Source organism: bacterium (genome assembly GCA_023382385.1).
In the GTDB taxonomy this organism is placed as follows: Bacteria; Electryoneota; RPQS01; order RPQS01; family RPQS01; genus JABWCQ01.
Genome location: JAHDVH010000001.1, coordinates 544,953 through 602,623, shown reverse-complemented (window position 1 = coordinate 602,623; position 57,671 = coordinate 544,953). Strand labels below are relative to the sequence as shown.

Here is a 57,671-nt window from a genome sequence, read left to right as displayed (position 1 = left end):
CAGTGCGCCGGCGAATCCGCTGTTGGGCGCTTTGCCGTTGTGCAGCGCGCGGACACGACAAGACCTGCACTCCTCGCGTCATCGCCGGCGAATCGATCGAATAACCGCGCACCGTTTCACAGCATTCAACTTGTGTTCAGCGAACCGGTGACGTTCCTCGAACAGACGGATTCGGTTTCGGTCGCTCTAAAACGTGATACGCTCGAGTTGCCTGTCACGATTTCACAGTTTGCACCACGACAATTCGAATTGCAGCCGGACAGCGCCCTGCTCCCGGACAAACGCTATACTTTGACGGTTCCGGGCTCTTTGATTGTAGATCGTTCCGGGAATAGACTCCGAGATTCTTTGTTGACCCTAAGCTGGTACGACTATCCTGCGGACAGCTTGGGTGTCATCACGGGTGTCATTCGGCCAGGTGACGGCGGCCCTTGGATCGTGAATCTGTATGACTTAAAAGCCAGCACACTCCTTGACAGTGTCACGTCGTCAGGTCCGTTTTCTTTCAGCGGCTGGCCCGGCGGTGACTATCGTCTCCGCGTGACGCAGGACGTCAATGGGAACGGTCGTCCGGATGCCGGATCCGTTCTGCCATTTGGATTTTCCGAAGCTTTTCTTTGGCATCCCGACAGCATAAATGTTCGCCCGCGCTGGACGAACGAGATTGAATTTCTCTGGTCAATAGGCACACAACCTTAAAATATGCTACACGCCGTTATCATGGCTGGTGGAGTGGGCGCGCGCTTCTGGCCGCTCTCACGTCGTAATCGCCCCAAACAGCTGCTCAACTTGACCGGGGAAGGAACGCTGATCGAACAAACCGTCTCGCGTCTCGATGGCCTTGTCGACCCTGAGCAAGTATGGATTGTGACGAATGAAGATCAGGTGGAACTGATCAAGAATACGCTACCCGACTTTCGTCATGACAGATTTATTATCGAGCCTGTGGGCCGCAATACTGCGCCGGCGATCGGATTGGCTGCCGTGCACTTGCACAAGAACGATCCGGACGCGGTGATGATCGTGCTGCCTGCTGATCATCGGATTCGTAATCTTTCGGAGTTTCACTTCTGCCTGACGTCTGCGGTCGAAGTCGTTCACGATTCGCAGGTGCTCGCCACTATCGGCATTGAGCCGACTCGACCGGAAACCGGCTATGGCTACATTCAGATGGATCAAACCGGAATCCGTCTGCGGTCCAATGTCTATCCCGTGCGCACCTTCGCGGAGAAGCCGAACCTCGCGACGGCCAGAGCGTTTTTGGAAAGCGGGGAGTTCCTGTGGAACAGCGGCATGTTCGTCTGGCGCGCGGATACAATTCTGCAGCAGATTAGTGAATATCTCCCGCTGTGGGGCGCGGCGTTTCAGGAAATTGACGCCGCACTCGGGACCGCGCAGGAGCATACGGTGACGCGCCGCGTGTTCGAAGCTGGGAAAGGAATCTCGATTGACTACGGTGTGATGGAGCGCGCGCCGAAAGTGGCTGTCGTACGTGGAACATTCGATTGGAGTGACGTGGGGAGTTGGGATGAAGTGTGGCGGTTGATGCCTCATGACGAAAATGGCAATGCAACGCGCGGAAACGTCACGCTGAATCATTCGCAGAATACCTGCGTGCTCGGTGGTAAGAAGCTGATTGCGGCAGTGGGAGTGAGCAATATCATCGTTGTTGACACGGACGATGCAATTCTAATCTGTCCGCTGGATCGCTCGCAGGAAGTGAAGGACCTGGTCGATAAGCTGAGAGCTGAAGGGAAGGACGGTGTGCTCTGATGAAAGCTGCGAAACTTGTGCAGTTCCTGACTGAAGCTATCGAGAAACAAGGCTACAGAATCCGCTACGAGAAGGGCAACTTCCGAGGCGGAAGTTGTGTCTTTGAAGAAGACAAGCTGGTGATCATGAACAAGCGCTACGGTGACGAGGAACGCGCCGAAGTGCTGGGGCGGGCGCTGGCACGCAATGACTTGGATACGCTCTTTCTCGTACCGGAAGTCAGGGACTACGTGGAGCAGTTCGTCGATCAGCCGCTCGTGCTGATTGATCTGACCGAATCCGATCCGGAGTCTGCGGCGCAGTGACCCTGCCCACTCTCACGACTGACATGCTGGCCGGTTCGCGCAGTGCGCTGGCGCGCGTCTTGTCCCGCGTGGAAAACTCTCCAGAAGGGGCGGATGAGGTTTTGCGCTCGCTGGGCAATCGTATTGGCAAGGCCGTGCGCATCGGGTTTACCGGCCCGCCGGGTGCGGGGAAGAGTTCCCTCGTGACAGCCTACGTCAAGCACTTGCGGGCGCAGGATAGGCAGGTGGCCGTGCTTGCGGTGGACCCGACTTCGCCGTTTTCCGGCGGTGCGCTGCTCGGGGATAGAGTTCGGATGAATGCCATCGGGCTCGACCCGGGAGTGTTTGTTCGCTCGCTTGCCACGCGCGGCGACTTAGGAGGGCTGTCGCAGGCTGCGGGAGATATGGCTGACGTGCTGGATGCAGCGGGATTTGATTACATCTTATTCGAGACGGTCGGGGTGGGACAGTCCGAACTGGAAGTGGTGCAGTACGCGGACAGTGTGGTGGTGGTGCTGGTGCCGGAGTCGGGGGATGCGATTCAGGGGATGAAGGCGGGATTGATGGAGGCCGCAGACGTGTTCTGCGTGAACAAGGCTGACCGCGAAGGCGCCGACCGCTTTACGAGCGATTTGCAGGGGGCTATGATGCTCAAGATGTGGGACGACTGGAAACCACCGGTTGTGCTGACCATCGCCACCCGTGAATCAGGGGTCTCCGAGTTAGCCGAACAGATTGAAGCTCACTTGACGCATCTGCGTGCTTCCGGTGAGTTCGAGAAGCGTCGTCACGCGCATGCCCGCCGCCGGATTCAGCGGATGCTGGAGAAGCGTCTGGTCGCGCAGTTCTGGACTGACGAGAGGGCCAGAGTCATGGACGAAGCATTGGCTGAAGGCGAGAGTCCGTACGGGGTGCTGGGGAGGTTGGTAAGTTGAAAAAGAAGGCGAGGAAGATGGTGACAAAAACTTCAGACACGAAGAATTCTATTTCCAAAAATACTTCTAAGAATACTGCGCAAGCTCTTTCGTATGCGGATGCTGCGGAGCAAGTGCTTCGTGAGAAGAAGAAGCCGCTAAGTTACCGAGACATTGCTAAACACGCGGTTGCTTCTGGAGTCCTAATCTCTGGGTCTCAGACTCCTGAAATCTCCATGCACGTCAGCTTGCAAACTGAGATTAGGAGACGCGATCAACGCGGCGAGCCGCAGAGATTTGTCTTCCTAGGTAACGGAATGTTTGCTCTTGTTGAGCAAATTGCAGGTGCCAAAACTGAGAAGACGAGAAGTGCAATTGATCAGGTCAAAGACTCGCGGGATGATGCGAAAAAGGCCCTTTACGAAGCACTTACAGCAACAAATCAAGGCAGTGGTTTTGAACTCATGGTGTCGGATTTGTTGGTTGCGATGGGCTATGAAGAAGTTGAAGTTATTGGGGGAAAAGACGATCAAGGTGTGGACATTCTTTGCGAAAAGCACGATGGAATTATTCGAACGCGCATCGCGATACAATGCAAATGTAAGAACAAGTCAACCAAGATTGGTCCCCGCGATGTTAGCACGCTTCGAGACAATTTAAGTAGTTATCAATGTCAACAGGGTATTCTGGTAACAACTACGACGCTGAATGATGATGCAAAGAATAAAGCAAAGGAGCCAGGCAAAGAACCGATTCAGTACATTGAACATGACGGAATCTTAGATTTGTTCGCCCAGTATCGAATTGGCATGCGTGTTGAAGAGTTGAACTATTTCCAGATGGACGCTAGTGCATACGATTTTCTTTCAGGGAAGAAGAAGTAGACTCGAGAAGCGTTTTGCTTAGCGGTACAAGCAGTGGAACAGCCCTTCGGGGAGGGGGGCGGCAAGGTGATTGCGTAGGTCCTCCTATTGAGCCTTCTCCCAAGCTCTAACCTTCGTCGGCTTGAAGGGTTCCTGAGTGAACAACATGCCGCAGGCGGCTTCGTCTTCGATGCCGCGCGACTCGCGGAGCGTGCAGCGGATTCCTGCTTCAGTAAGCCACCCCATGAAGCGCTCTATGGCCTCGTCGCTTGAGGGTATAAGACCGGATCCGGTAGGGTGGAGGCGAATCAGGTTCATCTTTGCCGGGATGTTCTTGAGCCAGTGGGCGAGGTTGTCAACGTCTTCCTCACGGTCATTGAAGCCGGCGATCATGATATACTCGAAGGTCACGGGGTCCCGCGTAAAGTGAGCAAATCTCCGCAGTGTCTTGAACAGCACTTCGAGCGGATAGGCCTTGTTCACGGGCATGATTTCACCGCGCCGTTCATCGGTAGTGGCGTGCAGCGAAATGGCAAGTTTGGCAGGCGGACTATCCAGCATCCAGCGTTCAATCGCCGGCACAAGTCCTACAGTGGAAACTGTGATACGGCGGGCGGATAGACCAATGCCATCAGGGTCGGCCAGCAACCTTAGCGCGGCCACTACGTTCTCATAGTTGTGCAGCGGCTCACCCATCCCCATAAACACGATATTGGTCAGTCGAGTCTGGCAGTGACCCTCGACTTCGAGCACCTGCAGGATGATCTCACTGGTAGTCAGGTTGCGGAATAGTCCCATCTTTGCTGTTGCACAAAAGCGGCAGCCTAAAGTACAGCCAACCTGACTTGAGATACAGACTGTTTCTCCCGGTGAATCGGGGAGATAGACAGACTCAACCCGAAGTCCATCCGCAAGTTCGAAGAGGAATTTCCGAGATCCGTCGCGCGTCTCTTTTGCAGGACGGGCCAATTCTAAAGTCCCGATGTCGGCGACCTCTGCAAGCTTAAGTCTCCAAGCTGTGGGAAGATCAGTCATCTCATCGAAACTGACTGCCCGCTTCTGATACAGCCACGAAAAGAGCTGGCGTCCGCGAAAAACCGGCTCGCCAAGCTCCTGTGCGAAACTTTCAAGCTCTTCGCGCGTTAGACCTATAAGTATTTTCTTTTTCAATAACATGTAACTTTGCTTGGTTGCTGCTTCAATCTACGAAGTGAAAAGCGGCCACGCAAGTCAAACCCCGAAGGATTTCCCCGCCTATGGCGTCCGATCTCGACGCACTCAAGCAACTCAAAGATTCCCGCGATGTAATGCTCAAGGAAGTCGGCAAAGTGATTGTCGGCCAGGAGCAGATTATTGAACAGTTGATGATGACACTGCTGGCACGCGGGCACTGTCTGCTCGTTGGCGTGCCCGGTTTGGCCAAGACGTTGCTCATCTCGACGATGGCGCGGATGCTCGATCTCAAGTTCAGCCGCATACAGTTCACTCCGGACCTGATGCCCTCGGACATCACGGGAACCGAAATCGCCGAAGAAGACCGTTCGACCGGCCGGCGCAGTTTCAAGTTCATCAAAGGTCCCGTGTTTGCCAACATTGTGCTGGCCGACGAAATCAACCGCACACCGCCCAAGACGCAGGCTGCACTGCTGCAGGCCATGCAGGAGCACGAAGTCACTGCGGCGGGGGAAACCTACAAGCTCGAAGAGCCGTTTTTCGTGCTGGCCACGCAAAACCCGATTGAGCAGGAGGGTACCTATCCGCTGCCGGAAGCTCAGCTCGACCGCTTCATGTTCAACCTGTGGGTGGACTATCCAAGTCTGAAGGAAGAAGAGCTGATTGTCAAGAGCACAACTTCGGCGGTGACCCATTCTGTTTCCAAAGTCCTGAATGCCGGTCAGATTGCAAGTTTGCAGGATCTCGTGCGCCGCGTTCCCGTGGCTGACAATGTGGTCGAATATGCGGTCAAGCTGGTGCGTAAAACGCGTCCAAATTCCGATGAAGCTCCGAAGTTCATCAAGGATTACGTAAGCTGGGGTTGCGGCCCGCGCGCATCACAGTATCTGATTCTGGGCGCCAAGACGCGCGCCGCGCTGAACGGCCGTCCGACTCCCGAGATTGACGATGTGCGTGCTGTGGCGCTGCCCGTGCTGCGTCACCGGTTGGTTCCCAACTTCACAGCGGAAGCGGACGGTATGCGGGCGGAACATTTGGTTGAAAAGCTCCTGAGCGAGAAATAATCCGACTTGGCTGAACATCTCCAATATCTTGATCCTGCTTTTGTGTCACGGCTGAAAAACATGCAGCTGCGGGCAAGAATGGTGGTCGAAGGCTTCATGGTCGGGCTGCATAAGTCGCCCTATCACGGGTTTTCCGTCGAGTTCGCCGAGCACCGTCCGTATATGGACGGTGACCCGCTGCGCAATCTGGACTGGAAGGTCTATGCCAAGACGGACCGTATGTATGTCAAGCAGTATGAAGAAGAGACGAATCTCAAGTCCTACATTCTGCTTGACACGTCGAATTCGATGAACTACGGTTCGGGGAAGATCACGAAGTTTCAATATGCTTCGTATCTGGCTGCGGCGCTGTCATTCCTGATGATTCAGCAGCGTGACGCGGTAGGGCTGGCGGCCTACGACACGGAACTCAGAACGTATCTGCCGCCGCGCTCGGTGCACTCCTACCTGAATGTGATTCTCACTCAGTTAGAGAAGATCAAGCCTTCCGCTCAGACGGACATCGGCAAGAATCTGCATCGCGTGGCCGAGCGAATTACGCGGCGCGGGTTGATCATAGTGCTGTCCGACCTGATGGATGAACCGGATCAGATTCTTTCCGGACTGCGGCACTTCCGCCATAACGGCCATGAGGTGCTGGTTCTGCAGATTCTCGATCCGCGCGAAGTGGACTTCGCTTTCAGCGGTGATGTTAAGTTTAAGGATTTGGAGACTGGTGTCGAACTGCCGACGCAACCGTGGCACATCCGAAAAGAGTATCAGAAGCTGATGGGAGGTTTTGTCGAGAGGATTCGAAGGGGATGTCAGGAAGACAAGATTGACCACACGCTGCTGCAGACCGATACGTCGTATGATCAGGCGTTGATTTCGTTTCTAACCAAGCGGAAGGCGTTGCGGTAGACTGTGCTTGTGCAACTTAGTGATGTGCGGCGGCCGAAGGGCCGCCGTTTTGCTTTATTCTAAGAGTCGCAAGGTTCTTATGAACCGCACTCCGCCTGATGGTATTCACGTACGAGCGTGTCCATCAGCTCTTTGACCGGAACAATCTTGTCCACGCGGTAGGCGTTGGCGCCGGCGAAGGGGAAGCCGTGCCTGAAATTGCCTTTCTTGGCGTTCATGAGGGCCAGTGCGATGCAATACGGGCTTGTCTGATAGTCGCAGGTGACGATACAGTGATAGGGGCAAGCGAAGGGTTCCTTTTCACCGCGCCCGACAGCGTCTATGAAGCCATTGCGAATGACGCGGCCCGGAAGTCCGACAGGACTCTTGATGATCATGATATCTTCCGCGCGGGCGTTCACGTATGTTTCCTTAAACTCACGTGACGCGTCGCACTCGTCGGTTGCCACGAAGCGCGTGCCCATTTGCACGCCGGCGGCGCCTAACTGAAAGAACTTGTGGATGTCCGCTCCGGTATAGACCCCTCCTGCAGCGATGACGGGGATGCCGGTTCCGGACTCTTGATAAGGATGCACCGCTTCGACGACGTCCGGCACGAGAGTTTCCAACGCGTAATCGGGGTTTTCCAACTGCTCCACTTTAAATCCCAAGTGCCCGCCCGCCCGCGGTCCTTCCACAACCAGCGCATCCGGCACGCAGTCAAATTTCTCAATCCATCGTTTGCAGAGCATAGCCGCAGCCCGACCGGAGGAGACTATCGGAACAAGTTTTGTCTTGGATTCCCGCGGCCGAAAAGCAGGAAGATTCAGAGGGAGGCCTGCTCCCGAGAAGATGATGTCAATCCCCTCTTCAATGGCCGTGCGCACCATTTCCGCGAAATTCGTCAACGCGACCATGATGTTCACACCGAGGATGCCGTCTGTCGCTGCCCGAGCTTTGCGAATTTCCTCGCGCAGTGCGCGCATATTAGATTCCGAGAAGTTCCGGTAAAAGTCCGGCTCATTCATGCCGATGCCGGCAGTCGCAATCACACCAATGCCGCCTTCGTTTGCGACCGCTGCAGCCAGACCTGACATGGAAATCCCGACGCCCATGCCTCCCTGAATGATTGGAATGCGCGCGGTGAGTTCGCCAAGGCAAAGGGATTTCAAGTGTTTGATCATTCGGACGCTGTGTTGAGGTCAAAGTTTGGGACACGGGCGTTGTGACCGTTTGCAGAAACAGCCAGAGTGACTTACGCTACTGTTATTGAACCTGAGAAGCAAGAGAAGCCAGCTACTTACGAGGAAGAAAATCAGGAATTGTCGAAGACCTCGGTGGGCTGGAAGGGGAGAGGCGGGTCGAGTGGGCGAAAATCTCAATCGTTTAGGATGCTAATATAAAACAATATTTACAAAAAGTCAAGCTTTTTCGGAAAAAATGTTGTAACCATTTGTTCAATATCGGATTAGAGGAGAGTTTTCTCGTAAAACCCTCAGAGAACAGGCAATCTCGGAGGTTTTTGAGGAAAAGTCGTTATACTTGACAATGTTAGTCAAATTATGATACCTTATGAAGTTGTTCGAACGGCTGTTCAGCTTGTTGCCCGACATTCCCAAAAAGGAGATATCAAATGAAGAGACGAATTGCTGTCATTGCAGGATGTATGCTGGCTGTCGCAACTGCCTTTGCAAGCGGTCCGACGGTTGTGGCCGAGCAAACAAATTCAACGGGATTGGCGTTCGGCAAGTCCAGCGCTGCGGAAATCCTGGAAGGCGCGTATCAAGAGATTCTCCGGTATCAAGAGCTCGGTTACGAAGTTCCTGAAGAGATGTATAACTTCTACTTCGCGTACGAACAACTGGTGCACCCTGAGTATTATGAGGGACGGCATGCGGAACAGGGCGCGCTTGACGAGTTTGCCGATGCGTGCCCGGGAACGGTTATCAACGGGCCGGACTTTGGCGATCAGACGATTATCACCTGCGGGCAGACCAATAATGCCGCCAACGACTGCAGCTGGCCGCACTGCCGCTGGGGCCGTGATGTCGTCGTCCAGTTGGTTGTCAACGATTACAACTATGTGATTATCACAACGACCGGTTCGCGCTTTGATACGTATCTCTGCCTCTATGAGGACGGATGCTGCGGTGAGCCGGGTTCTTTTCTGATAACCTCGAACGACAACAACCCAAGTTTTTGCGACGGTCAGCGGCTGGCAGCGGGCTTGGATGCCTGCCTGGCGCCGGGAACATACTACATCGTGCTGGACGGTGCGGGTGCTGCCGCGCGTGGCTCCTACTGCTTAACCGTGAGTTTTGACGACGAGGGCTGCGAAAGTTAAGCTGAGTCTACCTTCAGTGGAGAACGGCGAGCACAGCTCGCCGTTTCTTTTTGCACTGGACGGGGATACGCCAAGTGTGCCGCCTCGAACGCAAACAAGTTGTGACAACATGGGACGGATCGATGCCGGAGACAGCTACTATTACAACTTTCAGGGGTTGCAGATATCAGGACAGCACGACTTTGAAACACGGACTCCAGAGGATCAGATTCGACGCTGCCGATCCTGCTTCGGGCCATTTTTGCCGTATGCTTTTCGTGCAATACTTCCATAAGTTCCGACTTCAATGCGATTTGACAGCAAGACTTGGGGGATAAGCGGCTTCAGAAGTTGTGGCATAAGGCTTGCTAAGTGTTATAGCACAACCTAAACACAACTGTCGGAGACCCATAGATGGACGCCACCACGATTGCCCGCAACCTCGTACGCCAAACCCGCCCCGGTGTCGATAATTTCGACGGCTCGCGCATTAAACAGCTGCGTGAAGACCTGAACATGACACAGGAGAATTTTGCACATGAAATCGGCGTGACGTTCGCGACGGTGAACCGCTGGGAAAACGGACGCACCACGCCGAACAAAGTGGCGCAGAAGGTTTTGTCCTTGCTGGAGCGGAAATTGCGCAAGATGAAGCGAGACTGAGTCGCTCGAAGTCTGCTTGCGCCGGAAGCCCGCCATTCTCGATTGGCTTCCGACTGTTTCGGCTGCCTGCAGTGAAGCGTTAGGCAGGCTGCATTGTGAGAGCAAAGAGCCGGCGAGCAAAGCCGCCGGCTCTTACAACAAAAATCGTTTTCAATTAGGCGGTAGCGGAATTCCCCCCCGTTGCACGCTGAATGTCGAGCATCTTACAGAGAGTGTCGATCTCCTTCTCTGCGTTCTCTTCAAGATCCTTCTTGTCTGCGTAGTCGCGCAGCTGTTTGGCCAAAAGCTCGATGCCCGTGGTGACAAAGCTCATTGCCTTCGGGTCTGCGCCGCGTTCAGCGAGGATCTGGGCTGACTTTCCGAGCATGGTCATCGCCAGACTGTAGGTCAGGAAGATCCGGCTGTTTTCCATAGTTTCATCAAACGTGGACATCGGCAGCTCCTTGAATATTCATATTAAAGTAATGCACTAAATTGACCCCGCGGCCATAGTTACTTAGTAGAACCGTAGTAAATATAGTGAGCGGATCACGTCAGCGCAATAGCAATTACACAATCTTTGAGATTAATTAGACGGGCAAATGCACTATGAAGCCCCAACCCGACTTCGAGCAGTGGACTGACCAGAATCATGTCCCGTATTGTACCGGAATCCAAGGCAAAAGCCTTGAGAATTCAACAAGCTCCCATCCTAAAAGTTTCTTGAAGCAGCTATGGCAAATCGTATTGCGCTGGACAACGAGAGTTCCAGCGAACGGCATTGTCAGTAGTGCAAATAAACCACGCACTTCCTCCTAAGCCTCTCCGCGCAGATCGGCGTGCATCCTGCATGCTCGCGGCAAGTTGCCAGAGCGCAACGCCAGATTTGCTCCGCCCTGCCCGTCCGCTACTTGCGGCTTGAACGGTAACGCGCAACTGCGTATCTTCTTGCCACCCGAACTGAATCCAATTGCAATACATGAGAAACTTGACGGACGTTGAGCATTACCTCAACTCGCTGATCAACTACGAGGTCGCTTTTCCGCTGGGTGGCAGTCGTGACCGGCCCAAACTTGAGCCAGTGTACGCCGCTGCACGGCGGCTCGATCTGCCGCTCGTGTTGCCGAAGTGCCTGCACATCGCGGGCACGGTCGGGAAGGGGTCAACGGCTGCTTTCGCACAAGCGCTGCTCAGTTTACATCATCGCGTACTGTCATTCACAAGTCCGCATCTTGTGTCATTCACCGAGCGCGTTCGGCTGGACGGAAAGGATCTGCCTGACGAGTTGTGGTGCGAAGGGGTGGACCACATTCGTCAGGGAATTGCGCGTGATCAACGTATTGAGTTGACGTACTTCGAGACCGTGTTCGTCTTCTATCTGTGGGTGTCGAAACGGCTCGGCACATCCGCACATGTAGTGGAGACCGGACTCGGCGGGAGCTTTGATGCGACGAACGTTCTGCAACAAACGACCGCTGTGTTTACGAAGATTGACTTCGATCACACCGATATTCTGGGTAAGACTCTGAAAGAGATTGCTCTGGACAAGAGCGGTATCATCAAACCGAATTCGAACGCTTTCACTACCAAGCAGCAGGGTGATGCGGTCAACATGCTGCTGGCGAAGTCCCTGATAGAGAACTCACCTTTGCACATCGAGGGTGTTGACTTTCACATTGAAGGAACGAGCAACCGGCGTCTGAAGTTCCGCAGTCCGGAGTTCTCCGCGGAGATTTGCCTGGAACTGGACGGCGAGCACCAGCGACACAATTTTGCAGTTGCGTTGGCTTCCTCGAGGAGTCTGGATTCCCTGCTGACTGAAGCAGACATCGTTGTCGGCTTGTCAGGTCTGCGGCTGGACGCGCGCCAGCAATATCTGGTGAAGCACCCGAATGTGCTGGTGGATACCTGCCATAATCCGGCATCGTTCCGTGAGCTTGCGGCTGCCTTGAAACAGGACAAGAGGTTCCAGAAGACGATCGCGTTGGTGGCGATGATGAAGGACAAGGATGCGCGGACTTCGTTGGCGGAGCTGCGAGGCAGTGTAGAAGAGCTTTGGATAACCGAGGCTCCGACGCCACGCAGTCTTCCAGCAGAACAACTCGCGGAAATCGCCCGTGAACAGGGTTTGCCGGTTAGAGTTGTCGATCGCGAATCCGCCTATTCAGAGCTCCTCGCGCTGCTGCCGGACGTGCGCGGAGTGGTCTGTGGATCTTTTTATCTGGCAGGTGACTTTCTAAAAGTGATTCGCGATGCCTGAGCTTCCCGAAGTCGAAACGGCAGTCAGAGAATTGCGTCCAAAGCTCAAGGGGCGAGTGCTGCGAGGGGCATGGTCAAGAGTGCCGAGGCAGCTTGGCAATACGTCTGTCAAACAGTTCTCCAAACTTGTCAACGGCCAGCGGGTTCAAGACGTAAAGCGCCGCGGCAAGTATATCCTGCTCGAACTTGAGCAAGGAGTCCTGCTCGTACACTTGCGAATGACAGGACGACTTTTCGTCGCAGCTACCGAGCAGGAGCCACACATTCACCTGAGGGCGGGGTTTCCACTTGACGACGGTCATGATACGCTCTATTTCAAAGACGTTCGAACACTCGGGACGATGCGATTCTACGGCGACGCGAAAGTGAGTCGCGAGCTTTCAGGATTAGGCTGGGAGCCGTTGGAAGAACAGATCGGTGCGGCGCAGCTAAAGAGCGTCTTGAAGACCAGAACGCAGGCGATCAAGCCCGTACTGCTTGATCAGACCATTTGGGCGGGGATTGGAAACATCTATGCGAGCGAGGTGTGTTGGGTCGCAGGGATTGACCCACGCAAAGCGGCGAATCGTTTGACGCTCGCTCAATGTGCGGCACTTTGCGACGCTGTACCTGAGGTCCTCAGCAGCGCGCTCGAACGAGGTGGATCAACATTGCGGGATTTCATGAGTCCGGACGGGAAGTACGGATCCTATCAGAAGGAGTTTCGGGTGTATGATCGGGCAGGAGAAGCGTGCCTGTGCTGCGGAGGAGTGATCAAACGGCTTGTGCAGGCGCAACGGTCGACCTTCTTTTGCCCTAAATGTCAGAAGCGAGGCAGAGTGTAGGTCGCTAAATACTCATGCGGTTATTCAAGCAGAAAGCCGGGACTCCTATGAGTTCCGGCTTTCTGCTCGTTGAATCAACTGTCCTATTTTGGAGCTTAGCGCATCAGCAAGAGCTTCTGCGGCGGCGTAATCTGTTGCGCGGAGTGAAGCACGGCGAAGTAGACGCCCGACGCAAGTGTGGGTGTCCAGTCATAGGATCCATTTAAAGAGGTGAGCATGGTGCGATGCACTTCTCTCCCCAGAACGTCGTAAATCAAGAGACTCGCTTCACGTGCGGCTCCGATGGTATACTCGATTCGGACGCTGCTGTTGAAAGGATTGGGATAGGCGGCTTGCAAAGCAAAGTCATTTGGCGCGACCGCGGGGGAGTCAAATTCGGGGGTTGACATAGGTTGACCGGCCCACTCAAGAATGTGAGCGAGGAATTCCGAACGGGGGCGATTGCCGATGGGAGTGTTGTCTGCAACAGCTTCCATACCGAAACCAAGCACCAGAGTACGCTGACTCACGGGGCCTACAATTCCAGCGTAGTTTGCGCCTGCGGGGCCGTAACGCAGCACGGCATCCGCTTCTCCCACCAATTCCAGAATGGTCATGCTGTCCTGATTCGCCGCTCCGCCTGAACCGGTCAGGAGATACGACTCGTCCGGCGGGAACGGAGATGCCATAGTCGTCGTCATACGGATTCGGGAAACTCCGTTGTCGTCCACTCCTAGAAACTCTCGAGCAAAATCTGAACCCTCAAGACCACCAAGAATGCGTTTGCCGGACATGACCAGTCGTCCACCACCGGTAACGAAGTTTTCAAGCACTGTTTGGTCTTCAGCGGTTAATCCCGAGTTCACGAGATTGCCGGATAACCAGATGACCATACCTGTATCAGGAAGCAAACTGAGATCAAGAGTCGAACCCGGTGCCACGCGTTTGTGCTGGTAGATCCTGTCCATCTCGCGCAAGGTGCCGGTTACATACTTGTCAACATCCGATGACATGTCTCTGGTCACGACATGAAGCTTTGGTATGCCAATCGTGAATTCGAGTGTTGTCTCAAAGGGAAACTCAAGTTGATCTGCGGAAATTGTGAGGTGTATGACTCCCCAATGATCGTGTGAGTTCCCTGCTACTGACACTTGAACGGGGCCAATCGTCATACTGTCCCGTGGTCCGAGCGTGCCGAGGTTGAACGTCGCGTTGCTCAGGCTAAGCAGAGGATCACTTACCGACGCGTTCAATTGGACATTGGCGGCCGCAGGAGGAAACAGGTCGACGTCATTGAACAGAGTGAACGTCAAGGCTGCGGTCTCGCCCGCTTCAAGCAGTCCATTTCCGCTTTGGCCGTCGTCAAAGACGATGCTCTGAATCTGAAAATGCGGCGCAGTTCCGGGGCCGATTCCGCTACGGCCGAATGCCTCGTAGATCTCCGCGTCATGAGGTGTGCCGTTTGTCAAATTTCCGTCGAGATCGTCGGCCTCGAGTACGGCGACGAGATAGTCAAAAAATGTCTCCGAGAGCGCGTACCGTGCGAAGTGTCCGAGCGAATCTGTGTAGCCAGCACCAAGCCAATTGCGCAGCCGCCAAAGCGGCGCGGAAATGAACGGACTGTCCGTGTGCACCTGCCCCACCCAATTCTGCGGAAAGCGAATCGTGCTCTCGAGATTGCGCAGCGAACTATTGGGATTTCCCGTCAGCCATTCACCCATCAGCGGATCGTTGTTGATCGTGCAGGCGAAGTAGTCCGACCATGCTTCGTTCATCGCTCCGGATTGTCCTGTGTAGGGCAGCATCCCTTCCGGATAGACGCCGTCAGTGACGCCATGATTGTACTCGTGATAAATGACGTCGGAAAACATGGCAAAATTGCCATACGTGCTGCCTGAACCATAATACGTGCCATAGCCGTTCCAGAAGGCGTTGTCGTAGGAGCTGCCATAATTGGCGACCGCAGGCATCGGATAATCCAGTGCATTGTAAGCAGGATCGAGAACCTTATACCAATCGTGAACGAACTCTGTGTGATAGTACAGATTCAGTTCAGGGCGCGTAGCGTCATCCGTAGTCCAATTCCAAATCACAGGGCCGAACGGAGCATTCCACTGACCTGCGCGTAGCGACTCCTCGCCCGTGTCGTCGTTGGTAACCCAGACATACGTTCCGGTAAGGCTGTTGATCACGTCCGCGTGCGAACCGGCTTCCGTATTGACCGTGCCCGACAGCGATGTCACATAGGACGCATCATTGATGCTCACGTTCTGAAATGCGCAAGGGCCAAAGGCAACCGGGCTATGATCGTAAGGCTGCCAATAAGGCAACTCCATGCTCAAGTTGAAGACGTCGTGCGCGATGCCGCTCCATTCGAGAATGATTTCACCGTTACTCGCATCCACAATTCCCGCATGACGTTGATGGGAAAGTGGACCTGCAAGTTTAAGCCAATAAGCCGGCCGAAGACTACGCGTTGCAAGGTCGGGATACCAACAGGCAAAGGTTGCGTCGTTCTCGACTTGCCAGTTTGCGGGTTCAAGGATTGCTGCAAGGTAGTCGCCGGCAACAAATTGCGAGAGCTTGTGAGTCGCTGCAACGTGCCACTCCGAAAAGTCGCTGATGCGAACACGCGAAACTTCTCCCTGCCGGTTCAGTACGATGTCCAATCGGCCAGACAGCACAGGGTGTCCTTGAACAATCTGCCGGTAGACGAGATAAGTGCGCGCAGGAGCCGGGTTGTTCGCCAACAATTCAAACTCCGAATCAAGACTTAACTCGCGTTGTACCACGATTGCGACTTCTTCCGGAGATCGACGTCCCAGCGACACCGGCTGGCCCCACAGCAGAACGGTAGATGCATCTTCCGAACTGCGCATGACTTGCCAACCGGAAAACACTCCGTCGGTGACAGACGTACTGTTCACAAAAGACGTGGCTAACTTTGCGGCGATGTATTCGGCGTGAAGTGTTGAGCCTGTCAGTAGTAATACGACGGCTAACAATAACGACTTGTGCGAGAACATAGTGACACGTGCTTAGAAGTAGGTGAAAAGGGAAACTTTAAATGTAGTGGCGTCAGCGTTCTGACTCGGGAGGCGGATACCTTCAGCGTCGGACCGGTCAGGTGTCCAAGTGTAATAAGCGTGACGGAGTTCCGTGCGCAGAGCAATTCCGTTGAAGCCGGCCTTTACGCCGATCCCGACATCCAGCAAACTGCGAACATCGTCTGAAGTCGTCAGCACGAGTCCTCCGCGTGGCACTTCCAGCGCGCTCCCGCCGCCTGCATAGGCAAAGGGGACCCACGGTTTGCCTAAATCGAGCATGCCGACGACGTGCAACGCGACTTGATAGCCGAATCTGAGAGAGTCATATTGCATGTCTGACTTCTTACCCCATGGTAACGTGAAGTCGGCAATGACCTCGGTGCCAAGAAGTTTTGTAACTGAATAGCCGCCCTGCAGAGAGAATTGTGTCAGGAAGCGGCGCTCATGCACACTTGCGGACCATGTTTGAAAGCTCAGCCCGCCGCCGATTTCGATGAGGCCCGGCCGCAAGTGATATGTCCGAGCTGCGACAGTCTTTGGTGGGGATCCAAGCCAGATAGATTCGACCTCGTCGCGCCCGAAAACCTGCAAATCTGGTTGTCTTAGATGCCGCTGGTCCCACGGTGAAAGATAGACGGCGAGCGTGTCCTGCCTGAGCACAGCACCTTTTATGATCCGCCCGTCTTTCAGGCGAACGTAATCATCAGCCTGGAGAGCTGAGACTGAGCAGAGGATCCCTGCCATCAAGGAGAGGAGTAGTCCGAGTCGCATGTGGGTCACGTAAATTTATGAACTGGAACCCAAGTCTAACCTAATGATTTTTCCGGTAAGTGGCTATAGACCGCGACCTGAGGCATGAACTGACAAAAAGAACAAGTGGTGAACCGTCGAGTCATCGCGCTGATCGGCAAATTACGTAAAAACAGTTATGAAGTTCTGTTTCCGATGAAACTGGACCGACGACTTGAAAAGGCAAGTTCAGCTTTATGCTTGTCTTTGCGAGGCAGTGACCGTATATTTGTTGCTATAGTAAATATGATTTGTCCACATTGAGGTCCGAATTGTCCGCGGTGCACGTCTTTTCCACACACTCAAGTCCGAATAGCTTTCTGTTGCATTATGTTCAGCTTTCAGGCAGGATATCGCTGCTTGGTGCAGAACAGGTAACGTGGAGGTTCGGCAGTCCGGCGACCAACATCGTTGCGGGCGGAAACGGGAGTGGAAAGTCCCTTTTATGCTCAGCGATTTGCGCGGCTTTCTTCCCGACAACGACTTCCGCTCTTAGACAAGGTCTCTCGGAGGCTGGACTGGCGAGCGTAACCATTGTAGGCCAGTCGGGACCCAAGAGACGGGAATGGACTCTCGACATTCATAGCGGCGAACTTGTTCATCGGTCACCTCAAACGGACGAGGAAAATGAGCAAAGGCCACCTATCGAGGCAATTCTCCTTCCAGAAAACTCGCCGGCTCTCAAGCTGCCGCACGTGATCGTCAATGGTGCGTGGGTCTTGCCCGATCGGTCAAGTATCGCGTGGGCGAAGGTGATGCAGCAGAGGCCGATTCTTCGGGAGCTAATGGCCTGGGAAAGACGTCTGGACGCATTGCTCGGAAATGCAAGCGCTGAAGGGCTGCTGACTCAGGCGCGAACTGAATTGGCGGCGCTTGAATTAGAATTGCAGGGTGTGCGCACACAACGCGCAAGACTTGAACAGGCAGAGCAATCAGCCAACGATTTCATGGCGGAAATCTCTGAATACGACTTGAGGCTAAATGTCGCCCAAGCTGAAGAGGTAGAGTTAGGTGCAAAGATCGAGTTAGCTGAGCGAGTCGTCCGTCTGGAGAACTGGGCAGAGGAGCTGCGAAGCTCGTGGCGGACAGTTGAGAACTCGCGCGAGCGTTACGCTGTCCTGCAGGAACGACTCGAAAGCTTGCAAGAACTCACTCGCGGACTTCCTGACGATGCGCATGCGCTTGCCGAAGAGTACCTGAACGTGTCGACTCAACATCAAGCTGTATGCAATCGAATCTCCCTAAGCGAAACCGAAAGACGTAGTCTCGAAAACAGTCTGACCGAGCTTTCTCTTCAGTTGGAGAATCCCGTGACAGACGAGCAAATTGAACTCGGCATGCGCATCGAGCAGAACAAGAATGAGATCGGGCGGGCGGAAGAGGAACTTAAGGATCTCTCCCGTCAGCGCATAGACTTGCTGCGCCGACACGAGGGTCTTCTTCGCACGCGGCAAGAGAAGTTCAAAGAGATGACTTTGCTACGACCCGATGAGTGGCGTGAGCTGGATGCCTATCTCGAGAATCGCGACACAGAGTCGCTCGGCTCACCCGCAGCCAGTGAAGAACTTGTTTCGGAACTCCAGGAGATTCGAACCAAGCTTGAACGAGAGTTCAAGGACTTTGGAGCATTGCCTAAAGATACGCCGGACCGCGTGGATCAGTTGTTTCGCGCACGTGCGCAAGTGACCGCGATTGAATCAGAGCTGCTTAAGCAGCGTGAAAGTCTGGTGAACGAGGAGAACAGACCGCTTAAGACAGGGATGACGTTTGCTTTGACGACGGCAGGATCCCTCGGGGCGGGCCTTCCGGCCGGACTGATGCTTGGAGCAGATGTTGGTTTCTTCGGAGCTGTCCTGGGCGGCGGGGTGGGTTACGGCGTCGCACAATTGATATTGCCCGCGAATAGGGCAGGTCATGAAGGTGCTGTACAGCAAGTCGAAAGTCTTCAAAAGGCGCTTCAGAGCGCTTTGCAAGAAAGAGTGGAGTCCGAGCGTGCCATCGCGCCGCTGGATAAGCTTTTGTCGCCCGAATCCGCCAAAAGAACTTGGGAAGAATATGTCGCGTTGCGGGATCGGGCGAATGCGCTCGAGCAACAATGGTCCCATGCGAGTGCTACAGTTGAGCGAGAGAACAACGTTCCCAAGCTGCTGCGCAAATTGGAAACAGAAGAGATACGTAGACGAGTCTCTGAGTTTCGCGACCTGAACTCGCAGATTGAGCGGGCTGAACTTGCGCTCCGCGAGTTTGAAGCGCCGACGGGTGCAGCGGGAAGAATGCAACAGATAGAATCCGCCTTGCATAATTTGCATGAACAAACCCGCTTGATCGAGCGCGATCTCGCGGAGATCACCCAGAACGAGTCGGTACGCCGAACACGGCTCACAAGTGAAAAGAATGAATTTGAAGCCAAACTGCGTGCACTTAGCGGATTCGAAGAGGATGCACGGTTACGCGACTCATTGGCTTCGCGGCTGGGCGAGCTAGATCAGATGACAAACGGAGTCCTCTCGCAGCGCGGGGCACAGACTATCCTTGCGGTACTTGGCGAAAGGGAAGGTCTGCTGAGCGAAATTCGGGAGGTGAAATCCCAGTTAAGTACTGCCCATGCACCGCAGGAACTCGCCGCCCGAACAGAGCTGGTGGAAGCCGAACTTGAACAACTGATGGGTCAATTACGAGATATCGATCCTTTGTTCGCGACTTCTGGAAGCGGCAGGGAAGGACTCGCGAAGTATCGTGCCCAGCTTGAACGCGTCCGCGAACAGATCCGCGCCGATCAAGTAACGCGTGATCGACGTGAAGCAGACATCGCAGCGCTGGATCTGCAAAGTCTGCGAGATTCTCTTATCACTCTTCCAATTGAATCTGAGCTTCAGGAGGCTGTTACACGACAACTGGCAAAGATTTCCGAGCTTGAACGCAGCATTTCCGCGGCCGCGAATATGTGTGATGCTCTTCGTGCGGAGTCCGCTGAGATCGCCGAATTGGCCGAGGCAAACGTTTTGACACGGCTTCGGGAAGTGGTGTTTGAGCACATGGGGGAAAAGGTGGCGGCAGTAGAACTAAACGAAAGCGAGTGGGTGGCAATCCTTGAAGATGGGCAGCGGCGACCCCTGCAATCGTTACCGCGCGGTGTTGCCGAACTTGCCGCGCTTTGCCTGAATTCGGGCCTCTTATCGTGCAGCGAGCCGGAAGAGACTACACCGATTATCTGGGATGATGTGTTTTCCCAACTGGATGACTACTTACTGACCGTTGCACATCGAGTGATCGAGAAGATCGCGCAAAAGCGTCAGGTTATCCTTCTCACAAGAGATCTGCGGATTCGCTCTTGGGGGCAGGCTGCTGACGTTTTAGCAGGCAGGCAAGAGTTTGATGTGCAAATGAATTGATCCTTGTGAGCAGTTCAATCGAGAAGGCCGCTTTTGAAGAGCGGCCTTTCGTTTTTCTTTTCGAGGACTACTTGCTCCGACCGATCCAAACTCCGCTGACAAGAAATCGCCAGATTCGCATGGGGAAAGAGTACACTCGCGCAAGGTCTTCATGCCCTTCCAGATTGAGCCGTGCGGACTGCGAGGCATCCAGCGGCAAATTTAACCCAGCCTCGAGTGAGTCGCTCTTGGAAATCGAGAGTATCTGGCTCGGATAGATGCTGCGATGCCCCGTCATGATGAACGAAACCATTGCGCAACCGGCGGCGTAAGGACCAATCTCGGCTCCGAACATTTCAATGGCAAGCATTGAAGCGGCAATGGGCGTATTGGCTGCGCCCGCGAGTATCGATGTCGTACCAAGCGCGGCCATCGTTACCGGATTTGCCCCGATGACTGTTGCCCAGAAGCTGCCAAAAGTCGCACCAATAAAGAAGATCGGCGTCACCATGCCGCCCGATCCGCCGGCTTCGAGAGTCGTTGCCGTCGCAAGGATCTTTCCGAGCCACAACATGGGCGAGATCTGTTCGCCTTCAAAGACAAGCTCAATGTGCTGTGTGCCGAGTCCAAGAACTTCGACACCGAAGAGATATGAAAGCCCTATGAGGATCACTCCGCCCATCAGGCCTCGAGCGTAGATGTTGGGCCACACAGCAGTGAAGAGCTTTCGCATCGTGCGAACAGCCTCTATGAAGAGCACTGTCACGACGCCAAACACCACCCCTGTCAGCACGAGCTGAATGATGAAACTTCCCTCAATCGGGGGAACGTCCACCACTGTATGCGACCAGTATTGAAGACCCAGCCACGTGGCGACCTGATAGGCCGTAATGCCCGCGACAAATGACGGGACAAGAACATCGTATAGCAAGTGTCCGAGAAACAGAACTTCAATCCCGAACAACGCGCCGGCTACGGGTGTTCCGAATACTGCGGCGAAACCTGCAGAGATTCCACATACGACGATCTTCTTCCGGTCCCGATCGCTTAGCCGCATCACTCCAGCGAAAGCCGAAGCGATGGCCGCTCCAATCTGAGCCGCAGGGCCTTCCTTGCCGGCACTTCCGCCCGCCGCTATCGTCATAACCGTCGCCGCGACCTTTACAGGAACCACGCGCAAACGGATTCTGCCGCTTGCGTTGTGAACGGCATCAATAATCCTGTCTGTTCCGTGACCTTCTGCATCGGGCGCAAACCATTTGACGAATCCTGCAACCAGGGCGATGGATAATGGCAACAAAAAGACGAGGAATGGGAATTTGCCGGCCGCTGCCGATGCTTCTTCAAGCAGCGTTACAAAGCCATACGTTGAGCAGCCCACGAGTATGCCGACTGCCAGCGCAAGGATTGTCCAGCGGAGCAACGATATGAACAGTGCAGTCTGCTCGGAAAAAGTTGCGACGACATCACGGCGTGGTTCAAATAAACGAGGCATGGTTCAAGCAAACGAGTTCAAAATCCACAGGGGGCTAGGAATGCGCTTGAAAGAAAAATCTTCCGCAGCTTGGGCAGCAGACTCACAGGCAAGACTTGCGCGAGGTGCATGAAATGCGAAGCAAAGTATCCACGATGCCTATAGTCGAAAGCACCGTGCAACAAAACAAGTGTTAGAACAGCAACGGTCTGGGTTCCCTGCATTCTTGTGCGGGTTCAGTAACGCTTGGGAATCGATTTTGCTGAAGAACGAGCAGATGCGCAGGTACGGAATCGTATTTCGACGGTCTGAACAGCCACACCTACAGGATTTGCCATTGCAAGTTACAGACACACATCAGGAAACTCACGGCGCCGATGCACGGAACTTGAAAACGTCATCCGCCACGACTTCGGAATTGCAGAAACTTGAGCTCGAATTTCTGGGAAGCCTGCTGCCGGGAATCGTGCACAACCTTGCTACACCGCTCTCCGGTGTGATTGGCGCGACGCAACTACTGGAGATGCGTATCGCAGAACAAGAACGGCTGATTCACGAACTCGAACGTGTTTCACCGACGCAGGCGGACGCTTTGCTTAAGCAGCACGCGAAGAATTGCAGCAATCTCGATATTATGTCCCGTAACGCGCGACAGCTGACTGAGCTTCTTCAGATCATTATTCGTCGGTTTCACAGAGGATCTCAGGAGACTCCTGCCCCGCTGTCGCTGTACGAGCTGATCTCAAATGAGCTTCAGTTCCTGGATGCAAACCTAACTTACAAGCATAAGGTCCGGAAGAGATTCGAACTGTCGACCGAGCCTTTCACCGTCTTCGCGACCTACAAGCGAGTGACTGCCGTTATCGACGAGTTCGTGATGCAGGCGCTCGCTGCCCACGACTTTACCCGAGGGCTGGTTGACTTGTCAGTGAAGACTGAGTTTGACTCGAATTGGGGAAACATTGCACTCGACGTTCGGGTTTTTGAGACCGAGGATGAGCCGCTCGAAACGGATGCCCTTAGGCTCTACCTCGCAATTCTTGGCGAGCAGGGCGTTCAGTACGAGATTGAGCAGGAGCGCGGGCACGTTCATGTCGATTTAAAACTCCCGCGCAAACCAATCGCTTGAAATTGTGCGGAAGAAGTTGTATCCTCTGACAACTGATAAATTGCAGAAGGATACGGGCCGTGTTAGACTATAAGACCGAATTTCGCGACGCGCACGAGTTATCGAAAGATACTGATACGTGCGCGTTGCTTGCTTTGGAGGCCTGTCAGTTAGGCGCGGAAGTTCTGCTCGATTATTGGAAGAAGCTGAACCGAAGCGATATACGTGAAAAGTCTGCAGGAGATCTGGTCACGAGCGCCGACCTTGAGTCTGAGCGCATCATATCGGAGTTCTTGTCGAATAGAATGCCGGAAGCCGGAATCGTCTGTGAAGAGGGCACCGAGCGAAGAGGGAAGGGGCTTGTCTGGTATCTTGATCCGCTCGATGGAACGACGAATTTCGTTCAGAAGTTTCCGATATTTGCTGTGAGTTTGGGACTGGCAGAGCTTCAAGAATCGGCGCCAGCCGAACTTCTATGCGGAGTTGTACTGAATCCCGTTTCCGGAGAGGTCTTTTGGGCTGCGCGCGGCAAGGGAAGCTATCTTGGCAATAGGAAACTGCGAGTTGCCGACAAAGAACGCCTGAGTGATGCGATGATTGCCACCGGATTCCCCCGGCGTTATCATGAAGAGCTTCCCCGACTTCTTCGCGAGTTCGCGTTGATTTTTCCAAAGTGTCGAGCCTTGAGACGTGCGGGATCTGCGGCGCTGGACCTTTGTTGGACTGCGCAAGGGATTTTCGATGGCTTTTGGGAGCACCGTTTGAGTCCCTGGGATATCGCAGCAGGAGCACTGATTGTCAAAGAAGCAGGTGGCGAGTGTTGCGACTTTCGAGGGGGTCCCGGGTTCCTTCAGAGCGGAAACATCGTGGGCGCGTCGCCTTATATCAAGAGGGAGATTCTGCGCTGTCTGGCCGAGGCGAACGATTGGCCCCCGCCCGTCGAATAGGCGCAAATTCAGTAAGTGAAGAGGAGTCATCTAGGTGACTCCTCTTCTTGTCTGAGACGACCGTTATCGAATTGGCCAATTCACTGTTTGCGAGAAACTTTCTCCCAGTTTGAGAGTAATAGTCTGGTTGACCGTGGAGGAGTCAATCTGATAGACTCCAGCCGACAACTCACCTTCCAAGAGAAGCTTGCGTTCCGGAGCAGTGCGCTCGATGAATAGTCTTCCGCCCTTGCGCACGTACACAAGCATCGTGCTTCCGGGCAACAGCAGAACCGGCGCCTCTTCAAACTGCCCACCGAGGCTTGCACCGAGCGGTACGGCCGCGGATATGACGACTGGGAAAATTGACTCGTTTAGCTGCCCCTGAGCGGCGAGTTTGTAGTAATACGTAACACCCGGTATGGCGGAAGTGTCCTGATAAAGGTAATCAGCCTTTCCGTTCTCCGCATGAAACGGGATCTCGGCCAGCACAGAGAAACTGCCATACTCCTCGTAGCCGCGATATATGCGAAACTTCACAATGGCGGGTGATTGCTGGTCGAGTGTCCAGTTCAAGCGAATTCTGCCATCTTCGGCGGCATTTGCACTGAATAGGGCAAGCAGAGTGGCCAACTCGGGCATGTCACTCGCCCGTGCAGAAGTGCCGAGAATCAACAGCGAACCCAACAACACATGAACAAAGTGCATGCAGCCTCCTATGCCGTGAATTTCAAGGACATGTCAGTCCCGATTGTCGATTGCGAACTCCAATGCTTCCCTGCGCCCTCTTGACTCCGACACGTTCCACAAGAGCCACGCTCCTGCCAAAAAGAAGAGTAATAGCGATAGCATTCCCAGACGTAGGCTTCCCGTTGCCCAAACTGCTAAGCCGAATATCGCTGGGCCGACCGCGCTGGCGAACTTCCCGGAGATAGCAAAGAAGCTGAAGAACTCTGCAGATTGCTGCGGTGGAATCAACACGGCTTGCAGGGATCGCGATGCAGCTTGCGTGCCCCCCATCACAAGTCCGGCGAGAATGCCGAGAAACCAATACTCCGTGTGCGCATCGCCAAGCCACCCCAGTTGCCAGCCCCAAAGCGAGATGACACACCAGACTCCCACACCAAGAAGTACTGCGCGGCGATTGTCAAACCGTTCGGCTATCACACCGAAAATGAGCGATCCAATGAACGCCACCCCCTGCACCATCAAGAAAAAGAGAACCAAGTCACCCGTGGACATCCGCAATTCCTGATCGCCGAAGATCGAAGCCATGATGATGACGGTCTCCACTCCGTCATTGTAGAGCAAATATGCGATGAAGAAGCGGGTGAATGTCGGCAGGCGTTTCAAGCTCATCAGACTGCTCTTCAGAGAGCGAATAGCGGCACCGATACGAGGCCTGATTGCTAACGCTTGAGTTCTATAGCTCAGTGCCAAAGGAATGGTGAAGAGTCCCCACCATACAGCAGCGCTCAAGAAACAGTCCTGAACTGTGAAAGTCCCCGGCTCAGCACCGAGCAAGTGGGGATACTGAAGCATGACGAGATTCAGCGCAAGCAGAAGCCCACCACCAAGGTATCCCCAAGCCCAACCGATAGCGGAGACTCTGGCGTAGTCATGGGGGTCGGCGATATCTAACAACATTGCATTGTAAAAGATATTGCCGCCGGCAAAACCAAACTGTGCAATAACAAACCAGACTCCCCCTATCAGCCAACCGCCTTCTCCGATCGTCGCTAACATCGCCGTCGCCGTTGCTCCAATTCCAACATGTAACAACAACATGCGCCGTTTCAGTTGACCTAGGTCAGACAACGCCGAAAGTATCGGCACCAGCAGCGCGATCAAGATCATGCTTGCGGAAACAAAGAAGCTGAACACGGTTGTTCCCGGTACGCGTGTGCCGAACAACTCGATGCCATCCGCTCCGCCGGCAATGACGCCTGCGTAATACTTGTTGAAAATTACGGCGAGAATCGTCGTGGCAAATGCCGAGTTTCCGAAATCGTAGGTTGCCCAAGCCCAAACCTGTCCGGGATTCTCGCGGCGGAACTTGAAGAGGGCAAACACGCTTTAACGAATCAGTCGAATGGTGCGACTCTGAGAGACATTTGGTGCGGACAATCGCACGAAGTAAGTACCGCTGGTGACTTGTGCACCGACCGCATTTGCCCCGTCCCACGTGGTGCGTTGCAGTCCGGCTCCGACGGCGCCGTGGAATAATACACTTACCTGCCTGCCAAGTACGTCATATATCTCAATGCTCAGCGGTTCGCCGTGAAGCGGGGCAGTCCACTCGATTTGCACGCTGCTGTTAAACGGATTGGGGTAGGCAGAAAGCAACTGATAGCCTGAGGGAATCTGAGGACTTTGTTTGCCGGAACCGAGCCTCAACGAGTTAATAGCTGCATCGAGAAACTGCGCGCGGGTTGTCGAACCTGCCTGACCGGATGCAGCCTCGAGTCCAAATGACAAGAATATGAATTTCCCTGCGCCGTGATTCCCGAAGATCCCGCAAATCTCCTCGTCAAGTGTATCGTTGATGAAAATGGCGGTGGCACCGTCTAATGGAAGCAATGAAGAAGGGCTGGTTTGGTTTCCGGCGCCTTGCGACCCGAGCAAGAGTAGAAACTGACCTTCCACTGGAGGGTAGCCGCCGATTCCGTAGGCGCGCAAACGATTCGTGTCATCCCGATTTTGCTGGCAGAGCAGCACATCCTCGAGAAATTCGGTGTTAGTCGGATCATCGCTTATGTTTTGTCCGGTGAGCAGCAAGCCGCCACCGCTTTGCATGAAGTCGGACAATAAGTCGTGATCTGCATTGGTGAGCGTTGTCGTCGCATCATTGCCTGTCATCCAGACGAGCACTTCAACATTCGACAGGTCAAGTGCGGAATCGTCCAGTCTCTCTACGGTTCGTGTCCGCATTTGGAGTTCGTTAAGCGAAGACTGCAGGTATGTCTCGTAGCTCGCTCCAAGATCGTCGTCCACCAGAACGACCTCGCTCGGCGTAAGCCAGATGTCGAACGGATCCGTGTTGCCGGGCAGAGTCACGAAGTTGCGCTCTTCCAGCATGTAGCGGGGAGGCGCCGTCACGACCATGCGGTTATTTCCTTCAAGCAGCGGACGCGCGCCATTGGAGTAAGGCATGCCCGCCTGTACAGTTACCGAAGTCCAGACTGAATCGGGATATTCCGCGGCATAAAAGTCGATGTGACACGGCGTACCGCTTGGATCGAATACTCCTCCGATCGTCCCGAAGACACTCGTGCGGCGGCGCAAATCGAATGTCGCGAGGTGTATGTGCTCCAGCGTGTCCGGCAGCGTCCCGTTGTTCCAGTACCGCAGGTGAAGTGTAACTGCAAGTTGACCAGTCAATTCGTCGACACGAGGCAGTATCCAAGGAACGGGAAGCTCTTCAGTTCTGATCTCACCCGGCAGCAGCATCAGTCCCGCCACGTGCGAAACGAATGCCCCGTTGTCATTTGCAGTGAGCCGAGCATGCACCGTGTCAGTGCCAAGATTTGAAAGTCTAACGTAGAGGGTCGTTGTATCCGACTCGAGTAAGGGGAGGGTTGTGTCTGGCCCCACGACTCCGCTCGCTTGAGCAAGTGTTATAGGTCCTGAGGAAATGATCCGTTCGAGTCCCATCCAGCCCATATATGCGCTCACCCATGAGTGGTCGTTGCCATTGCTGATGCAGCAGGTTCCAGGGGGAATGCCGCCGTCATCGTCCACGTCAAACGCGAGGAGCGAGTCTGCATAGAAGACCCCTCGATTCCAGTAAAGTGAATCGCCTGTGATCTCCCAGCAACGGAACGTGGCATTGGAATACCACGTATTATAGGCGTTGTACCAATTGGAGGGAGTTTCCCATGTCTCGAGCTGCGTGCCGTATTGGTTAATCCACATGGTCCCGCTGTCCGGATAGGCTATCCACAGCGAATTACAGACTCCCCAAAGCGCCGTGCCGCCGCAGAGTGCCCACTCTGTGGCGTTGTTCAACCGCGAGGGCTGAGCCTCAAACCAGCCGCGTATCAGTCTTGCGCGCGCGAGCGCATGATCGCGCCAGTCATTTCGCCCACGGTAGATTGCATGCGGATACAATCCACCAATGCCCAGACCCTGTGCGGCATAATTCAGCGTGCCGTTCAACCACAGGGGATTGGCGACTACCCACAGCGCGCAGCTGTCCGCGTACCAATTCCACGTCGTATCGTTGTATGCCTCTCGGTATTTGTAGGCCGCTTCAAACCCCCACCCGCAATTGTGCATCGCGTAGTAGCCGCCGCCTTCTTCGCGCCAAGCCGGCCATACCGTACAGTAGGTCCACGCATTGCGAATGTTCTGTGCGTAACGAGCAGTGTCGCCGGTCCAAATGGCATACTGTGACCATACGCGAATCGCTTCTTGGGTATTGTCCGTTTGAATGATACTGTAGTCACTGCCAATCTCGCCCTCCCGCATCCCTCCGAGGTTTGCTCCGGGAGTAGTGACTTGCAGACCCACGAGGAAGTCGCATAGCTGACGATACTTCACAAAATAGGCAATCTCGTCGAGTGATCTGGATGTTCCGCGAACTCCAGTTTCGTTGCCACGTGGTTCAAACTCCGACAGATTTACCGTACGAGCCGAATCAAGCTGCTCGTCAGACCAGAAAGGTGTGGCAAACGCCGCCGAACAGCTCCAAAACAGCAAGAAGGCGAGTGTGATACTTGTCCCCTGTTTTTTCAATTGTTTGCCCTCCTGTCGAATCGTGAATGTTGCGCCAAGCATCGTCGAGCTGTCTGCGGCATTCTACATGAATCTCTTGAAGAATTTCAAGATACCTTGATTCCAGGCAATCCGGTGAGTAATTCCTGAACCCTGTGGAATCGTGTGCTTGTTGTCAAGATACCATTGGTAACTGCGAATCAGTGCTTGTGCGTTCGAATAGCGCGGCTTCCACCCAAGTTTACTCTTTGCCTTCTCGATCGAAACAAAGCTATCCTGATCGGCCGTTCCATACACCCATTTGTACAGCGGAGAGAGACCCAGTGCTTCAAAGAGTCGGAGCGCGAGCTTGACCGGACCTGCAGGGGTGCCCCACGGACGCGCGCCGTTGCCCGCAAAGTCGCACATCGCACCCATGTCTTCGCGGACGGTCTTGAACTCTTCCGCTCCCACGTTAAACGTGTCATTCGCGCGGTCGGCGTCGATTGTCGCCCCGAGATAGATCGCTTCGGCGAGGTCGTCTACTTCGAGCAATTGATAACGATTAGCGCCGTTGCCGATCATCGGAATACGTTTGCCGCTCTCGACCCAATCATACAAGATTTGAAAGACGCCAAGCCGGTGAGTTCCAATGAACGTCTTTGGCCGGATGATGCAGACACACAAGTCGGGCGAGCGGAATTCCTCGCAAACCTTCTCTGCTTGAATCTTGCTCTCGCCGTAAGGTCCAACGCCGTGCAAACGGTCGGTTTCAAACAACGGATGGTGATCAGGAATTCCGTAGACCGCCGTGGACGAGACAAATACCACTCTGTCAATTCCGGCCTGTTTTGCCGATTCCAAGACCCTTCGCGTACCGTCCACGTTGATCTCATAGATGTCCTTGGGCTTCCAGAGAGGCAGAGCCGCCGCGCCATGCACGATGGCGTCAATCTTATGCTCAGCAAGGATCTTGTCCAATCCTGCCTTGTCCCGGACATCATGCTGGATGAACACGGTGCCTTCCGGATACTCATGGGTCTCGAAAGGCGCGATGTCGGTCAGTACCAGCTGCCAACCATGCTCGGCAAAGCAAAGGGCCGTGTGCAGGCCGAGGAAGCCTGCACCGCCTGTTATTAAAACCTTCACGTAAGTTGCTCCAAATTGACCAAATGTGCTCCGCCGGGTTCCGGCAGAGGTCGCTTAGTTCAAATTTTCTAAGATATAAAACATCTGCACGAGTTTCAAGGCACGTGCACATTTTGCGGATTCGGCCTGCATGGTTGACAAGCGATTCTAAGCAGGTTATATTACAGGTCTTATGACCCACAACCCTGACTACTTCGAGGACAAGCCCCGCGATAAGTGCGGAGTTATGGCCCTTTACGGCCATCCACGCGCAGCCGAGCTGACCTATTTAGGCCTTTATGCCCTGCAACACCGAGGACAGGAATCTGCCGGAATTGTCTCCTCCGACGGCCAGCAGCTCTATTCCGCCAGAGGGATGGGACTCTTGGCGGACGTCTTCCGCGACCAGAGCCAGTTCAAGCAGTTGGAGGGGACATGGGCGATCGGCCATGTGCGTTACTCCACAACCGGCTCTTCCTCGCTCGCGAACGTGCAGCCGCTCTTAGTCAATACAAAAGACGGACCCTTGGCGGTCGGGCACAATGGTAATATTACGAATGAAAAGGTGTTGCGGAAGAGACTCGAAGGTGACGGTGCAATCTTTCAAACGACCTCAGACTCCGAGTTGTTCGTCCACCTGATTGCCCGTTCGCGGGGAGAAACCATCGTTGAACGCCTGGCAGAAGCTGCCCGGCAGTTGGAAGGCGCGTTCTCCGTCGTCCTGACAACTCGGGATGGACTAATCGTCGCTCGCGACCCGCACGGATTCCGTCCGCTGGCGATGGGGCGCAAAGGAGACGCTTATGTTTTCGCATCGGAAACCTGCGCCTTCGACCTGATTGGCGCGACTTACGAGCGGGACGTAGAGGCCGGAGAAATCATCTCGGTCACGGCGCGCGGTTGTGAGTCGCATCGCTTCGCGGAATCCAATCTGAATATGTGCGTCTTCGAGCTAATCTACTTCGCACGACCGGACAGCCACATCTACGGCACGTCCGTGGACAAGGTGCGCCGCAAGCTCGGTAAGATTCTCGCTGAAGAACATCCTGCCGACGCCGACATCGTCATTTCGATTCCCGATTCGTCCAATACGTCGGCGCTTGGTTACTCGCACCGCAGCGGCATTCGATATGAAATCGGTTTGATTCGCAATCACTATATCGGACGAACATTCATTAATCCTTCGCAGTTCATGCGCTCGTATAACTCGCGCATCAAGTATAACGCTGTGCGCGGCGTGCTGGAGGGGCGGAGGGTGGTTGTCGTGGATGACTCCATCGTGCGGGGGACGACCTTGAAGAAGATCGTGGCGGCCATCTGGGGTGCAGGTGCCCGCGAAGTGCACGTTCGCATCGCCTCTCCTCCTGTGCGATGGCCCTGCTTTTACGGCATGGACTATCCAACGAGACGGGAACTGATTGCCGCGTTTGCGACACCCGAGGAAATCGAAGGCTATCTCGGCGTTAACTCGCTGCGCTATCTGTCCCTTGAAGGTGTGTTGGAAGCCACACGCGATACGCCCTCCCATTACTGCACGGCCTGTTTCTCCGGCCAATATCCTGTGAAACTCAGCGATCCTGCGCAGATCGCAGAACTGGCTGAACCGGACAAAGAGTGGGCACGCGCAGAACTTGAGCGAGTTTTGCGGACGATGGAGTAATTCGTGGCTGAATCTCAATCAGCAACTCAGGGAACAAAGAACTCGCGGTTTGTCTTTGAACCGAAACCGCGGCCAAGAAAGTTCTTGACAGTCCCGAATCTCATGAGCATCGCCAGAATCTTTCTGCTGATTCCGCTGTTCCATTTTCTGCAAAAGGGGCCGCGTGACAACGGAAACTTCTGGGCGCTGGTGATCATGGCAACGGCGCTGATCAGCGACATGCTGGACGGGTTGATTGCGCGCTGGTTTCACGTGGAGACCGATTGGGGGAGAGTGCTCGATCCCCTCGCCGATAAGCTTTGGATTGGCTCTCTGGCGGTGTTTCTCGCACTGCCGTCTCGCGCGAATCCCCTGCCGGTCGGATTCTTAGCTCTAATCCTGAGTCGCGATCTATTCATTATTGTCGGATCGTATTACGTTTATCGGCGTCGCGGGTTGGTTGTGACACCCAATTACGTCGGAAAGATCACGATGTTTGTGGTCGCCTTGACGCTGATCAGTTTTACCGTCGATTGGGTTCCGCCTCTTTTCGACGGGTTCTCCCCGATGACACTCGTTTGGATCTCTTCAGGATTTATCCTGCTTTCCGGAATTCAATATCTCGTGCGTTTAATCTATTACATTCGAACGTCACCCCAATTCTGACGGCAAAAGACTTTACATGCCATTGAAACTCTATAACACGCTCAGCCGAAAGGTTGAGCCTTTTGTTCCCCGTGAGGCCGGCAAAGCAACAATGTATACTTGCGGCCCGACCGTGTATGCCCGCGCGCATATCGGAAACTTCCGCACATTTCTCGTCTCGGACTTGCTCCGTAGGTATCTCGCTTACTTGGGTTACGATGTGACGTGGGTTATGAATCTCACGGACATTGACGACAAGACAATTAAGGGAGCCAATGAGGAAGGTATCTCCCTTCGTGAGTACACGGATCGCTATATCAAGTCGTTCCATGAAGACCGTAGAACCCTGGGAATTCTCGATGCCAACCTCTATCCGCGAGCTACGGATCATATCGAGGAGATGGTGAGGATGGTTGAAGATTTGCAGGCCGCCCGGCATGCCTATGCCGTAGATGGATCTGTCTATTTCAGAGTCGACTCTTTCCCGTCCTACGGACAGCTTGCACGATTGAATATGGAAGACCTGCGCGTCGGCGAGCGTGTCGCCAGCGACGAGTATGAGAAGGAAGACGTTCGTGACTTTGCCCTTTGGAAAGCCTGGGATCCCGAAGACGGCGACGTCGCTTGGGAAACGTCTTTAGGCAAGGGGCGGCCGGGCTGGCATCTCGAATGCTCTGCCATGTCGCTCAAGTATCTCGGTAAGAGTTTTGATATCCATCTTGGCGGTGTGGACTTGATCTTCCCGCATCACCAGAACGAGATTGCGCAAACCGAGGGCGTGACGCATGAACCGCTCGCACGTTATTGGGTGCACTCTGAGCATCTGCTGGTGGACGGGCAGAAGATGTCAAAGTCTCTGGGGAACTACTACACAGTCACGGACCTGATTGAAAAAGGTTGGAAACCGAGTGAAATCCGCTTCGGGTTGTTATCCGGCCACTATAGGCAACGCACGAATTTTCAGGCGAGTGGATTGGAGAGTATTAAGCAAGCTCTTGCTCGCTTTGAAGCCTGCACGACGAATCTTGAGTTCGCGGAAGGCAAGGGAGGGATGGGGGAGCTTCGCGACATTATCGCGCAACGCGAACAGGAGTTTCGTGATGCTATGGATGATGATCTCAACTATCCCGAGGCGCTTGCCGCCGTTTTCAACTTCGTGCGCGAAGCAAACACACTCTGCCAGATTCACAAAATCGGGAAGGAAGAGTGTGAATTGGCTGTTCAGTCAATGCGCCGCTTCGATTCCGTGCTGGGCTTCCTGTCTCTCGACCAGAGCACTGCCGATCCTGATGCTGCCGAAATCGAGGAGCTGATTAAGGCCCGAAATTCGGCTCGGCTTGCCAAGAACTGGGCCGAAGCCGATCGCGTCCGGGATGAACTTAATGAGCGCGGCATTGTCATTGAGGATAGAGCAGGGAAGACCGTCTGGAGGAGGAAGTAAGAGAGGCGTTTGGTCTCAGAATCCCCATAAAACCCCAAAAAAACCGCCATTTCAGGCCAAAATCCCGAAAGTTGCTCTTGACAGCCAATTGACAAGTTCTTAACTTTGGGTCTTGGGTTTTTGGCGGTACCTTAACTGCTGGCGTAGCTCAACTGGTAGAGCAGTTGATTTGTAATCAACCGGTTGCGGGTTCAAGTCCTGTCGCCAGCTCCACCTGTGTTTTGAGTATCCCGGCTTCTCCCTGGTGGCATGCCCGAGTGGCTAAAGGGGGCAGACTGTAAATCTGCTGGCGTACGCCTACGGTGGTTCGAATCCATCTGCCACCACTCGGTATCCCCACTTTCGAAACCGTAAACTTTTGTTCTTAGTGGCCTTATGAATGGTCGCCCGTCTGGGGTGCACCCTTTTGAGGCTACTTGCCTATTTCTGTTTGTTCGTTTATGCGGGCGTAGCTCAGTTGGTAGAGCATCAGCCTTCCAAGCTGAGGGTCGCGGGTTCGAGTCTCGTCGCCCGCTCAAAGTCTGTGGTTGCGACGGTTGACCGCGCTGCTCGTGTAGCTCAGATGGTAGAGCGCGTCCTTGGTAAGGACGAGGTCAGCGGTTCAATCCCGCTCACGAGCTCCAAGGCCTGCCCCTGTGAGGGTGGTCTGTTCGAATCTACTGAATCCAATCAATTATATTGTGCTGAACCCCTAAGGAGGTTGTCCGGCAATGGCAAAGGCCAAATTTGAACGTACAAAACCGCATGTTAACATCGGTACCATTGGTCACGTCGATCACGGCAAGACCACTCTGACCGCGGCCATCACTCAGGTGCTCGCACAACGCGGTCTGGCGAAAGCCCAAAATTACGACGATATCGACAACGCGCCCGAAGAAAAAGAGCGCGGTGTGACGATTAACGTCCACCATACGGAGTATGAAACTGAAAAGCGCCACTACGCGCACGTGGACTGCCCGGGACACGCCGACTACATCAAGAACATGGTGACCGGTGCCGCTCAGATGGACGGTGCAATTCTCGTGGTGTCCGCAGCCGACGGCCCGATGCCGCAGACGCGTGAGCACGTGCTGCTCGCCCGTCAGGTGAACGTGCCCGCGCTGGTCGTGTTCCTGAACAAGTGCGACCAAGTGGACGATCCCGAACTGCTCGACCTCGTTGAACTCGAAGTGCGCGAATTGCTGAGCTCTTACGAGTTCCCGGGCGATACGCTGCCTGTGATTCGAGGCTCCGCATTGGACGCGTTGTCCAACATCAATGATGCCGAGAAGACCAAGTGCATCTTCGAGCTTATGGAGGCCGTCGATGCCTTCATTCCGGAACCGACGCGTGACCTCGATAAGCCGTTCCTGATGCCGATCGAAGACGTGTTCTCGATCACCGGTCGCGGTACTGTCGGCACCGGCCGTATCGAGCGCGGCAAGATTAAGGTCGGCGAGGAAATCGAAATCGTCGGAATGGGACAGCACAAGAAGACCGTCGTTACGGGCGTCGAAATGTTCCGCAAACTGCTCGATGAAGGTTTCGCAGGTGACAATGCCGGTCTGTTGCTGCGTGGTGTTGAAAAAGACGAACTCGAGCGCGGCATGGTGCTCTGCAAGATCGGTTCGATCAAGCCGCACAAGAAGTTTGAAGCTCAGGTGTATGTGCTGTCCAAGGAAGAAGGCGGCCGTCATACCCCGTTCTTCAATAACTATCGCCCGCAGTTCTTCTTCCGTACGACGGACGTGACCGGTGCAATTCAGCTCGGCGCAGGCACTGAGATGATCATGCCCGGTGATAACACGACGATCACCGTAGAACTGATTACCGACATCGCCATGGACGAAGGTCTGCGCTTCGCTATCCGCGAAGGCGGTCGTACGGTCGGCGCCGGTCGTGTAACGAAAATTATCGAGTAATCGATTCGCTTTGATTAGGGGCCGGGGTCGTCTGACCCCGGCCTTCTGTTCCACTTTTCAGGCTGCCGCTGATGCATTGACGCGGCAAAGCACACGGCAGTAGCTCAACGGTAGAGTCCCGGTCTCCAAAACCGGTTGTTGGGGGTTCGAATCCCTCCTGCCGTGCCATAGACCCGAGGATTGACCTCTAAAGAACCGATCAAATGTTTAAGAAAATTACGGACTACTTTGTAGGCGTCCGCAACGAAATGTCAAAGGTGTCGTGGCCCCCGCGACCCGAGGTCATCGAAAGTACGTGGATCGTGCTTGGGCTGACTCTGGTGCTTGGCGTTGCGGTGTTTATCGTGGATCGATTGCTGAGTTTAGGGCTGCAACAGCTGCTGTAAACTAACCCGTGAATTTCGAAACCATCGCCTGCCCTGTTTGTTCGAGTCCGGACTACCGGCCCGAGCGAATCGTCAGCGATAGGTTCCGCGTCCTCGGTGACCGCACATATCATTTGGTGCGGTGTCAGATGTGCAAAGTGGTCTATCTGAATCCGCGCCCAGATGCGGAATCTATCGGAACGTTCTATGAAACGCCGGGTTATGATCCGTTCGGTTCGGCAGGGGAATCGCCGAAGGGTGATTTGGCAAGGCTCTATCGCCGCTTCCGACCTTTTTCGATCAAGCGCAAAGCTGCGCGAGTCGTCAAGGGGCTGAAGCCTGCGGACCGATGTCTGGATGTCGGGTGTGCAACCGGTGAGTTCATGCTCGAGCTCAAGCGGCGGGGATTTGAAGCAGACGGATGTGAGCCAAACGCGAGCGCTGCTCAATATGCGCGAGACAGGCACAGTCTGCGGATCTGGACGGGCGGAATTGACGCTGTCCCTCCTCATGCGGGACCTTACAAACTGATTACGTTCTGGCATGTGCTGGAACATGTGCACAAGCTCCGCGAGACGCTCGAAATCGCCCGCAAGATGCTCTCTCCGCGCGGTAAAATCGCGGTGGCCGTGCCCAATCCCCTGTCCATTGACGCAAAAGCGTACGGCGATGATTGGGTGGCTTGGGATGCGCCACGGCACCTCTATCATTTCGAACCCCCGGTCATGCTTGACCTGCTGATTCGTGCGGGTTTCGATCCTCGCAGTCTTGGTGCTGTCGCGTTTGATGCGTTCTATCATTGCCTGCTCTCTGAACCGCGCAAGCCTCTTCCAATGCTGCGCGGAATGTATCGAGGCGTGCTGAGTTACACCAGCGGATTATTAGGCGGACCGGGTTCGTCTGAGCTTTATGTTGGAATCAACCGTTCATCATAGGTTATCCTAAGTTTGATGCATCATCCGACCGACGCACCGATCCGTGAAGGAGAACTTGGGTGGTATGTCATCCACGTTTTCACCGGACAGGAAGAAAAGATAAAGTCCTTCTTGGAAGAAGAGTCCAAGCGGTTGGGAATCGCTGATCAGATTACTCAAGTCCTAATTCCGAAGGAAGAAGTCATCGAGATGCGCGAAGGCAAGAAGAAAGCCAAGACGCGCACCTTCTATCCAGGCTATATGCTCGTTGAGATGATTCTGAACAAGAACACCGAGCATCTCGTTCTCAACACTCCGCAGGTCATCAATTTCGTCGGACCGAAGAACCGGCCGGTGCCGCTGCGGCGTAACGAAATCGAGCGCATCTTGGGACTGCAGGACAAGGCCGGTGAAGTCGAGCTGATTGAGTTGCCGTTTCGGGTCGGCGATACAATTAAAGTCATTGACGGACCGTTCAAAGACTTCACAGGCATCGTGCGCGAAATCAACATGCCCAAGCGCAAAGCCAAAGTCATGGTTTCGATCTTCGGTCGCTCGACACCCATTGAATTGGACTTCCTGCAGATTTCGACGGAATTGGGGACCAGCTAAAGCACCCTGCGTGGTTCCTTAAAGCAGCCTCTTTCGACAAACATAAGTATTCGAGATAAATTATGGCAAAGCAAATTACCGGATTCATTCGCCTGCAAATTCCCGCTGGAGCGGCGACGCCTGCTCCTCCGATTGGTCCTGCGCTCGGTCAGAAGCAGGTCAATATCATGGACTTCTGCAAGCAGTTCAATGCCCGCACCGAGAAAGACAAGGGAATGATCATTCCTGTCGTTATTACGGTGTATAAGGACAAGAGTTTTAGTTTTATCACCAAGACTCCGCCGGCAGCCATCCTGATTAAGAAGGCCATCAAGCTGGAAAAGGGATCCGGCGAGCCGAACCGCAACAAGGTCGGCACGATTTCGCAGGCGGCCATTCGCGAAATCGCGGAAATTAAAATGAAGGATTTGAATGCCAACACCGTGGAGATGGCCATGCGAATGGTCGAAGGCACATGCCGCTCCATGGGTGTCAACGTTACAAATTAATTCCTCTACAAGAACCGGTGGGAGTGCAGTACCGCACGTTTTGACCACCAAGGAGTGAAATTGCGATATTCAAAGCGCGTCAAGCGCAACAGAGAAACCGTGGATCGTCGTGTGGAGCTGCCTCTCTCCAGCGCGATTGCGGCTCTCAAAACCGCAGCCAAAGTGAAGTTCGACGAAACTGTCGAAGTCGCCGTTCGGCTCGGTGTCGATCCCAAGAAGGCGGATCAAGTGGTTCGTGGTACGGTGACGCTGCCGCACGGCACTGGAAAGACTGTTCGTGTGGTGGCTGTGACAAAGACGAAAATCAGCGAAGCCCAGGAAGCCGGAGCGGATTACGCGGGATTCGAAGACATCCTTGAACGAATCAAGGGTGGTTGGACGGATTTCGACGTGCTGGTTGCAACACCGGAAGTGATGGCTGATCTGGGTAAACTCGGTAAGATCCTCGGGCCCCGAGGGTTGATGCCGAATCCAAAAGCCGGAACGGTTACGCCTAATCTCGGAAATGCCGTGCGCGACGTAAAGGGCGGCAAGGTCGAGTTTCGCGTGGACAAGTACGGCATTTTGCATCTGGGCGTGGGCCGTTTGAGTTTCTCACCACAGGCGCTGCAGGAGAACATTGAAGAGTTCTTCCGCAACATCATGCGTGCGAAGCCGGCGACGGCTAAAGGGCAGTATGTAAAAAGCGTGTTCTTGACTTCTACCATGGGACCGGGAATCCGGATCGCCCGTGCGGAAGTTGAAGGCGCCCGGTTGCACTAAGCATTGATGGAGTGAAATATGGCATTAGCTGACTTGCAGAATCGCGTTATTCGGCCCGAAAAGGTCGCCATCGTCACGGACTTCAGTGACAGGGTGGGTCGTGCGTCAGGTATTTATCTGACGGACAATCTGGGTTTGAGTGTCGCGGAAATGACTGAGTTGCGCCGCGAGTGCTTCCAGAACAAAGTTGACTTCATGATCGTCAAGAATACCTTCGCGCGCATCGTGTTGAAGGAAAAAGGCTACGAAGACATCCTGAATCTCTTGGACGGACCGACCGCCATCGCCATCGGCTATGACGATCCCGCTTCCCCGGCGCGCATTTTGGACAAGTTCGCCTCCACCCACGAGCGGCTGAAACTAAAGGGTATTATCTTCGACGGCAAGATTATGCCGGCCTCGCAGATTACCGCTATCAAGGATCTGCCGACCCGCGAGCAGGCGCTTTCCGGGTTGATCGCAGCGATCTATGGCCCGGTGCAGGGATTCTACAATGTGATCAACGCCGTGCTTCGCGATTTTGTGTCGGTTATCGACCAAATCGCGGAAAAGAAGCAGGGCTGATTTCTCATCGAATTTGAAAACAAACCATAACGGAGACTAACCGTGCAGCAGATTATTGAAGCCATCGAGAAAATGACCGTGCTTGAGCTTGTTGAGCTCAAGAAGGCACTGGAAGACAAGTTCGGCGTCACTGCCGCCGCGCCGATGATGATGGGCGCGATGCCGATGATGGGCGCCGCCCCGGCAGCCGCAGTAGAAGAAAAGACCGAGTTCGACGTCATTCTTATGGAAGCTGGCGCCAACAAGATTCAGGTCATTAAGGTTGTCCGTGAGTTGACCGGCTTGGGTCTGAAGGAAGCGAAGGACCTTGTCGACGGCGCGCCGAAGCCTGTCAAGGAAGGCATGCCGAAGGATGAAGCTGAGAAGATCAAGGCCAAGCTCGTGGAACAAGGCGCAAAGGTCGAGATTAAGTAAGGCGATTGCCGATTGCACGCCGCGCATCGCCCCGAGTACTTATCTCGGGTTGCCGAGTCCCTTCCGCGCTGTGTTAGATGCGCCGAAGTCAGACTTGGCAATTTGCGTTTATTATGTGCAGGCAAATTCTGATGTAAATTCCCCGCTATCGGGGTTTTCGAACGAATCATTGCGGTCATTCTAAGGGAGCTTTTCGTGCGCGAAACGCAGAAAACCATCCAGCGCATCAACTTCTCAAAAATCGCGGAAGTCCATGAAATGCCGGACCTGTTGGAGGTTCAGCTTAAGTCATTTCGCGATTTCTTGCAGGCTGATGTGCCGCCCAACCGCCGCCGGTCTGTAGGGCTTGAGGCGGTGTTCCGCAACATCTTCCCGATCATTGACAATCGGGAAACTCACATTCTCGAGTACGTCGACTATCAGGTGGAGCGGCCCAAGTACGAAGAAGATGAATGTCGTGAACGCGGTGTCACTTTTCAAGCCGCGCTGAAAGCTAAACTTCGCCTGTCGTCACGCGATGAAACCAGCGACGTCGGAAGCTTCGATCAAACGATTGAAAGCGAAGTCTACTTGGGCAATTTGCCCTTGATGACGACATCAGGCACGTTTATCATCAATGGTGCTGAGCGCGTCATCGTTTCGCAGCTGCATCGCAGTCCCGGTGTTTTCTTCGGTGAAGATACTCACCCGAACGGGAAGAAGATCTATTCGGCGCGTATTATTCCGTTTCGCGGGTCGTGGATCGAGATTTCCACGGACATCAACGACGTCCTCAATGTCTATGTCGATCGCCGGAAGAAGTTTCCTGCCACGACCCTGCTACGGGCGATGGGCTATCAGAACAATCGCGACATCCTCGATTTGTTCGGCTTCGTGGAAACGGTGCCGACCAACCGCAAGGAATTGAACAAGGAAGTCGGTCGCCGGCTGGTCTCTGACGCCGTGAACTCATCAACCGGTGAAGTTGTGGCAACGGCTGGTGCAGAACTCACGGACGAATTGATCGGTAAACTCTACGAAGCTGGAGTGCAGTCGATCGACCTTTCCAAGGCCAAGAAGAAAGATGTTTCCTATGACATTCTGATCAACACGGTCAACAAGGACAAGTCGACGTCGCCGGACCACGCGCTCGAAGTGATCTATCGCGAGCTGCGCAGCGGTGATGCGCCTGACATCGATACGGCACGCAAGTTCCTCGATCGACTGCTTTTCGATGAAAAGCGCTATGACTTGGGTGCTGTTGGGCGTTACCGACTGAACAGCAAACTCGAGCTGAACGTTCCCGCGGAAATCACAGTGCTGACACCAGATGACATCGTTGCTATCATGAAGCACGTGCTCAAGCTTCGCACGGGCCGTGCGGCCTCTGATGACATCGATCATCTCGGCAATCGCCGGGTGCGCACAGTAGGTGAGCAGCTGGCCAACCAATTCAGTGTGGCCCTGTCGCGTATGGCGAGGACTATCAAGGAGCGGATGAATCTCCGCGACTCGAATGCGCTGACGCCGCAGGATTTGATCAATGTACGGACGATTTCCTCGGTCATCAACAGCTTCTTTGGAACCAATCAGCTCTCGCAGTTCCTCGACATGGTGAACCCGTTGACCGAGCTGACGCACAAGCGCCGTCTGTCGGCACTGGGTCCCGGTGGGTTGACGCGCGAACGCGCAGGCTTCGAAGTGCGAGACGTGCACTACACCCACTATGGCAGACTCTGTCCGATTGAGACGCCGGAAGGGCCGAACATCGGTCTGATATCCTCGCTTTGCACCTACGCGCGCATCAACGATATGGGATTTGTTGAAACTCCCTATCGTATCGTAAAGGGCGGCAAAGTCACCAAGACGATCAAGTATCTGTCTGCGGATGAAGAAGACCGTGTCACGATAGCTCAAGCGAACACGCCGATCAATCAGAAAGGCGAATTCTTGACTGACCGCGCGAAGTGCCGAAATCGCGCAGACTTCCCGGTCGCTCAGCCCGACCATATCGAGTATATGGACGTTGCTCCTGCGCAGATCGTTTCCGTCGCCGCGGCCTTGATTCCGTTTCTTGAGCATGACGACGCGAATCGTGCACTCATGGGATCAAACATGCAGCGTCAGGCGGTACCGCTCCTGCGCCCGGAAGCCCCTTATGTGGGGACGGGGATGGAACGCAAGGCCGCAATTGACTCGCGCACGATGATTGTCGCGCCTTCCGACGGTGTTGTTGAATACGTGGATAGCGACAAGATTATCTTTCGACCTCAACCGATTGTGGACGAAAGCGGCGAGGAAGGCCCTCAGCCGGAATCCATCACGTTCAAACTTAAGAAATTCGTCCGAACCAATCAGGACACCTGTTTGAATCAGAAACCCTCCGTTACAGAGGGTGATGAAGTGAAGGCCGGCCATGTGTTGGCGGATGGTTGTGCAACTGATCGCGGCGAGCTTGCCTTGGGACGCAATGCTTTGGTGGCCTTCATGCCCTGGCATGGGTACAACTTTGAAGACTCCATTATCGTCTCCGAGCGAATCGTGTTTGACGACATCTACACGTCGATCAACATCGAAGAACTGGAACTCCAAGTTCGCGAAACGAAGCGCGGTGAGGAAGAGCTGACCCGCGAAATTCCAAACGTGTCGGAAGACGCGGTCAAGAATCTCGATGAAATGGGCATCATCCGCATCGGAGCCATTGTGCGTCCGGGCGACATTCTGGTCGGAAAGGTTACGCCCAAGGGCGAAACCGACTTGACTCCCGAAGACAAGCTCCTGAAGGCTATCTTTGGTGACAAGGCGGGCGATGTTAAGGACGCGAGCTTGAAGGCGCACACCGGAATGAATGGCATCGTGATTAACACGAAGCTTTTCAGCAGGAAGAAGAAGGACGCGAAAACCCGCAAGGAAGACAAGAAGCTGATCGAGGATCTCGAGGCGAAGTACGAGCGCGAGCGTCAGCGTTTGCGCCGCCAGCTTTCTGAAGAACTCTACGCGATCCTGCGCGGGCACAAGGCACGGGAAATCAGAAACCGTGATGAAACCGAAGTGATGGTCTCTGAAGGATCGGCGTTCAGCGAGTCGCTCCTGCAGCAGTTGAATTTCGACGCGCTCGAGACCGGCTACCAATGGACGACGAACGAAGGCCTTAACGAGATGATCGCACAGGCGTTCGACAAATTCCGCGAACGGCTTTTCGAGCATGAGACCGAACTGAAGAACGAGAAGTACCGGATCGAAGTCGGTGACGAACTGCCGCCGGGGATTGTTCAGCTGGTCCGTGTCTACGTCGCGCAGCGCAGAAAACTGTCGGTAGGCGACAAGATGGCGGGTCGCCATGGTAACAAGGGCGTGGTCGGGAAAGTTGTTCCGGTTGAAGATATGCCGTTTCTGGCTGACGGAACGCCCGTCGATATCATCTTGAATCCGCTGTCGGTGCCGTCACGTATGAATATCGGACAGCTTTTTGAAACGACGCTCGGCTGGGCGGCACATCGACTCGGCGTGCACTTCGCAACTCCTGTGTTCGACGGTGCTAAAACCGCAGATGTTGAAGAGTGGCTCGATCGCGCAGGACTTCCGCACAGCGGTAAGAGCTATTTGTTTGACGGCCGAACCGGTGAACGCTTCAAGGAAGAGACCGCCGTCGGTTTCATGTATGTCTTGAAACTCTCGCACTTGGTTGACGATAAGATTCACGCAAGGTCGATTGGACCGTATAGTTTGATTACACAGCAGCCGCTGGGTGGTAAGGCGCAGTTCGGTGGTCAGCGTTTCGGAGAAATGGAAGTCTGGGCGCTTGAGGCCTACGGTGCGTCTTACATCCTCCAAGAGATTCTGACGATCAAGTCCGATGACGTAAACGGCCGCGCGCGTACTTACGAAGCTATCGTCAAGGGTGATAATCTGCCTGCACCCGGCATTCCTGAATCCTTCCACGTGCTCGTCAACGAGTTGCGCGGCTTGGGTATTGACGTGGAATTACGCGAGTAGTCTCCCGGACTCTCCCGTATCCCGTTTTATATTAGGTAAGCTTTCGGCCGCATCGCGGCCTTCACAGGAATAAGGAGCAACGCATGCTGCATTTCGCTGCTGCAACAGAGCACGAACCCCGCAGATACTCCGAAATTGCCGTCAGCCTCGCGTCACCCGACACGATTCTGTCGTGGTCGCATGGCGAGGTAACCAAACCTGAAACCATCAACTACCGCAGCTATAAGCCGGAAAAAGACGGCTTGTTCTGCGAAAAAATCTTTGGCCCCGTCAAGGACTGGGAGTGCCATTGCGGTAAGTATCGCGGAATCCGCTATAAAGGAATTGTCTGCGATCGCTGCGGTGTGGAAGTGACGAAGAAAGACGTCCGCCGCAAGCGTATGGGCCACATCGCGCTGGCCGTACCCGTTGTGCATATCTGGTATTTCCGCAGTCTGCCCTCGAAAATCAGCTATGTGCTGAACATGAGCACGCGTGAACTCGAGCAGGTCATCTATTACGAGTCGTACGCCGTGATTCATCCGGGTCGAGCGGACTTGCGGCGCAAGGACTTGCTTTCCGAAAACGAGTACCTTGAGGTATTGCAGCAACTGGGTCCGCAGGATGCCCTGCCGCCGGAAGAGCGTTTTGTTGCAAAGATGGGTGGTGATGCAATCCGCGACTTGCTGGCAAGCGAGGATGTCGATTCTTTGTCCGATGAGTTGCGCGCTCAGATCAAGGTGGAAACAAGTGCTCAGCGCAAAGCGGACGCGATCAAGAAATTGCGCGTGATTGAGTCGTTCAAACGCTACGAGGGTGACAAACTGAACCAGCCGGACTGGATGGTCATGTCAGTCGTCCCCGTTGTCCCGCCGGATCTCCGTCCGCTGGTGCCATTGGAAGGAGGCCGCTTTGCGACGTCCGACCTGAATGATCTCTACCGCCGCGTAATCATCAGAAACAATCGACTGAAGCGCTTGATTGAGATTCGCGCACCTGAGGTCATTCTGCGCAACGAAAAGCGCATGCTTCAGGAAGCGGTTGACTCGCTCTTTGACAACGGCCGCAAATCCGTCGCGGTGCGTTCGGACGGCAATCGTCCCTTGAAGAGTCTGTCCGACAACTTGAAAGGCAAGCAGGGCCGATTCCGCCAGAATCTGCTGGGCAAGCGTGTGGACTATTCCGGCCGTTCCGTCATCGTCGTCGGCCCCGAATTGCGCCTGCACGAATGCGGTCTGCCAAAGGAAATGGCGGTCGAGCTGTTCAAGCCGTTCATCATTCGCAAACTGATCGAGTATCAATACTCGAAGACAGTGAAGTCCGCCAAGCGTCTGGTCGAAAGGAAGACGGACGAAGTGTGGGCGATTCTGGAAGAAATTATTCAGGATCATCCGGTTCTCCTGAATCGTGCGCCGACGTTGCACCGTCTCGGCATTCAGGCGTTTCAGCCGCTGCTGATTGAAGGCAAGGCAATACGACTGCATCCGCTCGTCTGTCAGGCATTCAACGCCGACTTCGACGGTGACCAGATGGCCGTGCACGTACCGCTCTCGTTTGAGGCGCAGGTTGAAGCCCGCCTGCTCATGCTCGCGAGCAACAACATCCTGCACCCCGCCAACGGCCGCCCGATCACGGTTCCACACCAGGACATGGTGCTCGGATTGTACTATTTGACGAAGCGCAAACTCGGTGAACCGTTCCAAGGTAAGGTTTTCGCTGACGCCGGCGAAGTGATCCTCGCGTACAATGACGGCCGGATCGGCTTGCATACTGTGATTCACGTGCGTGTCGGTGACAAACTGATTGAAACGACTGTGGGAAGAGTGATCTTCAATCAGATTCTACCTGAAGATGTCCGTGGCAAGCGTTACTTCAACGAGATGCTTGCAAAGAAGCGCATTGAAGAGATCATTTTCTATTGTGTGCAAACTGTCGGCATCGCCCCGACCTCCGTGTTTCTTGACAACCTAAAGAAGCTCGGTTTCGAGATCGCCACCGGATCGGGAATCTCCATCGGCCTCGCGGACATCGAGATCCCACCGGAAAAGGATCGACTGGTGCAAGCCGCCTATAAGAGGGTGGATGAAGTTCAGACGCAATACTCCGATGGTATCATTTCTGACGGTGAGCGCTACAACAAGATCATCGACATCTGGACTCACACCAGTACCGACATCGCCGAGGTGATGTTTGCCAAACTCCGTGACTCGAAGGATGGTTTTAACTCGGTGTTCATGATGGCGGATTCGGGTGCTCGTGGTTCCAAGGAACAGATTCGTCAGCTCGCTGGTATGCGCGGTCTGATGGCCAAGCCGCAGAAGTCGCTGACTGGACAAAAGGGTGAAATCATTGAAAGCCCGATTACGGCCAACTTCAAGGAAGGTCTGACCGTTCTCGAGTACTTTATTTCAACGCACGGTGCGCGTAAGGGTCTGGCCGATACGGCGCTCAAGACCGCCGACGCCGGCTACCTCACCCGTCGTTTGGTTGACGTGGCTCAGGATGTCATTATCCGCGAGTTCGATTGTCAGACACTGCGCGGAATCACGCTGGAGGAAGTTCAGGAAGGCGAGGAAGTCACTGAGCAACTGCATGAACGCGTGATGGGACGCGTTTTGGCCGATGATGTATTTGATCCCGTCACGAATGAGAAGATTCTGGACGCCAACACGCTCGTGCGTGAAGCTGAGGCCAGTTTGCTGGCGAAGGCCGGTGTCACAAAACTTCGGATTCGTTCGGTCTTGACCTGCGAAAGTTCGCGGGGTGTCTGCGCACGTTGTTACGGAGTTCATCTCGCCACGGGCCGAATGGTCGATATTGGCGAAGCCGTTGGCGTGATGGCGGCGCAATCCGTCGGAGAGCCTGGCACGCAGTTGACCTTGCGTACGTTCCACATCGGTGGTGCCGCATCGCGCGACGTGTCAGAATCCAAGCGTGAAGCGAAAAAGTCAGGACGTGCCCTCTTCGAAAACGTCGACTTCATCGTCAGGGAAGACGGGACGCGCATTTCCATTCGCCGCTCAGGCATTATCAAGTTGCTCGATGACAACAACCGCACCGTCGCGCGTTACAAGCTGCCCTACGGCGCGCATGTGTATGTCGAAGAAGGTGAAGTCGTCAAGAACGGTCACCTCCTGTTCGAGTGGGACCCGTATGCTGACTCGATTCTTGCTTCAAAGTCAGGCAAGGTGCACTTCATTGATATCCGTCAGGACAGCACGATTCATGATGTCGTCGATGAGCAGACCGGCATGAAGCAGAAGGTCATTATGGAATCGCGCGACCGCAAGCTGAATCCGCACATCGTGATTATTGACGCGGACGGAAGCCGCTTGGCTAATCATGTGCTCCCGATTGGTGCTCAATTGTTAGTGGAAGATGGTGCCGAAGTCAAAATCGGCGACCCGCTTGCCAAGATGACGCGTAAGTCTCAAGCCATTCGCGACATCACCGGCGGTCTGCCGCGCGTCACCGAGTTGTTTGAAGCACGGAAACCCAAAGATCCTGCTATCGTCACAGAGATCGACGGAATTGTTCGTTTCGGCGGTATGAAGCGCGGCGTGCGCATCGTAACGGTTACGTCGGAAGATGGGTCCATGTCGAAGAATTACGCCGTACCTTACGGAAAGCATATTCTCGTCCACGATCATGACCGAGTGTCCGCCGGTGAAAAGATCACCGAAGGCTCGGTTGCTCCTCAGGACATTTTGGCGATTCAGGGTCCGAACCGTGTTCAGGAGTATCTCGCCAAGGAGATTCAGGAAGTCTATCGCTCGCAGGGCGTGGCCATCAATGACAAGCACATCGAGGTGATTGTCCGGCAGATGCTTCAGAAAGTGCGGATAGACGATCCGGGTGACACTCGCTACCTCGAAGGCGACCACGTGGACCGTATCAAGTTCACCCGTGAAAACGAGCAGCTTGTCAATAGAGTGGTGGTCGAGGAACCGGGTGATTCCGGTTTCCGAATCGGCCAGATCTTGGACAGAACAGAAGTCAATCGTCAGAACCGTGCGCTGAAGAGTGATGGCAAGGATCCTGCAAAGACCCGTCCCGCGCGTCCGGCGACCTACTCTCCGGTTCTGCTTGGAATCACGCAGGCCAGTCTCTCGACGGACAGCTTCATTTCGGCAGCCAGTTTCCAGCAGACCACGAGCGTCTTGACAGATGCCGCGATCAGCAACAAGGTCGACTATCTGTCGGGACTCAAGGAAAACGTGATTCTCGGTCACCTGATTCCGGCGGGAACCGGACTCAGCCGATACAACAAGTTGGAGATCGTGCGGCCCGCTGCGGAAGAGGAAGAATTGGCGCGGGACTTCCGGATTGAGATGTCTGAATTGATGCAGTCTTTGGAGCACGGTTCTGCCGCAATTGAGGAGGACATTGGCGAAATTGCGCAAAATAGCGCAAATCCGCCGGTTTCTCCAGAATAATACCAAATGTTTGTTTAACATACATTTGTGGAATCCTTTTGAGCTTGGGCGGCCTCAAAATCGCCCAAGCTCGCCTCTCGACTCACTTGACAATCCCAAGCTCGATCCTTAAATTAGCTAATCTACGCCACAAAATTTCTTAGAACCTTGCCCACGATTCAACAACTTATCCGTTCAGGCCGGGAAGCTGCGCAATATAAGTCTTCCGCACCGGCTCTGATGAACTGCCCGCAGCGGCGGGGGGTATGCACTCGTGTCTACACTACTACCCCCAAGAAGCCGAACTCTGCGCTGCGCAAAGTCGCACGTGTCAAGCTGACAAACGGCGTCGTCGTGACGGCTTATATTCCCGGAGAAGGACACAACCTTCAGGAACACTCTCTGGTCATGATTCGCGGTGGTCGTGTCAAGGACTTGCCGGGCGTGCGTTACCATATTATTCGCGGAATTCTGGATACCGCCGGAGTGGATGGCCGCAAGCAAGGCCGCTCGAAGTACGGCACGAAGAAGAAAGCCGCCGTTCAAACCAAGGGCAAGAAGTAGTTTTAAGTTATGCCTCGTCGTAAACGAATTGTTAAACGTGAAGTCCCCGCCGATCCCAAGTTCGGTTCGATTCAGGTGGCTTCCTTCATAAACGGCCTGCTGCGCCGTGGTAAGCGCTCCGTTGCAGAACGAATGTTCTACGGTGCCTTTGACCTGATCGAAAAGAAGGCCAAGTCCGATCCGCTGGAAGTCTTCACCAAAGCCATGAAAAACGTGGCGCCGATTGTCGAAGTCAAGAGCCGCCGCGTCGGTGGTGCCACCTATCAGGTTCCTGTAGAGGTGAACCCTTCCCGTCGCCAGGCGTTGGCCATCCGCTGGCTGATTTCCTACTCAAAGGCTCGCGGTGAGAAGACGATGGCCGAAAAACTTGCCGGCGAAATGATCGCTGCGGCAAAGGGCGAAGGCAGCGCTGTCAAGAAGCGCGACGAAACGCACAAGATGGCCGAGGCCAACAAGGCCTTCGCGCATTTCCGCTGGTAATACTGCAATCTGTGAACAAGTTCTGTTAACGGTGATTTAATCGTGTCCAACGCTCCGAAAACCGCACAAAAAGAGAAGGTCAATCCGTCCGTAGACCTGTTGAACCGCACGCGCAATATCGGCATTATGGCCCATATCGACGCCGGCAAAACGACAACGACGGAGCGCATTCTGTTTTATACGGGCCGTCTGCACCGCATGGGCGAAGTGCATGAGGGCGGTGCGACGATGGACTGGATGGAGCAGGAGAAGGAGCGCGGGATTACGATCACCTCCGCTTCGACCACTTGCGAATGGCAGAACCACCGGATTAACATCATCGACACCCCCGGTCACGTGGATTTCACCGTCGAGGTCGAGCGCAGCCTGCGCGTCCTGGACGGCGCTGTGGCCTTGTTCTGTGCCGTAGGCGGCGTGGAACCGCAGTCGGAAACAGTCTGGCGTCAGGCCAATCGCTACAAAGTTCCGCGGATTTGCTTCGTCAATAAGATGGATCGTGCCGGAGCGGATTTCTTCCGCGCCGTTGACATGATTCGCACGCAGCTGCATGCGAATCCGGTGCCGATTACAATCCCCATCGGATCCGCCGATATGTTCCAGGGTGTGATTGACTTGATTTCGTTCAAGTCCATCGTCTGGGTCGAAGATTCGCACGGCATGCACTTCGAGGAATTTGATGTCCCGAAGGACATGTTTGACATTGCCAGTCACTGGCGGGAGAAGCTGCTCGAGTCCGTTGCCGAATTTGACGACAACCTGCTTGAGAAGTTCCTTGCCGGCGAGCCGCTGCTCAAAGACGAAGTTATGGCCGCGCTGCGCAAGGCGACCATCGCACTGAAGTGTTTCCCCGTTCTGTGCGGCGCGTCGTTCAAGAACAAAGGCGTGCAGCGTCTGTTGGATGCGATCGTCGAGCTGCTGCCGTCCCCGCTGGATGTGGGCGAGGTTTCCGGATTGAATCCCAACACGGAAGAGGAATTGCTCCGACACCCCGATGTGGAACAGCCCTTCGCCGCGCTGGCGTTCAAGATTCTGACAGATCCTTATGTCGGCCGTCTGACCTACGTTCGCGTCTACTCGGGCAAACTGGATGCAGGTTCCGCGATTTACAATTCCACGCGCGATAAGCGCGAGCGAATCTCCCGCATCGTCCGCATGTTCGCCGATAAGCGTGAAGAAATGTCCGCAGTCGAAGCGGGTGATATCTGCGCTGTCGTCGGATTGAAGGACGTGCGCACTGGGGACACGCTGTGTGACCCGAAGTCGCCGATTCTGCTCGAAAAGATGGACTTCCCGACGCCGGTGATCGAGATTGCTATCGAGCCGAAAACCCGAGCAGATCAGGACAAGATTTCTGAATCTCTCGCCCGCCTGGCCGAAGAGGACCCGACCTTCCACGTGAAGTTCAACGAGGAAACCGGTCAGACAGTCATCGCCGGAATGGGCGAATTGCACCTCGAAATTCTCGTGGATCGCCTGATGCGCGAGTTCAAGGTTGAAGCGGTCGTGGGTGCTCCGCAAGTGTCCTACAAAGAGTGTATCCGCCAGTCTGCTTCGGTCAATCACAAGTTTGCCAAGCAGAGCGGTGGTCGCGGTCAATATGCGCACGTGGTGATTAATGTGTCTCCGGGTGCGCCGGGCAGCGGGTTGGTCTTTGAGAATAAGATTGTCGGCGGTGCGATTCCGAAGGAATACATCCCGGCTGTTCATAAGGGTATGGAAGACGCTATGGCCAACGGCCCTCTGGCAGGCTTCCCGATCATGGACGTGAAAGTCGAGCTTGTGGACGGTTCGTACCACGAAGTTGACTCGAACGAAATGGCGTTCAAGATTTGCGGCGGAATGGCCTTGCGTGAAGCGGTTACGAAGGCGAACCCCGCGCTCATGGAACCGATTATGAAGGTCGAGGTCGTCACCCCGGATTCGTATCTGGGCAATGTCGTGGGCGACTTGAACTCGCGCCGCGGTCGCATTCAGGAAATGCATCCGCGTGCCGATGGGCAGGTCGTCAATGCAATGGTCCCGCTTTCGGAAATGTTCGGCTACGCGACCAGTCTGCGTTCGCTGACGCAGGGACGCGCTATCTTCACCATGCAGTTCGACCACTTCATGGAAGTGCCCAAGTCCATTTCCGAGAAGATCCTCGAAAAGCGCTAAGTCAACCGCCGATCCGCACAAAACCCCACCTCTTCGCATGGCACAACAATCCTCTATCCGGATCAGGCTTAAGAGTTACGATCACAATCTGATCGACAAGTCGACGGAAAAAATCATTCAAACGGCAAAGCAAACGGGCGCGGTCATTTCCGGTCCGATTCCGCTGCCGACGCGACGCACGGTCTACACGGTAAACCGCTCGCCGCATTCCGATAAGAAGTCACGTGAACAGTTCGAGACGCGCATTCATAAGCGTCTAATTGACATTCATAACTCCTCGCCGCGCACAATCGACGCCCTCATCCGCATCGAGTTGCCCGCCGGCGTAGACATCGAGATCAAGACATGACAGGGCTGATTGGGAAGAAAGTCGGGATGACCCGGGTGTTCGATGAAAAAGGTACCGTTATTCCGGTGACTGTCATTGAACTTGGGCCGAACCAGATCACAAATATCCGCACCGAAGACAAGCACGGCTACAATGCGCTCTGTCTCGGATTCGGCCAAAAGCGCGACAAGCTCGTGCCCATGCCGATGAAAGGGCACTACAAGTCGCTCAGTATCACCGCTCCGCGAATCGAGCGCGAATTCCGCGACATGACGGTCGAGGGCAAGAAGATCGGTGACTCGCTGGCCTGCGATCTCTTCAAGGTCGGGGAAAAAGTGCAAGTTACCGGGACCTCCAAGGGACGCGGATTCGCCGGTGTCATCAAGCGGCATAAGTTCAATCGCCAGACGATGACTCACGGTACTCACGAGTTCTTCCGCCACGGCGGTTCGATCGGCTCCAACACGTTCCCCGGTCGTACGTTGCCGGGTTTACGGATGCCGGGTCGTATGGGAGCGGAGCGCGTGACCGTCAAGAATTTGAAAGTTATCCGGGTTGATGCGGAAGCCAATCTGATCATGATTGGCGGAGCGATCCCCGGTCCCAATCACGGTATTGTGATCGTAGGGAAACAAGACCGATGAATCTCAAAGTTTATAAACGTGATGGCTCCTTGAGCGGCGATTCGGTGGAACTGCCGGATAGCCTGCTTGCGCTCGAGCCGAATGAACATGCGATGTGGCTGGCGGTGCGCAGTGAAGAAGCCGCGCAGCGCCAAGGCACGCACAAGACCAAGAGCCGCAGCTACGTCCGCGGCGGCGGTCGCAAGCCGTTCAAGCAGAAGGGACGCGGTGTTGCTCGTCAAGGATCCACGCGTTCGCCGTTGAACCCCGGCGGCGGTACGATCTTCGGACCGATGCCGCACACGTATCATATCGGCGTGCCGCAAAAGGTTAAGGCCCTGGCCCGCCGCAGTGCCGTGATCTTGAAGGCGCGCGAAGACCGTATTCGCGTCGTCGAAGACTTTACGATGGATTCGCCCAAGACGCGCGAGATGGTTGCGATGATCGAAAAGATGGCTCTTGCGGATCACAAAGTGCTCTTCCTGACTCCCGAATACAGTCAGAACATCCTGCTGAGTGTGCGCAATCTGCCGGGCGCCGCAGTGACGCGAGCCGATGCGGCTTCCACCCGCGACTTGCTGAAGTGCTCCACATTGATTATCCAGAAAAGTGCGGTGCAAACGTTGCTGAAAGGATTGAACCATGCTGCATAAGCGTTCCGTCCTGCGCAAGCCGCTTCTGACCGAAAAGGTCGCCGCCGCTCAAGACGCACATAATCAATATGCGTTTGTCGTTGACACCAGTGCGAATAAGGTTGAAATCAAGCGCGCTGTTGAAAAGAAATATGAAGTCACCGTCGTGGGTGTTCAAACCATGAACGTCCGCGGCAAGGTGAAGCGGTTGGGCCGTTTTGAAGGCCGCCGCCCCAATTGGAAGAAGGCGATCGTCACGCTCAAAAAGGGCGAATCGATCGAACTCGCGCAGAACGTCTAAAGATTTACCTGAATCATGCCGCTGAAGAAGTTTCGCCCCCTGACCCCCTCGCAACGCTACCGCACGGTGCTCGTGCGCGATGGCCTGTGGACCGGTGAGCCAGAGAAGAGTCTGGTTGAGCCGCTGGCAAAGTCGGGTGGCCGCAATAATCGCGGGCGGGCCACCAACATCAATATCGGTGGCGGACACAAGCGCCGCTATCGGGTGGTCGATTTCCGCCGCAATAAGTTTGATATTCCAGCTAAAGTTGAGCGTGTGGAGTACGATCCCAATCGCTCCGCGAATATCGCCCTGCTCTTCTACGCCGACGGCGAGAAGCGCTACATCCTCGCGCCCGAAGGCCTGAAGGTCGGAGATACGGTCGTCTCGTCGAAGACTGAGGCCGATATTCGGGTTGGCAATGCAATCCCGCTCGCGAAGATTCCGCTGGCGACGTTTATTCACAATATCGAAATGCGTCCCGGCAAAGGCGGGCAGATCGCACGCAGTGCCGGAGTCGTTTGCCAGTTGATGGCGGTCGATACCAAGTATGCTCTGATCAAGATTCCGTCCGGTGAAGTGCGGCGCGTGCCTGCGCAGTGCATGGCCACGATCGGTCAAGTCGGCAACCTCGACCACGAAAGCGTCGTGTCCGGCAAAGCCGGTCGCACACGCTGGCTGGGTCGGCGTCCGCACAACCGCGGTGTGACGAAGAATCCGGTTGACCATCCGATGGGTGGTGGTGAGGGCCGTTCGTCCGGCGGTCGTCATCCGACGACGCCCTGGGGCAAGATTACAAAAGGTTTGAAAACGCGCAATCCGCGCAAGAAGTCCAATAAACTGATCGTCCGTCGCCGTCGCGACAAGACGCAACTCGTATAATCCGAAATGGCACGTTCGCTCAAAAAAGGTCCGTATATCGACCCCCGCCTCGAAATGCGTGTTCAGCAGATGAATGAACGCAGCGAGAAGAAGGTGTTGAAAACGTGGTCACGCCGCAGCGTCATCTCCCCCGAATTCGTGGGTCATACGCTGGCTGTGCACAATGGCCGCAAGTTCCTGCCCGTGTATATCACGGAGAACATGGTCGGCCATAAGCTCGGAGAGTTCTCTCCGACCCGTACGTTTAAGGGCCATACGGAAAAGAAGGCGGAAACCACCGCCAAGAAGAAGTAAGGATTTCCGATGGAAGCTCGATGCGTTGCCCGCTTTGTTCGCGTTACTCCCCGCAAGATGCGTCTCGTCGCAGACCTTGTGCGTGGCAAGAACGTCAACGAAGCCATCAATATTCTAAAATTTACTCCGCGTTCGGCCGCTACGCCGACGCTTAAGGCGATTCAGTCCGCTGTGGCGAATTATGCCCAGCTCTTTGACGCGACTTCCGCCGACATCGACAGCCTGCTGGTGCGCGCGATCTTCGCTGACGAAGGTCCGACGATGCACCGCTTCCTGCCGCGCGCGCAGGGCCGTGCCACGCCGATTAAGAAGCGGATGTCGCACTTGACTGTGATTGTCGCGGCGCCGTCGAAGGTTGCTGTCGAGGAAGCCACGTCGGAGACGGCCGAGGCCGTTGAAACAAAGCCAGTGAAGAAGACTGCCGCAAAAAAAGCGGCTGTGAAGAAGAGTGCGACCAAGTCGGCCGCCAAGAAAACGTCCACACGTAAAACAAAGTCGTAATCCCCAGTGGGTCAAAAAGTCAATCCGCTCGGCCTTCGCGTCGGTATCATCAGAACATGGAACAGCCACTGGTTCGATGAACGCAATTTCGCCGACAAGCTCGAAGAAGATCTCTATCTCCGTAAGTATCTCCTGCAGCGCCTGAAAGGCGCATCCGTTGCCGGAGTTACATTTGAACGCACTCCGAAGATGCTCACGCTGACCATTCGGACTGCTCGCCCGGGCATCGTGATCGGCCGTAAGGGCGCCGAAGTGGATAAGCTCAAGGCCGAGCTGAAGAACTTGACGAAGCGCGACGTTCAGGTGAACATTTACGAGATCAAGCGGCCGGAGCTTGAATCCAAGCTGGTCGCCGACATGATCGCCCAGCAGCTTGAAGGTCGTGTCTCGTTCCGCCGCGCTATGAAGAAGGCGATTCAGACCACGATGCGGATGGGAGCGGAAGGCATCAAGGTCATGTGCGCTGGACGGCTGGGCGGAGCAGAAATGTCGCGCACTGAAGGGTATAAGGAAGGCCGTGTGCCGTTGCACACCCTTCGTGCAGATATCGACTACGCGTGTTCAGTCGCACGCACAACGTACGGCACCATCGGGGTAAAGGTCTGGATCTGCCGCGGCGAAGTGATCGGCAAGGCCAAGGTAAACTCGCCGTCCGGCGAAGCGCATCATGAAAAGGGTCATGATGTTCAGAGAGGACGCGGAGATCATGATCGAGATCGCGGTCGTGACCGCGACCGGGATCGCAACCGCCGTTCTTAAACTGATTAAACTACAATGCTGACACCGAAGAGACTAAAATTCCGCAAGCAACAGCGCCGCCGCCGCAAGGGTTACGACTATTGCGGGTCGACCCTGTCGTTCGGCGAATACGGCTTGAAAGCCATGGGCGATTGCTGGATGACTTCGCGGCAGATTGAAGCTGCGCGTATTGCGATGACACGCCATATCAAGCGTGGCGGGAAGGTCTGGATTCGCATCTTTCCGGATAAGCCCGTTTCAAAGAAACCTTTGGAAGTGCGCCAGGGTAAGGGCAAGGGCGCGACCGAATTCTACGCGGCCGTGATTCGTCCCGGTCGGATTCTATTTGAACTTGAAGGCGTCACGCGCGAGCTCGCTCAGGAAGCCATGCGTCTTGCCGCACAGAAGCTCCCCATCAAAACCAAGTTTGTCGAACGCGACGTCGTTCACTCGTAAGCAATTATGGCAACCAGTTCCGCACGACCTGCAAGAATGACTGAGCTCAAGGAGCTCACATCACTTGAACTTAAGAACCGCTTGGTTGAAGCAGAAGACAATCTCGAAGCTCTTCGTTTTCAGCTTGACGCCGGTCAACTTCCGAATACCGCGAGAGTGCGTTCGATGCGTCGCGATATCGCCCGCATTCGCACCGTCCTTCGCGAACACGAACTTGGCCTGCGCGCCGAGAAGGGTGCTGTGAAATGAGTGAAACAGCCGTTTCCCGTCCCGTGGAAGTATCCCGCGGCGTCCGCAAATCCCGTGTCGGTGTGGTTGTATCCAACAAAATGGATAAGACAATCGTCGTCAAAGTCGAGCGCAAGGTGAAACACCCGCTCTACGGGAAATACATTAAGCTCACCAAGAAGTTGATGGCCGACGACAGCCAGAACGAGTGCAACATCGGAGACAAAGTGCGGATCATGGAGACGCGTCCGTTGTCGAAACTCAAGAGATGGCGTCTTGTCGAAATCATTGAGAAAAAGAAGTAGGCCATGATTCAGGAATATTCAGTTCTCAACGTGGCGGACAACACCGGCGCCAAGAAAGTCCGTTGCTTCCGTGTCTATGGCGGCACGGGAAGACGTTCGGCATCTGTCGGCGACATTATCATGGTGTCTGTGCGGACCGCGATCCCCAATTCAAACATGAAGAAGGGTTCAAAGGCGCGCGCTGTCATCGTGCGGACCAAGAAGGAAGTGCGTCGTTCCGACGGGTCGTATATCCGCTTTGACGAGAACGCCGCTGTATTGATTAACAAGGACAATGAGCCGATCGGAACCCGTATTTTCGGCCCCGTCGCGCGTGAACTTCGCGAGAAGCAGTTCATGAAGATTGTCTCGCTGGCACCCGAGGTGCTATAAGGTTAAGTCATGAAGATTCGTAAGAATGATATTGTACAGGTGATCGCCGGAAACGACCGCGGCAAGAAGGGAAAAGTCCTGAAGGTTTTTCCCGAGAAGTCGCGCATCGTCGTGGAAGGGGTGAACTTCATCATGCGCCACTCCAAGCCCACGCAGCGGAATCAGCAGGGCGGCATCATCAAGCGGGAAGGGACGATTCACGTATCCAACGTGATGCTGATTGACCCCAAAAGCGGCAAGCCGACTCGCGTTGGACATGCCGTGCTGAAAACCGCCGACGGCAACAAGCGAGTTCGTGTGGCGCGAGTCTCTAACGAAATGATTACCGAATAATGAGCGCAGAAAAGGCAAAAGGCAAGCCACAGGCAAAGCAGGGCAAGCAGCCCCCCAAGGCGGCTAAGGGCGGCGGCATGAACGTCGCCGGCGAGCGCCCGAAGCTTCCGGCAGGCTATGTCCCGCGTATGCAGGCACACTATAAAGATAATGTGGTTCCCGGACTCAAGAAGACGTTCGGTTACACTAATCCGATGGAAGTGCCCCGCTTGCAGAAAATAACGATCAACGTCGGGTGCGGTGACGCAACTCAGAACCCGCGTGTGGTCGAGTCCATCGTCAAGGAACTCGCACTCATCACCGGCCAGAAGCCCGCGGTCGCAAAGGCGCGCAAGTCCGTCTCTAACTTCAAGCTGCGTGAGGGAATGGCTGTCGGTGTGTTTGTGACCCTGCGCCGCAATACGATGTGGGAGTTCCTGGATCGTTTCATCTCGCTGGCTACTCCGCGTATCCGCGACTTCCGCGGACTGCCCGATCGAGGCTTTGACGGACGCGGCAATTTCTCACTCGGTCTGCGCGAGCAGATTCTGTTCCCGGAGATCGACCTCGATCAAGTCGAGAAGATCCGCGGGATGGACATTACGTTTGTGACTTCCGCGAAGTCGGACAAAGAAGCCTATGAGTTGCTCAAGCAGCTCGGCTTGCCCTTCCGCAAGCGTGAAGATAAAAAAGTCGCGACTGCCGCATAACCTTATTAGAATCTTATGGCAAAAGCCTGTTTGATCGCGAAAGCGAAGAGAGCTCCGAAATTCAAGGTACGTGCCTATCACCGTTGCCGCCGTTGTGGACGTCCACGCGCCGTGCTGCGTAAGTTTGGATTGTGCCGTTTGTGTTTCCGCGAACTCGCGCACGCCGGCGATATTCCGGGTGTT

General features: G+C 54.7%; 55 protein-coding genes and 5 tRNA genes (2 of these 60 cut by a window edge). 50 read left to right on the top strand and 10 right to left on the bottom strand.

The window, feature by feature from the left end:
• The 5 genes in view from KJZ99_02820 to KJZ99_02800 are tightly spaced (at most 3 nt apart) and all read left to right on the top strand, a layout consistent with a single transcriptional unit that may run on beyond the window.
• Window positions 1-699, top strand: the final stretch of a protein-coding gene (locus KJZ99_02820; protein ID MCL4304819.1) for an Ig-like domain-containing protein. Its footprint begins 978 nt before the window's first position; only the last 699 of its 1,677 coding nucleotides appear in the window; the start codon falls outside the window, past its left edge; the stop codon is at window positions 697-699.
• A gap of 3 nt (window positions 700-702) precedes the next feature.
• Window positions 703-1,773, top strand: coding sequence for a mannose-1-phosphate guanylyltransferase (locus KJZ99_02815; GenBank protein MCL4304818.1), 1,071 nt, complete (start codon window positions 703-705; stop codon window positions 1,771-1,773).
• Complete coding sequence (locus KJZ99_02810) at window positions 1,773-2,078, top strand: hypothetical protein (protein MCL4304817.1); 306 nt, start codon at window positions 1,773-1,775, stop codon at window positions 2,076-2,078. The genes KJZ99_02815 and KJZ99_02810 overlap by 1 nt, the downstream gene beginning before the upstream one ends.
• Complete coding sequence (gene meaB / locus KJZ99_02805) at window positions 2,075-2,992, top strand: methylmalonyl Co-A mutase-associated GTPase MeaB (GenBank protein ID MCL4304816.1); 918 nt, start codon at window positions 2,075-2,077, stop codon at window positions 2,990-2,992. Before KJZ99_02810 ends, meaB begins: the two co-directional genes overlap by 4 nt.
• Entirely contained in the window at window positions 2,989-3,855 is an 867-nt protein-coding gene (locus KJZ99_02800; protein ID MCL4304815.1) for a restriction endonuclease, read from the top strand. Before meaB ends, KJZ99_02800 begins: the two co-directional genes overlap by 4 nt.
• A gap of 84 nt (window positions 3,856-3,939) precedes the next feature.
• Here KJZ99_02800 and rlmN read toward each other — a convergent pair whose 3' ends face one another.
• Window positions 3,940-5,010, bottom strand: coding sequence for a 23S rRNA (adenine(2503)-C(2))-methyltransferase RlmN (gene rlmN / locus KJZ99_02795; protein MCL4304814.1), 1,071 nt, complete (start codon window positions 5,008-5,010; stop codon window positions 3,940-3,942).
• A gap of 80 nt (window positions 5,011-5,090) precedes the next feature.
• On the opposite strand from rlmN, the gene KJZ99_02790 reads away from it, so the two are divergent.
• Window positions 5,091-6,071, top strand: a complete 981-nt coding sequence (locus KJZ99_02790; GenBank protein ID MCL4304813.1) for a MoxR family ATPase — start codon at window positions 5,091-5,093, stop codon at window positions 6,069-6,071.
• 60 nt (window positions 6,072-6,131) lie between these two features.
• Window positions 6,132-6,971, top strand: a complete 840-nt coding sequence (locus KJZ99_02785; GenBank protein MCL4304812.1) for a DUF58 domain-containing protein — start codon at window positions 6,132-6,134, stop codon at window positions 6,969-6,971.
• A gap of 77 nt (window positions 6,972-7,048) precedes the next feature.
• Here KJZ99_02785 and KJZ99_02780 read toward each other — a convergent pair whose 3' ends face one another.
• Window positions 7,049-8,134, bottom strand: coding sequence for a nitronate monooxygenase (locus KJZ99_02780; GenBank protein MCL4304811.1), 1,086 nt, complete (start codon window positions 8,132-8,134; stop codon window positions 7,049-7,051).
• A 449-nt stretch (window positions 8,135-8,583) separates the two neighbouring features.
• On the opposite strand from KJZ99_02780, the gene KJZ99_02775 reads away from it, so the two are divergent.
• Window positions 8,584-9,294, top strand: coding sequence for a hypothetical protein (locus KJZ99_02775; GenBank protein MCL4304810.1), 711 nt, complete (start codon window positions 8,584-8,586; stop codon window positions 9,292-9,294).
• Window positions 9,295-9,687: 393 nt separating this feature from the next.
• On the top strand, window positions 9,688-9,936 hold the full coding sequence (locus KJZ99_02770; protein MCL4304809.1) for a helix-turn-helix domain-containing protein: 249 nt from the start codon (window positions 9,688-9,690) through the stop codon (window positions 9,934-9,936).
• 154 nt (window positions 9,937-10,090) lie between these two features.
• Here KJZ99_02770 and KJZ99_02765 read toward each other — a convergent pair whose 3' ends face one another.
• On the bottom strand, window positions 10,091-10,369 hold the full coding sequence (locus KJZ99_02765; protein MCL4304808.1) for a hypothetical protein: 279 nt from the start codon (window positions 10,367-10,369) through the stop codon (window positions 10,091-10,093).
• A 525-nt stretch (window positions 10,370-10,894) separates the two neighbouring features.
• On the opposite strand from KJZ99_02765, the gene KJZ99_02760 reads away from it, so the two are divergent.
• Both KJZ99_02760 and mutM read left to right on the top strand, forming a co-directional pair.
• Entirely contained in the window at window positions 10,895-12,175 is a 1,281-nt protein-coding gene (locus tag KJZ99_02760) for a hypothetical protein (GenBank protein ID MCL4304807.1), read from the top strand.
• Window positions 12,168-12,998, top strand: a complete 831-nt coding sequence (gene mutM, locus KJZ99_02755) for a bifunctional DNA-formamidopyrimidine glycosylase/DNA-(apurinic or apyrimidinic site) lyase (GenBank protein MCL4304806.1) — start codon at window positions 12,168-12,170, stop codon at window positions 12,996-12,998. The genes KJZ99_02760 and mutM overlap by 8 nt, the downstream gene beginning before the upstream one ends.
• Window positions 12,999-13,093: 95 nt before the next feature.
• On the opposite strand, the gene KJZ99_02750 is transcribed toward mutM, so the two are convergent.
• Together KJZ99_02750 and KJZ99_02745 are read right to left on the bottom strand one after the other, a co-directional pair.
• Window positions 13,094-16,003: a T9SS type A sorting domain-containing protein gene (locus tag KJZ99_02750; protein ID MCL4304805.1), complete on the bottom strand. Its 2,910-nt coding sequence runs from the start codon at window positions 16,001-16,003 to the stop codon at window positions 13,094-13,096.
• A gap of 12 nt (window positions 16,004-16,015) precedes the next feature.
• Complete coding sequence (locus tag KJZ99_02745; GenBank protein MCL4304804.1) at window positions 16,016-16,795, bottom strand: hypothetical protein; 780 nt, start codon at window positions 16,793-16,795, stop codon at window positions 16,016-16,018.
• A gap of 269 nt (window positions 16,796-17,064) precedes the next feature.
• Between KJZ99_02745 and KJZ99_02740 the strand changes: the two genes are divergently transcribed.
• Window positions 17,065-20,205, top strand: a complete 3,141-nt coding sequence (locus tag KJZ99_02740; GenBank protein ID MCL4304803.1) for a hypothetical protein — start codon at window positions 17,065-17,067, stop codon at window positions 20,203-20,205.
• 67 nt (window positions 20,206-20,272) lie between these two features.
• On the opposite strand, the gene KJZ99_02735 is transcribed toward KJZ99_02740, so the two are convergent.
• On the bottom strand, window positions 20,273-21,679 hold the full coding sequence (locus tag KJZ99_02735; GenBank protein MCL4304802.1) for a chloride channel protein: 1,407 nt from the start codon (window positions 21,677-21,679) through the stop codon (window positions 20,273-20,275).
• A 238-nt stretch (window positions 21,680-21,917) separates the two neighbouring features.
• Here KJZ99_02735 and KJZ99_02730 point away from each other — a divergent pair, with 238 nt between their 5' ends.
• Complete coding sequence (locus KJZ99_02730) at window positions 21,918-22,787, top strand: hypothetical protein (protein MCL4304801.1); 870 nt, start codon at window positions 21,918-21,920, stop codon at window positions 22,785-22,787.
• A 59-nt stretch (window positions 22,788-22,846) separates the two neighbouring features.
• Window positions 22,847-23,713, top strand: a complete 867-nt coding sequence (locus KJZ99_02725; protein ID MCL4304800.1) for an inositol monophosphatase — start codon at window positions 22,847-22,849, stop codon at window positions 23,711-23,713.
• A 63-nt stretch (window positions 23,714-23,776) separates the two neighbouring features.
• Here KJZ99_02725 and KJZ99_02720 read toward each other — a convergent pair whose 3' ends face one another.
• The 4 genes from KJZ99_02720 to KJZ99_02705 all read right to left on the bottom strand — a co-directional run bounded on the left by KJZ99_02720 (window position 23,777) and on the right by KJZ99_02705 (window position 29,536).
• Complete coding sequence (locus KJZ99_02720) at window positions 23,777-24,400, bottom strand: hypothetical protein (GenBank protein ID MCL4304799.1); 624 nt, start codon at window positions 24,398-24,400, stop codon at window positions 23,777-23,779.
• A gap of 33 nt (window positions 24,401-24,433) precedes the next feature.
• A complete protein-coding gene (locus tag KJZ99_02715) occupies window positions 24,434-25,765 on the bottom strand; it encodes an MFS transporter (GenBank protein ID MCL4304798.1) in 1,332 nt (443 codons plus the stop codon).
• 3 nt (window positions 25,766-25,768) lie between these two features.
• Window positions 25,769-28,429, bottom strand: a complete 2,661-nt coding sequence (locus KJZ99_02710) for a T9SS type A sorting domain-containing protein (protein MCL4304797.1) — start codon at window positions 28,427-28,429, stop codon at window positions 25,769-25,771.
• A gap of 63 nt (window positions 28,430-28,492) precedes the next feature.
• Complete coding sequence (locus tag KJZ99_02705; protein ID MCL4304796.1) at window positions 28,493-29,536, bottom strand: NAD(P)-dependent oxidoreductase; 1,044 nt, start codon at window positions 29,534-29,536, stop codon at window positions 28,493-28,495.
• A gap of 172 nt (window positions 29,537-29,708) precedes the next feature.
• Here KJZ99_02705 and KJZ99_02700 point away from each other — a divergent pair, with 172 nt between their 5' ends.
• The 36 genes from KJZ99_02700 to KJZ99_02525 all read left to right on the top strand — a co-directional run.
• Complete coding sequence (locus tag KJZ99_02700; protein MCL4304795.1) at window positions 29,709-31,175, top strand: amidophosphoribosyltransferase; 1,467 nt, start codon at window positions 29,709-29,711, stop codon at window positions 31,173-31,175.
• 3 nt (window positions 31,176-31,178) lie between these two features.
• A complete protein-coding gene (locus KJZ99_02695; protein MCL4304794.1) occupies window positions 31,179-31,820 on the top strand; it encodes a CDP-alcohol phosphatidyltransferase family protein in 642 nt (213 codons plus the stop codon).
• A 16-nt stretch (window positions 31,821-31,836) separates the two neighbouring features.
• Complete coding sequence (gene cysS / locus KJZ99_02690; GenBank protein MCL4304793.1) at window positions 31,837-33,240, top strand: cysteine--tRNA ligase; 1,404 nt, start codon at window positions 31,837-31,839, stop codon at window positions 33,238-33,240.
• Between the two features lie 137 nt (window positions 33,241-33,377).
• Window positions 33,378-33,453 (top strand) — tRNA-Thr (locus tag KJZ99_02685).
• 30 nt (window positions 33,454-33,483) lie between these two features.
• Window positions 33,484-33,566 (top strand) — tRNA-Tyr (locus KJZ99_02680).
• A gap of 116 nt (window positions 33,567-33,682) precedes the next feature.
• A tRNA-Gly gene (locus tag KJZ99_02675) sits at window positions 33,683-33,755 on the top strand.
• Between the two features lie 32 nt (window positions 33,756-33,787).
• Window positions 33,788-33,863, top strand: a tRNA-Thr gene (locus KJZ99_02670).
• A gap of 87 nt (window positions 33,864-33,950) precedes the next feature.
• Window positions 33,951-35,141 (top strand): elongation factor Tu, encoded by a 1,191-nt coding sequence (gene tuf / locus KJZ99_02665; protein ID MCL4304792.1) that lies wholly within the window; start codon window positions 33,951-33,953, stop codon window positions 35,139-35,141.
• Window positions 35,142-35,234: 93 nt separating this feature from the next.
• Window positions 35,235-35,309, top strand: a tRNA-Trp gene (locus tag KJZ99_02660).
• A 35-nt stretch (window positions 35,310-35,344) separates the two neighbouring features.
• A complete protein-coding gene (gene secE / locus KJZ99_02655; GenBank protein ID MCL4304791.1) occupies window positions 35,345-35,527 on the top strand; it encodes a preprotein translocase subunit SecE in 183 nt (60 codons plus the stop codon).
• 8 nt (window positions 35,528-35,535) lie between these two features.
• Window positions 35,536-36,441 (top strand): methyltransferase domain-containing protein, encoded by a 906-nt coding sequence (locus KJZ99_02650; protein MCL4304790.1) that lies wholly within the window; start codon window positions 35,536-35,538, stop codon window positions 36,439-36,441.
• A 15-nt stretch (window positions 36,442-36,456) separates the two neighbouring features.
• Entirely contained in the window at window positions 36,457-37,032 is a 576-nt protein-coding gene (gene nusG, locus KJZ99_02645) for a transcription termination/antitermination factor NusG (protein MCL4304789.1), read from the top strand.
• Window positions 37,033-37,094: 62 nt separating this feature from the next.
• Window positions 37,095-37,520, top strand: a complete 426-nt coding sequence (gene rplK / locus KJZ99_02640) for a 50S ribosomal protein L11 (GenBank protein MCL4304788.1) — start codon at window positions 37,095-37,097, stop codon at window positions 37,518-37,520.
• A gap of 60 nt (window positions 37,521-37,580) precedes the next feature.
• Window positions 37,581-38,282: a 50S ribosomal protein L1 gene (rplA, locus tag KJZ99_02635; protein ID MCL4304787.1), complete on the top strand. Its 702-nt coding sequence runs from the start codon at window positions 37,581-37,583 to the stop codon at window positions 38,280-38,282.
• 18 nt (window positions 38,283-38,300) lie between these two features.
• Window positions 38,301-38,846 (top strand): 50S ribosomal protein L10, encoded by a 546-nt coding sequence (gene rplJ, locus KJZ99_02630; GenBank protein ID MCL4304786.1) that lies wholly within the window; start codon window positions 38,301-38,303, stop codon window positions 38,844-38,846.
• 72 nt (window positions 38,847-38,918) lie between these two features.
• A complete protein-coding gene (gene rplL / locus KJZ99_02625) occupies window positions 38,919-39,260 on the top strand; it encodes a 50S ribosomal protein L7/L12 (protein ID MCL4304785.1) in 342 nt (113 codons plus the stop codon).
• A gap of 258 nt (window positions 39,261-39,518) precedes the next feature.
• Window positions 39,519-43,235: a DNA-directed RNA polymerase subunit beta gene (rpoB, locus tag KJZ99_02620; GenBank protein ID MCL4304784.1), complete on the top strand. Its 3,717-nt coding sequence runs from the start codon at window positions 39,519-39,521 to the stop codon at window positions 43,233-43,235.
• Between the two features lie 83 nt (window positions 43,236-43,318).
• Window positions 43,319-47,650, top strand: coding sequence for a DNA-directed RNA polymerase subunit beta' (rpoC, locus tag KJZ99_02615; GenBank protein ID MCL4304783.1), 4,332 nt, complete (start codon window positions 43,319-43,321; stop codon window positions 47,648-47,650).
• A gap of 147 nt (window positions 47,651-47,797) precedes the next feature.
• Window positions 47,798-48,193 carry a 30S ribosomal protein S12 gene (rpsL, locus tag KJZ99_02610; protein MCL4304782.1) on the top strand — a complete coding sequence of 132 codons (396 nt, stop codon included), beginning with the start codon at window positions 47,798-47,800 and terminating at the stop codon, window positions 48,191-48,193.
• Between the two features lie 9 nt (window positions 48,194-48,202).
• Window positions 48,203-48,673, top strand: coding sequence for a 30S ribosomal protein S7 (gene rpsG, locus KJZ99_02605; protein ID MCL4304781.1), 471 nt, complete (start codon window positions 48,203-48,205; stop codon window positions 48,671-48,673).
• 126 nt (window positions 48,674-48,799) lie between these two features.
• The gene (fusA, locus tag KJZ99_02600) at window positions 48,800-50,827 is read left to right on the top strand and encodes an elongation factor G (protein MCL4304780.1); all 2,028 of its coding nucleotides are present in this window, start codon (window positions 48,800-48,802) and stop codon (window positions 50,825-50,827) included.
• Window positions 50,828-50,864: 37 nt separating this feature from the next.
• Window positions 50,865-51,176 (top strand): 30S ribosomal protein S10, encoded by a 312-nt coding sequence (gene rpsJ / locus KJZ99_02595; protein ID MCL4304779.1) that lies wholly within the window; start codon window positions 50,865-50,867, stop codon window positions 51,174-51,176.
• Window positions 51,173-51,799: a 50S ribosomal protein L3 gene (gene rplC, locus KJZ99_02590; protein ID MCL4304778.1), complete on the top strand. Its 627-nt coding sequence runs from the start codon at window positions 51,173-51,175 to the stop codon at window positions 51,797-51,799. The genes rpsJ and rplC overlap by 4 nt, the downstream gene beginning before the upstream one ends.
• On the top strand, window positions 51,796-52,431 hold the full coding sequence (rplD, locus tag KJZ99_02585) for a 50S ribosomal protein L4 (protein MCL4304777.1): 636 nt from the start codon (window positions 51,796-51,798) through the stop codon (window positions 52,429-52,431). The genes rplC and rplD overlap by 4 nt, the downstream gene beginning before the upstream one ends.
• A complete protein-coding gene (locus KJZ99_02580) occupies window positions 52,424-52,711 on the top strand; it encodes a 50S ribosomal protein L23 (GenBank protein MCL4304776.1) in 288 nt (95 codons plus the stop codon). The genes rplD and KJZ99_02580 overlap by 8 nt, the downstream gene beginning before the upstream one ends.
• Window positions 52,712-52,726: 15 nt before the next feature.
• A complete protein-coding gene (rplB, locus tag KJZ99_02575; protein ID MCL4304775.1) occupies window positions 52,727-53,572 on the top strand; it encodes a 50S ribosomal protein L2 in 846 nt (281 codons plus the stop codon).
• Window positions 53,573-53,578: 6 nt separating this feature from the next.
• On the top strand, window positions 53,579-53,866 hold the full coding sequence (gene rpsS / locus KJZ99_02570; protein ID MCL4304774.1) for a 30S ribosomal protein S19: 288 nt from the start codon (window positions 53,579-53,581) through the stop codon (window positions 53,864-53,866).
• A 9-nt stretch (window positions 53,867-53,875) separates the two neighbouring features.
• Complete coding sequence (gene rplV, locus KJZ99_02565) at window positions 53,876-54,367, top strand: 50S ribosomal protein L22 (protein ID MCL4304773.1); 492 nt, start codon at window positions 53,876-53,878, stop codon at window positions 54,365-54,367.
• Between the two features lie 6 nt (window positions 54,368-54,373).
• A complete protein-coding gene (rpsC, locus tag KJZ99_02560) occupies window positions 54,374-55,126 on the top strand; it encodes a 30S ribosomal protein S3 (protein ID MCL4304772.1) in 753 nt (250 codons plus the stop codon).
• A gap of 15 nt (window positions 55,127-55,141) precedes the next feature.
• Entirely contained in the window at window positions 55,142-55,561 is a 420-nt protein-coding gene (gene rplP / locus KJZ99_02555) for a 50S ribosomal protein L16 (GenBank protein ID MCL4304771.1), read from the top strand.
• Window positions 55,562-55,567: 6 nt separating this feature from the next.
• Entirely contained in the window at window positions 55,568-55,810 is a 243-nt protein-coding gene (rpmC, locus tag KJZ99_02550; protein ID MCL4304770.1) for a 50S ribosomal protein L29, read from the top strand.
• Window positions 55,807-56,094 carry a 30S ribosomal protein S17 gene (gene rpsQ, locus KJZ99_02545; protein ID MCL4304769.1) on the top strand — a complete coding sequence of 96 codons (288 nt, stop codon included), beginning with the start codon at window positions 55,807-55,809 and terminating at the stop codon, window positions 56,092-56,094. The genes rpmC and rpsQ overlap by 4 nt, the downstream gene beginning before the upstream one ends.
• Window positions 56,095-56,097: 3 nt before the next feature.
• Window positions 56,098-56,466 carry a 50S ribosomal protein L14 gene (gene rplN, locus KJZ99_02540; protein ID MCL4304768.1) on the top strand — a complete coding sequence of 123 codons (369 nt, stop codon included), beginning with the start codon at window positions 56,098-56,100 and terminating at the stop codon, window positions 56,464-56,466.
• A gap of 9 nt (window positions 56,467-56,475) precedes the next feature.
• Complete coding sequence (rplX, locus tag KJZ99_02535) at window positions 56,476-56,799, top strand: 50S ribosomal protein L24 (protein MCL4304767.1); 324 nt, start codon at window positions 56,476-56,478, stop codon at window positions 56,797-56,799.
• 77 nt (window positions 56,800-56,876) lie between these two features.
• Window positions 56,877-57,488, top strand: coding sequence for a 50S ribosomal protein L5 (rplE, locus tag KJZ99_02530; GenBank protein MCL4304766.1), 612 nt, complete (start codon window positions 56,877-56,879; stop codon window positions 57,486-57,488).
• A 15-nt stretch (window positions 57,489-57,503) separates the two neighbouring features.
• A protein-coding gene (locus KJZ99_02525) for a type Z 30S ribosomal protein S14 (protein MCL4304765.1) crosses the window boundary here: on the top strand, window positions 57,504-57,671 show its 5' portion. Its footprint extends 18 nt past the window's final position; only the first 168 of its 186 coding nucleotides appear in the window; the start codon lies at window positions 57,504-57,506; the stop codon falls past the right edge of the window.

Coding starts and splice junctions, on each gene's coding strand:
- KJZ99_02815 (MCL4304818.1), top strand. CDS start 703: ATGCTACACGCCGTTATCATGGCTGGTGGAGTGGGCGCGCGCTTCTGG.
- KJZ99_02810 (MCL4304817.1), top strand. CDS start 1,773: ATGAAAGCTGCGAAACTTGTGCAGTTCCTGACTGAAGCTATCGAGAAA.
- rlmN (MCL4304814.1), bottom strand. CDS start 5,010: ATGTTATTGAAAAAGAAAATACTTATAGGTCTAACGCGCGAAGAGCTT.
- KJZ99_02790 (MCL4304813.1), top strand. CDS start 5,091: ATGGCGTCCGATCTCGACGCACTCAAGCAACTCAAAGATTCCCGCGAT.
- KJZ99_02785 (MCL4304812.1), top strand. CDS start 6,132: ATGCAGCTGCGGGCAAGAATGGTGGTCGAAGGCTTCATGGTCGGGCTG.
- KJZ99_02780 (MCL4304811.1), bottom strand. CDS start 8,134: ATGATCAAACACTTGAAATCCCTTTGCCTTGGCGAACTCACCGCGCGC.
- KJZ99_02775 (MCL4304810.1), top strand. CDS start 8,584: ATGAAGAGACGAATTGCTGTCATTGCAGGATGTATGCTGGCTGTCGCA.
- KJZ99_02770 (MCL4304809.1), top strand. CDS start 9,688: ATGGACGCCACCACGATTGCCCGCAACCTCGTACGCCAAACCCGCCCC.
- KJZ99_02765 (MCL4304808.1), bottom strand. CDS start 10,369: ATGTCCACGTTTGATGAAACTATGGAAAACAGCCGGATCTTCCTGACC.
- KJZ99_02760 (MCL4304807.1), top strand. CDS start 10,895: ATGAGAAACTTGACGGACGTTGAGCATTACCTCAACTCGCTGATCAAC.
- mutM (MCL4304806.1), top strand. CDS start 12,168: ATGCCTGAGCTTCCCGAAGTCGAAACGGCAGTCAGAGAATTGCGTCCA.
- KJZ99_02750 (MCL4304805.1), bottom strand. CDS start 16,003: ATGTTCTCGCACAAGTCGTTATTGTTAGCCGTCGTATTACTACTGACA.
- KJZ99_02745 (MCL4304804.1), bottom strand. CDS start 16,795: ATGCGACTCGGACTACTCCTCTCCTTGATGGCAGGGATCCTCTGCTCA.
- KJZ99_02735 (MCL4304802.1), bottom strand. CDS start 21,679: ATGCCTCGTTTATTTGAACCACGCCGTGATGTCGTCGCAACTTTTTCC.
- KJZ99_02720 (MCL4304799.1), bottom strand. CDS start 24,400: ATGCACTTTGTTCATGTGTTGTTGGGTTCGCTGTTGATTCTCGGCACT.
- KJZ99_02700 (MCL4304795.1), top strand. CDS start 29,709: ATGACCCACAACCCTGACTACTTCGAGGACAAGCCCCGCGATAAGTGC.
- cysS (MCL4304793.1), top strand. CDS start 31,837: ATGCCATTGAAACTCTATAACACGCTCAGCCGAAAGGTTGAGCCTTTT.
- tuf (MCL4304792.1), top strand. CDS start 33,951: ATGGCAAAGGCCAAATTTGAACGTACAAAACCGCATGTTAACATCGGT.
- secE (MCL4304791.1), top strand. CDS start 35,345: ATGTTTAAGAAAATTACGGACTACTTTGTAGGCGTCCGCAACGAAATG.
- nusG (MCL4304789.1), top strand. CDS start 36,457: ATGCATCATCCGACCGACGCACCGATCCGTGAAGGAGAACTTGGGTGG.
- rplK (MCL4304788.1), top strand. CDS start 37,095: ATGGCAAAGCAAATTACCGGATTCATTCGCCTGCAAATTCCCGCTGGA.
- rplJ (MCL4304786.1), top strand. CDS start 38,301: ATGGCATTAGCTGACTTGCAGAATCGCGTTATTCGGCCCGAAAAGGTC.
- rplL (MCL4304785.1), top strand. CDS start 38,919: ATGACCGTGCTTGAGCTTGTTGAGCTCAAGAAGGCACTGGAAGACAAG.
- rpoB (MCL4304784.1), top strand. CDS start 39,519: ATGCCGGACCTGTTGGAGGTTCAGCTTAAGTCATTTCGCGATTTCTTG.
- rpoC (MCL4304783.1), top strand. CDS start 43,319: ATGCTGCATTTCGCTGCTGCAACAGAGCACGAACCCCGCAGATACTCC.
- rpsG (MCL4304781.1), top strand. CDS start 48,203: ATGCCTCGTCGTAAACGAATTGTTAAACGTGAAGTCCCCGCCGATCCC.
- fusA (MCL4304780.1), top strand. CDS start 48,800: ATGGCCCATATCGACGCCGGCAAAACGACAACGACGGAGCGCATTCTG.
- rpsJ (MCL4304779.1), top strand. CDS start 50,865: ATGGCACAACAATCCTCTATCCGGATCAGGCTTAAGAGTTACGATCAC.
- rplC (MCL4304778.1), top strand. CDS start 51,173: ATGACAGGGCTGATTGGGAAGAAAGTCGGGATGACCCGGGTGTTCGAT.
- rplD (MCL4304777.1), top strand. CDS start 51,796: ATGAATCTCAAAGTTTATAAACGTGATGGCTCCTTGAGCGGCGATTCG.
- rplB (MCL4304775.1), top strand. CDS start 52,727: ATGCCGCTGAAGAAGTTTCGCCCCCTGACCCCCTCGCAACGCTACCGC.
- rpsS (MCL4304774.1), top strand. CDS start 53,579: ATGGCACGTTCGCTCAAAAAAGGTCCGTATATCGACCCCCGCCTCGAA.
- rplV (MCL4304773.1), top strand. CDS start 53,876: ATGGAAGCTCGATGCGTTGCCCGCTTTGTTCGCGTTACTCCCCGCAAG.
- rplP (MCL4304771.1), top strand. CDS start 55,142: ATGCTGACACCGAAGAGACTAAAATTCCGCAAGCAACAGCGCCGCCGC.
- rpmC (MCL4304770.1), top strand. CDS start 55,568: ATGGCAACCAGTTCCGCACGACCTGCAAGAATGACTGAGCTCAAGGAG.
- rpsQ (MCL4304769.1), top strand. CDS start 55,807: ATGAGTGAAACAGCCGTTTCCCGTCCCGTGGAAGTATCCCGCGGCGTC.
- rplN (MCL4304768.1), top strand. CDS start 56,098: ATGATTCAGGAATATTCAGTTCTCAACGTGGCGGACAACACCGGCGCC.
- rplX (MCL4304767.1), top strand. CDS start 56,476: ATGAAGATTCGTAAGAATGATATTGTACAGGTGATCGCCGGAAACGAC.
- rplE (MCL4304766.1), top strand. CDS start 56,877: ATGAACGTCGCCGGCGAGCGCCCGAAGCTTCCGGCAGGCTATGTCCCG.